Here is a 57,671-nt window from a genome sequence, read left to right as displayed (position 1 = left end):
ATCGGCAAGAGATCGGTAAACCTGCACGGTCATTCGCACGGTCGTCTGAAGCCGATGACGCGCCAGCATGATGTCGGCGTCGACGCATGGGGGTTTCGTCCGGTAACCTTTGCTGCCATTCAGGCCAGTCGCCAGCGGGGTTAGCCCGGCAGAACGCCGGGCGAGCGAAGGTCTCAGCTTTGCGGGATTCGAGCCGACGAGAGGCCGTCTGTAATGCTGCCGGGCCTGCCACAACGCGACAATCCTGGTTGGGCGACTTCAAATAGGAGAACTGCTTCATATATGCGGTTTTCGCGGTACGCGGACCGCGCCACACCATCAGCTTGAGTTTGGCGAAGTCTTACGGAAGCCCCACCGGCCGTCGCAGCGCGAGATCGAACGCATCGCCTGAGCTCAGCACGTGAACCCTCAGATCATGAATCGAAAGGGCGGCGTCAGGCTCACCTTCCGCGATGTTGGAATGGGTCACGCCGGCTGCATCGACCAGATAGACAGCGCCGCTGCCAATGACCTTGAACATCTCGCCCTTCACCACGATCGCGGTGTCTTCATCAATGCCGATGCCGAGGACGCGCGGGTTCTGCGACACCGCCCCGATGAGCCGCCCAATGCGGCCACGTTCCGCAAAGTGCTGGTCGATAATGACGTTCGGCAGCAGGCCCAGTCCCGGCGCCATGCGAATGTGGCCGATCCGAAAGGACGCTGCGTTCGGCCCCTTCACCATCATTGTGTCGCTCATGACCGACGCGCCCGCGGAGGTGCCGGCAATGACGCCTCCGGCTTCATAGATTTCGTGCACCCGCTCGTCGATGGGCGTGTCGCCGATCTGGCTGGTGATGCGGAGCTGGTCGCCGCCGGAGAAGAACACCGCGCTCACGTCTGCAAGCGCACTTATTTTCTTTTCATGAGCTGCCTCGAGGCGGTCGTTGACGTAGAGCTCGATGACATCCTTGATGCCCAGCTCACCGAAGGACCTCTGATACTTCTCGAGATAGCCATCCGGCTCATGAGACGCGATGGTGGCAAGCACCAGGCGGCCATTCGGAACCAGGCTCGCTACCTCCTTCAAGATGACACGATCGCCATCATGGTCCTCGTGGCCGCCGATGATGACGAGCGTTCCGGCTTTACCGTTCGAGGATCGCTTTTTCTTCTTGTCGGTCATTTGCCCACGTCTTTCTTGCGCAGGAAAACGTGCGGGTGGTTGTCCTCGCTGGTCATGAAAGCGACTGCGAACTCCCTGCTGTTATGCGCCCATCCAGACACGCCGGTCGCGGTAAGCACGATGGCTCCGGCTTCGCCGCCGATCGCCTCGACTTCCTTGAGCGCGGGATTCAGCACCTGCTCCAGGCCGCCTTCAGCCTGTCCCGAGGACAATGCCTGCCGCGCCGAGAGTGCCTGCATGACACGGGCCGCGAGAGCCTTTCGCGCGATATGCTCACCGTCTCCCGAGAAGGCGACGGCTCCCAACCGGTTGTCGGCATAGTAGCCGCAGCCGGGTTGCGGAGAATCCCCCACACGACCCGGAGCACTGCCGTCCAGTCCGCCGGTCGAAGTGCCGACGGCGATGTCCCCGTATTGATCCAGGGCAACCACACCGATCGTATCCTTCGCCTCCGACTTGCTGGAGGCGTCGCGCTGCTGCGGCGTGATCAAATCCGCCGGATCGCAAAGCTCCAGCTGCTTGTCGGCGGCGAAACGCCGGGCCCCCTCCGACGCCAGCAGGATCGGCTCCTCATGCAGCATGGCCTTCGCGACACTGATTGGATGGCGCACGCCCTTGATCACTGCGACGGCACCCACATTGAAGTCCCTGCCCTCCATCAGGCCAGCGCACATCTCGACCTCGCCGTCCGAATTGAGGGCACTTCCATATCCCGCATTGAATGTCGGGTCGGCCTCGAGGACGCGACTGGCAGCTTCCACGGCATCGACCGCCGTTCCGCCGCCGGCCAGGACGGCCCGACCTGCCTCGAGCGCCTCGATGCATCCGTTGCGATGCGCCTCCTCCTCTTGCGGATCGATCTCCTTGGCGCCGCCGTGCAGGATCAGCGACCACATCAGCCAGCCCTCAGATGGCGAATATGGGTCTGATCGGGCCCTCCCCTCGAAGGCGTCGCGCCTCCGAAGCCGGTTACCTGCCGCCACACGGCTTCAACGTCGTCGACGGTCAGCACGACAAGGTCGTTTTCCCGTGCAAGCCTGAGACACACGTCGACGGCCTCCTTCTCGGGACAGACGGCGTGAATGCGGCCTGGGGCGCAGCCGGCGTTCAAGGCACCTTCCCGCAGCAAGCCGGCGATCGCTCCGGGGGCTCGGCCGCGCAGCTCCTGCTCATCCTCCTTGAAGACGATGACGTCGAATATCCGCGAAGCGATCGCGCCCATCTCGCGTATATCACAATCGCGGCGGTCACCGGGTATGGCGACCAAGCCGATCGTGCGCTGATAGCCGCGCCTCATGTGGGAAACGAGCTTTCCGAGCGCCTTCAGCCCTTCCGGATTGTGCGCATAGTCGACGATCGTGCGGAAACCATGCCCGTCGAAGACGTTGAGGCGACCGGGAGATTGCTCGAACGAGGTGCCAAACTCGGCCAGCGCCGCCCGGATCGTTGCCGCCGGAACATCGTGGCAATGCGCCATGGCGACGGCTGCCAGGCTGTTGGCAACGTTGAATTCGGCCGAACCCTCGAAGGTCGCGGGAATTTCGTCGACGCTCATCAGGAACATCGACTCCCCATCCTCGTGGATGAAAATGTCCCAGCCGTCGCTGCTGGGCTCCCGCGTCACGGCGCGGCCGCCTTCCGCCAGGTGGTTGCGCAAGAAACCGGGCCACTCGCTCCTGCTCGCCAGCGAGAAGTAGCAGATCCTGCCGCCGGCATCTCGCGACATTGCGGACGTGTGGACGTCGTCGGCATTAAGAATGCTCCATCCGCCGCGGCGGACGGACTCGACCACGACCGATTTCACCTCCGCCAGGTCCTCGATCGTGTCGATGCCCCTCAGCCCGAGATGGTCGCCGTGGACGTTCAGAACCGCGCCAACATCGCATGCATCGAAGGCAAGCCCTTCGCGCAGGATGCCGCCGCGCGCACATTCCAGCACCGCGACATCGACACCCGGCTCGCGCAGCACGATCCTGGCGCTCTGCGGGCCTGAGCAATCGCCTGTCATGATCCGCTCGCCGTTCAAGTAGACGCCGGTGGTCGAGGTGAGCCCGACGGTTGCCCCATTCGCCTGCAGGATGTGCGCCAGCATCCGGGCAGTGGTCGACTTGCCGTTGGTGCCCGTGATCGCGAAGATCGGAATCCGGCCGTCCTTGCCGCCTTTGAAGAGAAGATCGAGCACGGGCCGTGCGACGTTGCGGGCGCGCCCCGACGAGGGTTCGAGATGCATGCGGAAACCAGGACCGGCATTCACCTCTATGATGCCGCCGCCGGTTTCGCTCACCGGCCGTGAGATGTCGGGACAGACGAAGTCGATCCCGGCAATGTCGAGGCCGACGATCTGTGCCGCCCGCCTGGCGATCAGCGCGTTTTCGGGATGGATTTCTTCCGTTCGGTCAATCGCGGTCCCACCGGTGGAGAGATTGGCGGTGGGCCGCAAGAGCACCATTTGACCCGGCGCTGGAACGCTCGCCAGGGTGAGCTGCGATTTTGACAGGAAATGCTCGACACATTCGTCGATCTCGATGCGGGTCAATACCGAGGAATGGCCCTCTCCCCTTCGCGGGTCGCGGTTCGTCTCCTCGACGAGCTCGGCGACAGAACTCCGGCCATCGCCGACCACATGGGCCGGAACCCTCTCGGCAAGCGCCACGACCTTTCCACCGATCACCAGGATCCTGTGGTCCGAGCCGACGAAATGCTGCTCGACGATAACGCTGCGGCTGTGTTCTCGCGCCTGTTCGAAGCCCCAGCGGACCTCGTCTTCTGTTGCCAGACCGATGTTGACGCCGCTTCCATGATTGCCATCGAGTGGTTTGGTGACCACGGGGTAGCCCAGCCGTGCGGCTGCCGCGACCGCGTCCTGCGCCGATCGCACCAGTTCCCCGCGTGGCACCGGTAGCCCGGCCTGTTGCAGCAGGAATTTGGTCAGGTCCTTGTCCGAGGCGATCTCGGTCGCAATCTCGGAAGTGAGGTCGCTGCAACTGGCGCGGATGCGCTTCTGATGCTTTCCGTGACCAAACAGCACGAGGCTGCTGTCGTCAATCCGCGCCGCGGGTATGCCTCGCCTCTCGGCCTCGCGCACCAAGGAAGCAGTCGTAGGCCCCAAGGCACGCTCGGCGGCCAGACGCTTGAGCTGCTGCAGCCTGGCTGCGAACTCGAATGGCCCCTGCGTTTCCGCAATGTCGCCGAGCCCCTCGACACCATGCAGATTGGCCGGCAGCAGGCTGTCCACCAGTTCGAGCGCGACGCGTCCGGCGAGCAGCCCGACAAGCTCATCCTTGTAGGCGAACATGACGTTATAAGTGCCGGGACTGCCTTTGACCGACCGTGTCTTTCCTCGTGTCACCCGGTGACCGAGCATGCTCTGCAGTTCCAGGGCGACATGCTCGACGACGTGGCCGAGCCAGGTTCCTTCCTGCATGCGGCGGACGAAGCCGCCGGCGGCGCCATAGCTACAGCCATGGCCCGCAAGGCCGGGCAACAGTCGGACGATTTGTTCGGAAAACCCAGGCAGTTTGTCTGTCGGGAACGCCTCAAGTGCTCCGAGGTCGATCCGAATCTGGACCATTGGCGTCATGCTATAGAGGTGCGGCCCGCGAAACACGCGGGCGTCCACGACGCGGATAGGGCGAAAACGCGAGGCGCCCCGATGAATTTCTTTGTCCGACATAGTCCGTTTCTCCTGACTAACTCCGCAACATCCGGAGGATCGGTTAGTTCCCGGCCTTTCAGCCCAAATATTTTTGCAGGAGAGAGAAACAAAAGTGGCCGTTAACATATGTTGGCCCAAGAACACCCTCTGGTCATCTCGGCCACGTACGGTCGCTGTTCTGAGGGCTACTTATCTCTCGGGACGAGGCGGGCCAGGCATTCGCTCCTCTTCACAAGCATTCGCCGGACACGCCGCGGCCGTTGAGCTAGTGCCCGGCTTTAACTCATGGCGACCCATTGTGCGGGTCCAGCACCGAAGGCATTAATCTTCAGCACGCCTTCGGCACCCGGGAACATTTCCAGACGCGTCAGGTTTGGAACCATCCTCGCACCGGAACTACAGCCATGCAGAGTCGAAAATCGGTGAAGGCCGCGCTTGTCAAGGAGATCGACGCGGTTCGCCTTCGTATCTCGCTGCTTGAAAGCGAGTTATGCAGAGATGGCAGACCCAGGCAAATTGGATGGCGTTCAGGATACGAACTGAACGCCCACAAAGCCCGCCTTGCTCGACTGGAGACCGTGCTTGCCCACTATCCGTCGGCACCGACGGCCCGGGCATCGAAACAGCAACAGCTTGAGTTGCGCGCAAGGCAACCAAGTAATTTTGGGGAAACGCCATGGCTGACAGACCCTCAATCAGAACTCCGCTAGCTCGAGTGCGGGGCCTTGGATCGGCGAAACACGGAACCGAAACGTTCATGCTGGAGCGGCTGACATCTGCTGCCCTGTTGATCCTTGTCATTTACATCGTCGCGGTCGTTATAATGCTGGTCGGTGAGCCTCGAGACGCCGTCATCAGCGTCGTAGGATCGATCTATGTCGCGCCAGCCCTTATTGGCTTCATTCTCGTAAGCTGCGTTCACATGCGGCTTGGAATGCAATCGATCATCGAAGATTACTGCCATGCCACCGTGCTCAAATCGCTTCTTCTGATCGCCAATTGGTTATTCTGCTGGGCAGTCGCGCTCGCAAGCTTGTTCGCTGTGCTGTTAATCAGCTTCAGATAGCGATCCGGTTCTCAGCTGCAGCCAGCGTCTGCCACCGGCAGGCTGAAGTTCGCCTCAGCGGCGAACCGGGCTGGCTTGCGCAAAGGAGTTCGACAACCCGGCCTCATCTGATTTGCGGCAGCCTGTCCCATTGATGGAAAGGGGGTGGAGAGGTCAGCTCCCACTCCAATGTGGTAGCTCCTGGCCCCCATGGGTTCATGCCGGCGGCTCTTTGCCGGTAGAAAGCTTCCAAGATGCCGAAGAGGAAAATCACGACACTCGCGGCCGACAGGTACGATCCATACGAGGACACCATGTTCCAGCCGGCGAATGCGTCGGGATAGTCGACATAGCGACGCGGCATGCCAGCCAATCCAAGGAAGTGATGGGGGAAGAAGACGAGGTTCACGCCGACGAAGGTCGTCCAGAAATGGACCCCAGCCAGAAGCGGGTTGTAGAGATATCCCGTCATTTTCGGAAACCAGTAATACCAGCCCGCGAAGATGCCGAAGATCGCTCCCAGTGAAAGTATGTAGTGGAAATGCGCGACGACGAAGTATGTGTCGTGCAGTTCACGGTCGAGGCCGGCATTTGCGAGTTGAACGCCCGTCACCCCGCCCACGGTGAACAGGAATATGAAGCCGAGGGCCCAGAGCATCGGCGTCCGCAGGCTGACCGAACCGCCCCACATGGTTGCAATCCAGGAGAACACTTTTATCCCGGTCGGCACTGCGATCACCATCGTGGCGAAGGTGAAGTAGCGCTGCGTGTCGAGGCCTATCCCGCTGGTGTACATATGGTGGGCCCAGACGACGAAGCCGATCACCCCGATCGCCACGATTGCGTAGACCATCCCGAGATACCCGAAGATCGGCTTTCGCGAGAAGGTCGAGATCACCTGGCTGACGATGCCGAACGCCGGCAGGATCATGATGTAGACTTCCGGGTGGCCGAAGAACCAGAAGAGATGCTGGTACAGCAGCGGGTCGCCTCCGCCGTCCGGCGCGAAGAACGTGGTTCCGAAATTGCGATCGGTCAGGAGCATGGTGATGGCGCCGGCCAGCACCGGCAGAGCCAGCAGCAGCAGGAAGGCGGTGATGAGGATCGACCACACAAACAGGGGCATCTTGTGCAGGGTCATCCCCGGCGCGCGCATGTTGAAGATGGTGGTGATGAAGTTGATGGCTCCCAGGATCGAGGAGGCGCCCGCAATGTGCAGAGACAGTATGACCAGATCCACGGCGGGACCGGGATGGCCGGAGGTCGACAGCGGCGGGTACAGGAACCAGCCGGTCCCAGGGCCATAGCCGCCGGGGACGCTGGGCATGAAGATCGACAATAAAAGCAACATCAATGCCGGCGGCAGCAGCCAGAACGAGATGTTGTTCATGCGCGGGAAGGCCATGTCGGGGGCGCCGATCATGATCGGAACCATCCAGTTGGCGAAGCCGCCGATCAGGGCGGGCATCACAGTGTAGAAGATCATGATCAGCGCGTGGGCCGTGGTGAAGACGTTGTAAAGCTGCTTGCCGGCGTCGATCGCCGCGTCGCCCTGGTAACCGTAGATCATCGACGCCAGTCCGGGGAAAAACTGGATCCCGGGTTGCTGCAGCTCGATTCGCATGCTCACCGACAAGAGCATGCCGATCACCCCCGCGATGAAAGCGAAGACCAGATAGAGTGTGCCGATGTCCTTGTGGTTGGTCGAAAACAGCCATCGGGTGATGCCGCTCGGCTGGTGGCTGTCGAGACCGTCCGGATCTGCCGCCGTATATTCGTTCATGACCTTCTCCGCTTGAGCCGTCCGTCGCCAGCATCGAACCGTGCTGGAACTTGATTGTTCCCTCCACCGAACCGACAGCCAGGAACATTCCACGGAAGCCGCTGTTAGGTTCCGCGCGGCCGACCCTGCGCGGCTGAGGATCGACGTCCATGCTGGCGATAATTGCTGCGACCCTGGTTCTGACGACGGTGGTTGGTGGGCTGATAGCCGCCTTCTGGCTCGAGGCGCGTCATGGTCTCCATGACCCCACGCCGCCGGACATGTCGGTGCCCAGGCAACTGAACGCCCCGGCCTGGAGCCGGTGGTCCTGACATGGACGCGATCACCGCGACACTCGACCCGAGAACGCGAGCCGGCTGGCTGCTGCTCGGCTTCGCGCTCGGCGGTTTCTTCGACGGCATCGTCCTGCATCAGATCCTGCAATGGCATCATCTTCTCTCGGGCGTCGCCGATCCGGTGGGTTCCGACCTGCGCTTCCAGATCATGGCCGACGGCCTCTTCCATCTTTTCATGTATGTGCTCGCCGTCGCCGGCACGGTGCTGCTGGTGGCCGCGAGGGCGGCCGGCGCGCGGCCCGGGACCACCACGGAGATCCTGCGGCTCGCCTTCGCCGGGTTCGGCGTCTGGCATGTCGTCGATGCCGTCGTGTTTCACTGGCTGCTGGGTCTGCACCGGATCAAGATGAACAGCGACTTGCCGCTCGCCTGGGATATTGCGTGGCTGGTCATCTTCGGCATCGTGCCGCTTGTGTTGGTGCTGGTGCTGCCCAACCGCGGCGGACCGGCACGCGGTGCTTCGGCAGCGCTGACCAGCATCGTCCTGCTTGCGGGACTGGCAGCCGGCGCCGGCCCGTTCTTCAACGGCGCCGCCAATTCCATCATCGTCTTTCGGGCCGGGATGGAACCGGCGGCGATGATGCGGGCCGTTGAAGTCGCCGACGCCCATCTCAAATGGGTCGACGCCAGCGGCACCATCTGGGCGGTCGACCGCGTCTCATGGCGCGGGTTGGTAGCCCTTCACGCGCGCGGCGCCCTTGTGGTCAGCACGACGCCTGTCATTGCCGGATGCCTTGCCTGGACCGATGCCGCCGGAGTGAGCAGTAGCTCCAGCCAGCAGCGAGGCACTCCTGCCAGGCTATGACTTCCGGACAGGGATAGGGGAGTATCAAGCATGCAATTCGCCACCGAGAGCAGCCACGGCCGGAGCCTGACACCGCGCATCGTCGTGGTCGGCGGAGGCTTTGCCGGTCTGGAGGTTGCCAAGGCGCTCGGCAAGGCGGAAATCGGGGTGACGATCATCGACCGCCACAATCACCACCTGTTCCAGCCCTTGCTCTATCAGGTTGCAACCGCCGCCTTGTCGGCGCCTGATATCGCCGAGCCCATCCGCAAGATCCTGGGCCGCTATCCCTCGGTTCAGGTCCTCTTCGGCGATGTCACCGAGATCGGCACCGAGGCCAGGATACTGGTGCTGGCCGATGGGACCACGGTCCCCTACGACATCCTGGTCTTGGCCACCGGTTCGCAGCCATTCTATTTTGGCCAGGAGAGCTGGGCTCGGGTTTGTCCCGGCTTGAAGACCATCGAGGACGCGCGCACGATCCGGTCACGGCTGCTGCTATCGTTCGAGCACGCGGAACGGACTACCGATCCAGTCGAGCAATCCCGGCTGATGACGATCGCCATTATCGGCGGCGGCCCGACCGGTGTCGAACTGGCGGGCTCGATCGCCGAACTCAGCCGGCACACACTGGCGCGCGACTTCCGCAACATCCGGCCCGAGAAGACAAGGATCATACTTGTAGAAGCCGGCGAGCGTCTGCTCGCCGGATTCGCCCCGGAGCTTTCCAGATATGCGCGTCTGCGCCTTGAAAGCCTGGGCGTCGAGGTCGCGCTCGGCAACCGGGTCGAGGCGATCGAAGCGCATCAGATCACCGTCGGCGGCCAGGTCATCCCGGTCGCCTTGACGCTCTGGGCCGCCGGGGTGGCGGCTTCTCCGCTGGCCGCCCAGCTTGGTGTCGGGCTCGACCGCGGCGGTCGGGTGAAGGTCGAATCCGACCTGCAGGTCGTCGGCCATCCCGATGTCTTCGCGCTTGGCGACGTCGCACTGGTCGTCGATGGGAACGGCCAGCCATTGCCGGGTCTTGCCCAGGTCGCCAAGCAGCAGGGCGAGCACCTCGGCAAGGCACTGGCACGCCGGATAGATGCTGGCGACACGCTGCCCGCTTTTGTCTTCAGCAATCGAGGCAACACGGCCATCGTCGGCCGCCACGCTGCCGTGTTCGAATCGGGCAGGCTGAAACTGAAAGGCTGGTTCGCCTGGTCTGCCTGGGCGCTCATCCATGTCTACCTGCTCGTCGGTTTTCAGCACCGCGTTCAGGTCTCGATCCAGTGGCTCTGGCGCTACCTGACCTACGAGCGTGGCGCCCGGCTCATCGCCGAGGAACGAGTCGAACCGGGTTCAACATCGTCGCCGGGAGCGGTCCCGAGAGAGCCGCTGCCACCCAAGGCAGACCCTGCCCCGGCATTGCCCGCCCGCACTGACTAGATTGCCGGGTGCTCAGTTCGGAGACAGTGGCGATGCGGGGGTCAGCTCTGGATTCCGCCACGGCCCGGCGTCCCACGGCAGCCCGAACCTCGATAATCGAGGCGGGTGGTTCCCAGCTTGTATCCCGTGCCGGCCTGATGGATCCGGATGGCACCAACGACGTTGCGTCCCTATATGAACAAATGAACACAGGCTCCTCGAAACGGGATCTGTTGAACCCCTCCTCTTCAGAGACAGCTCGTCATGACGTCACCTGCGACTGCTGAACAAACCCCGGTCATTCAGATGGGGCTTCCTGCCCTGAGCAACAGCTATGCGCAACTGCCGGAGCGCTTCTTCGCGCAAACACATCCGAAGCCGGTATCCGAACCGCGGCTGATCCGGTTCAACCGGCCCCTCGCCGAGGAACTCGGGCTCGATGCCGACCTGCTTACCAGCCCGGATGGAGTGGCGATGCTGGCCGGCAACAAATTTCCGGAAGGCTTGCAGGCAATCGCCCTGGCTTATGCGGGCCACCAGTTCGGAAGCTTCGTGCCTCAGCTCGGCGACGGGCGCGCTCTGCTGCTTGGCGAAGTGGTGGACGTCAACGGCATTCGCCGTGACATCCAGCTGAAGGGATCCGGACCAACGCGGTTCTCGCGCAACGGCGACGGCCGCGCCGCACTCGGCCCTGTCCTGCGCGAATATGTCGTCAGCGAAGCGATGGCGGCGCTCGGCATTCCGACGACGCGAAGCCTTGCGGCGGTGCTCACCGGCGACCCGGTCTATCGCGAGGTCCGGCTGCCCGGCGCCGTCCTGACACGGGTGGCGGCAAGCCATATCAGGATCGGCACGTTCCAATATTTCGCCGCGCGCCACGACACCGAGGCGCTCAAGATACTGGCCGACTATGCCATTCAGCGTCACTTCCCACAGCTGGCGGGGGAAGCACGGCCGTACCGGGCTTTGCTGGAGGCCGTTGTCGCCGCACAGGCGGACCTGGTGGCGCGCTGGATGCTGGTCGGCTTCATCCATGGCGTCATGAACACCGACAACATGTCGATCTCGGGCGAGACGATCGACTATGGCCCATGCGCCTTCATGGACGCTTACGACCCCAGCGCGGTGTTCAGTTCGATAGACCGCGCCGGTCGCTATGCCTATGCCAACCAGCCTCGTGTCGCCACATGGAACCTTGCGCGCTTTGCCGAGACCCTGCTGCCGCTCATGAGCACGGACGAGAATGAAGCAGTGTCTGAAGCGGAAGAGGTGCTGAGGTCGTTCCAGGCCTCCTATGAGGCTGTGTTGCAGCGCGGCTTCCGCACAAAACTCGGACTGCTGACCGAAGCGGAAGGCGACTTGCAGCTCGCTGCCGACTTTCTGGACGTGCTGGCTCACGGCGAAGCGGACTTTACGCTCGGCTTTCGGCGCCTGGGCGATGACCTCGACGCTGCGGACGGCCAAGGCACGGCGCGGCAGTTGTTTAAGGATCCAGGCTCATTCGATGCCTGGTCGGCGCGGTGGCGCCAGCGCATTGCAAGCGAAGCAGCCGACACGGCCACGCGCCGTTCTGCCATGCAATCGGTCAATCCCAAATTCATCCCCCGCAATCATCGCATCGAGGCGATGATCCAGGCGGCGTTGGGCGGCGACTTCAGACCGTTCGAGGAGATCCTGGCGGTCGTCAGCCGTCCCTTCGATGAGCAGCCGGGAATGGAACGCTTTGCTGAGCCGCCACGCCCGGATGAGCGCGTCCTGCAGACATTCTGCGGTACATGAGACATTCGTGATGGTCGCTTAACATGTGCAAATGCGGAAGACCCATTTGCAAGCTATCATCACGGGCACTCTCGTAAGGGCTGAGCTATGACGATCATAGAATTGGCATTCGAATTGCTGGCACGGAAGCTCGTAGACCGTACCGGAATATCAGACGAAGATGCTCGAGACCTTGTCGCAGCCATGGGAGCTGACTGGTCATCGCTCGTGCGAGCAGCGAGGGCGATCAAAGAGACTTAGGTCTTTTGACGTCGTTTTAGCTGCCACCAGCTGCGGGCAGATCGGACCAGAGGCTGCTGCCGCGATCCAGGCGCGACACCGCGCTCGTCACCGATCATGTCAGCAACGTGGTCAAGCACTGTATTTCGGTCGCTCCAAATCGACCGGATACAACACGCTGCTCTCCTGAAAGCCACTGTGGCCCGCTACGCAAGTCGCCGGAAGCTCGCAATAAACTAGCTTAGGATTTATATTGCAGGCCCGCACCACTGGCGGGCGACGCGGCCCGCCCAGAGATTGCCTGTCCTCGACCAGCAACGCGGGCCGCTGTTGGGAGTCACCGTCGGCACCGAAAAGCACAGGTGCTGATGAAGCAGACGGAACTTCCCCCCACGATCACGGTTTGGAGTCACGAGACCAACCCAAGGAGATGCAGATGTCGAGCAAAATGCCGCCCGTGCCGCCTGAGAACCAGAGCCAGAAGGGTCGAGGAGAAGGGCGACAGATTAGCCACGATGATGCCCAGCACGGCACTCACGGAGCGCCGGATCCGGAGCGCCAAGGGCAGCAAGCCAACACCAAGGTCAACACCACTCATCAGGGCCGTCAGCAGGATCGGTGATCATGTCCACATCGAAGAAACACCCGAACACGATCCGGCAGGGCGGGCCAGGCGCATCGCACGAGAACGCCAGAAAACCCCTGCAGGTCAACAAACCCCCGGCGGATGAAGACCGTCGATCCAAAAGCCGAGTTTCAGGGGGTGGTGGTGAAAAGGACAGTCATCATTCGCACAATCCAGCCAAGAAGGGTAGCAACAGTTGAACCCACGGCTTTGTGAATGATTGTGCTAAAGCGCGCCGCGTGTGCATGTCGTTGTCTCACAACCGAGCCATTTTTTGAGTGACATGCATTAGCCGGACCAGGGTAAGGATCGGCGAGTCCAGACGCCCGGAAAAACCGGAGGCCGTGGGCCCGCACCACTGGCGGAGCGATGCGGGCCCGGCCAAGGGTTACGGCCCTCGACCAGCAGCGAGGGGCTCGCTGCCGCATCCAGAACAAGCCCCGTAATTTCAGGTTCCGCTAATATACAAAAAAGCCGGCCACCTTTCGGCAGCCGGCCAGTTCCAACAGAACAAGGGAACGTGCACTGATGGGGCAGTGCAACGCCCGAAGTGTTTCAAGGCGACGATGTTCCACCGGAAATCCACAGATTCGCCGTTTCGATCTACATTGGCCGGATTGAAAGATCTTTGACGATCTCTCCCAAGTTCTCGCGGAGCCCGGTCCGACGTGTGGCGCCCTGTCTGCGCCTTGGCTCTCTATGCGGCCAGCAAGCTCATCTTTGAAGAATGCCCGCCGCGGCTGCCGCGCGCGTCAAACACCGGCGTGCAATTGGTCGAGCGCGCGGCAGACCGGGGACGCGTCAAGTCGAGCGTCGGTCGACGTAGGTGTAGACGCCGGCCCCAATGGCGACCGCGCCGACCGTGATCACGATCGATGGCGCGCCCATCAAACTGGCAAAGACCGCCCAGATGAGGGCGATGACGATAGCGCCGAGTGTTCCCAGGATCAGTTTCGGCATTGTCTACCCCTCCACGTTCGGACCGCCCGTCGATGGTCGTCACCCACCGGTCATGCGAAACGCCGCATGAAAGCACAGTGTGGCCCATGAGGTGAAGGGCCGCGCCGGAATACTCCGGTGCGAAAAAGATGATGCCCGCGCCGCCAAAGCCCGGGTGTTCAATAGCCAAATGGCTGGACCGGCGCCTAGCGCCTCAGCGCGTGGACTTCCGCCATGCTTTCGCCGCCCATCGGCAGGGCCATGTCATCATCGAGCAGCCGGGTGATGCGGGCAAAGCCCGTAAACGCCTTCCTGGCTGCTTCGGCCGACATTCTGCCCGACAGGGCCGCGGAGCAGCAATTCACGGCGCACTGATACACAGGCCCACGCCGTCCCAATGGCCATTTCTGCAAAAAGACCATCGCTTCGGCAACGCTATCGACTTCCTCGACGGGGTGTCCCTGCCCGCGCGCAATGCGCACGGGCGTAAAGAAATGCAAGCGGTCCATTTTGTTCTCTCCCTGGTCGGCCGCAGCGCGAACCAACCCTACTAAATTCGCGGATGGCGCGTTTGTTCCGCTTATTGCAAAAAAATCTGCGCTGGTGGGCTTGGGTTGCCGACGCCCGCTTTTGTCCGGAACGTTAGGCCGGCTGATGCATTTCGCTCTCGTGATTGCCTTGAGGGACACGTTCAAACCATGCGCATAGCCCATGTCGCCCCTTTGCACGAATCGGTGCCACCCCTTCTCTATGGCGGCACCGAGCGCATCGTTTCCTATCTGACCGAAGGGCTGGTCGAACTCGGCCATGAGGTGACGCTGTTCGCCAGCGGCGACAGCCGGACGTCGGCCAGACTGATACCAGGTCGCGAACGCGCGCTACGCCTCGATCCGCGCCCGCTGAAATCGGACACGGCGGCGCATCTTGCGATGCTTGCCGATGTGAGGAACCGAGCCCACGACTTTGATATCATTCATTTTCATCTCAGCCATTTCCTGCATTTCTCGTTCTTCGAGACCATGCCGGACAAGACGGTGACGACGCCTCATGGCCGGCTCGATTATGTCGATCTGGCGCCAGCCTATGAGCGTTTTCCGCGCTTTCCGCTGATCTCGATCTCGCATAGCCAGAAGACCGGGCTTGCGAATGCCAATTGGCTGGCCACCATCCATCACGGGCTGCCGACGGGTCTCTATCAGCCGACCTTCGAGACGGCGGCGGGCGAACCATACCTTGCCTTTCTCGGCCGGCTTTCGCGCGACAAGCGGCCGGACCGGGCCATCGACATCGCCTTGCGCTCGGGCATGAAGCTCAAGCTGGCGGCCAAGATCGGCGACGATGATCGCGCCTATTTCCATGAGACGATCGAGCCGTTGATCGATGGCGACCGCATCGACTATGTCGGCGAGATCGCCGAGAGTGAGAAGACTGAATTCCTCGGCAATGCCGCTGGTCTGCTGTTTCCGATAGACTGGCCCGAGCCGTTCGGCCTTGCCGCGATCGAGGCGATGGCGTGCGGTACGCCAACCATCGGCTGGAACTGCGGTGCGTTGCCGGAAGTCATCGACCATGGCGTTACCGGATTTGTCGTCGATTCTCTCGACGCCGCGGTCGCCGCGGTGCCGGCCTTGCTGCAACTCGACCGGCGAAAGGTGCGCGCCGTCTTCGAAAGTCGGTTCTCCGCCAACAGGATGGCGCGCGACTATCTCACTGCCTATGCGCGTCTCATCGGCGCCCCGGCTGAATCGAAAGCGTCGTGAACGACGGCGGACGTTCCGAGCCCGAAACAGAGATTTGTGACTGATGACCGAACTTGACGAGCGCAAGCTCGACCCTGCCGTGGCCCTTGCCTCCCTGGACGAAACCGCGCCGCGCGAGCCGCACCGGCTGTTTGCCCTGAAGCAAGGCGACTGTTTTGCCGTGGCCGATGCCTACGGCGATATCAGGGGTGCGGGCGACGGTTTCTTCCGTGACGACACCCGGGTGCTGTCGGAGTTCAGGCTCACCGTCGGCGGCCGACAGACATCTCTGCTCGGCGCCTCGCTCAGCCAGGACAATGTGCTGTTCACCAGCAATATGACCAATTTGCCGATGCAAAGCGTCGGTGGCCGCGACATCCCCCAGGGCGCCATCCATATCGAGCGCGTCAGGCTGTTGTGGCAGGACCGGCTGTTCGAGCGCATCACCCTTTCCAACTACAGCCAGGAGCATTCGGCAATCCGCGTCTCGCTGCATTTTGCCGTCGATTTCCGCGACATGTTCGAGGTGCGCGGTTCGACCCGGCCGAAGCGCGGAATGGCGCATGCAGCGGAGATCGAGCCTGCCTCGGTGCTGCTGCGCTATGACGGACTGGACGGGCTGGCGCGGGTGTCTGCGATCACGTTCTCGCAGCCGCCGGACCAGCTGAGCGCCGAGCGCGCGGATTTCCTCATCGCAGTGACCAAGCGCAGCAGCAAGATGCTTTACGTCGAGGTCGGCGCGGAACTGACCGAAACGCCCGACCGCGACCGCTTCCGGGCGGCCGCGGCGCGCGCCCGTTTCGGCATGCGGGCCAAGCGCCGCCATGGAGCGACGGTGCACAGTTCGGGCCGCGTCTTCAACGATTGGGTCGAACGCGCTCGCGCCGATGTCGCCTTGCTGACCACCGAGCTGTCGACCGGCCCTTACCCCTATGCCGGCATCCCCTGGTTTTCGACGGCCTTCGGCCGTGACGGCGTCATCTCGGCGCTGCAGATGCTATGGCTCAACCCCGGCCTGGCGCGCGGCGTGCTTGCCTTCCTCGCCCAGCACCAGGCGACCGAGACATCGCCTTTCAGCGACTCGCAGCCCGGCAAGATCATGCACGAGACGCGCAAGGGCGAGATGGTGGCGCTGCAGGAGCTACCCTTCGGCCGCTACTATGGCGGCGTCGATACCACGCCGCTCTACATCCACCTCGCTTGCGCCTATGCCGAGCGCACCGGCGACATGGACTTCATCGCCAGCCTGTGGCCATCTCTCTGCGCCGCCGCCAAGTGGACGGAAGAGGCGAGCCGCGCAACCGGCTTCGTCACCTATCAGCGCGCCGCCGAATCCGGCCTTGCGAACCAAGGCTGGAAGGACAGCTTCGACTCCGTCTTCCACGCCGACGGGCGCATTCCCAAGGGGCCGATCGCGCTGGTCGAAGTGCAGGGTTATGTCTTCGCAGCCTTCAGGGGCCTTGCCGCTCTCGCCCGCCGCCGGGGCGAGTTCGCGCAGGCCGAGCACTGGGAAAATCGCGCCGAAGAGATGCGGATCGCCGTCGAGCGTGATTTCTGGCTGGACGATCTCGGCTTCTATGCGCTGGCGATCGACGGCGCCGGAGAGCCGTGCAAGGTGCGCACGTCGAATGCCGGACACCTGCTCTATGTCGGCCTGCCCGAACCGGCGCGGGCTAAGATGGTCGCCGACCAGTTGCTTTCGGCTTCCTTCCACTCCGGCTGGGGGGTGCGAACGCTTTCCGACGATGCTGTGCTGTTCAACCCGATGTCGTACCACAATGGTTCCATCTGGCCGCATGACACGGCGATGTGCGGCGCCGGCCTGGCGCGGTTCGGCGAGCGTGACAGCGTGGTGCGGCTGATGAGCGGCACGTTCGAATCCGCCGTGCATTTCAACATGCGGCTGCCGGAACTGTTCTGCGGCTTTACCCGCTCGCCGGGTGAAGCACCGATCGCCTACCCCGTCGCCTGCCTGCCGCAAGCCTGGTCGGCAGGCTCGGCCTTCATGCTGATGCAGGCGTGCCTCGGTCTGGAAATCGACGGCTGGAACGGCGAAATCCACGTCACTCGACCCCGTTTGCCGATCGGCATCGATACGCTGACGCTCAGGCATCTGGGTGTCGGCGAAAAGAGGGTCGATCTTACCTTCCAGCGTGTCGGCGACCGCGTCGTCGCCTTTCTCGCCGACCGCCATGAAGGGCTGGTTCCGCTGATCGTGCGGACATGATCGGAACGGCTTTCAACGGGAACCGATCCCAGGGTTTGTGCGTTGCAAAAAACACAGGTTCTCACGGGCGATCGTCGGCTGCGAACACTCAAATGGAACCATGAAGAAAAAGGCCCTGACGGCCAAAATTGAGTTGGAATTGGAATGACCGATTATGGCATGGCCCTGCTCTGGGTCTTGATCCTTGCAAGCCTTGGCCTTTCGATTCTAGCCGTTCTGTTATCGATCTCCAGGCAACGTCGTAGCCATAGCTTGACGGTTGCACCGACTGCCGGCGAGGACGTCGCATCGGAAGCGACGCGCAAGGTTTTGCGGGAGTTCGAGAAGAATGGACAATCTCCCGACGCGGCGCTGGTGAACTGGTCGCCCGACACCTTGCGCAAGATACTTGCCGACGACCTGCCGGACGCGCAGGTCATCGTCGTCTCGAACCGAGAACCCTATATCCACAACATCAAGGACGACGGCGTCGAGCTTCTGGTGCCGGCCAGCGGCCTGGTGTCGGCGCTTGAGCCTATCACCCGCGCCTGCAGCGGCACCTGGATCGCCTATGGCGGCGGAACGGCGGATCGTCTGACGGTCGATAGCAACGATCGGGTTCAGGTGCCGCCGGACAATCCGTCCTATACGCTGCGCCGCGTGTGGCTGAGCGACGACGAATATCAGGGCTACTATCTCGGCTTTGCCAATGAAGGGCTTTGGCCGCTCTGCCATATCGCCTTCACCCGGCCGGTCTTCCGTGCCTCGGACTGGGAGGCCTATGAGGCCGTCAACCGCAAATTCGCCGATATGGTGGTTGCCGAGGCTCGCAATGAGCGGCCGATCGTGCTGGTTCAGGATTACCATTTCGCGCTCCTGCCGCGCATGATCCGCGAGCGCCTGCCGGAGGCGATCATCATCACCTTCTGGCACATCCCGTGGCCGAACTCCGAAGTGTTCAGCATCTGCCCATGGCGCGAACGCGTTCTTGATGGACTGCTCGGGAGCTCGATCATCGGCTTTCACACCCAGTTTCATGCCAATAATTTCACTGAAAGCGTAGACCGGTTCCTGGAAAGCCGCATCGAGCGCGCCGACGCCGCGATCTCGTATGGCGGGCGGACGACCCTGGTGCACGCCTATCCCATCTCCATCGAATGGCCGGCCGAACTCCTGGCCAAACTGCCACCGGTCGAGGAAAGCCGCGCCCGCCTGCGTGAGCGGTTCGGCCTGTCGGCGGACGTCAAGCTGTGCGTCGGCGTCGAGCGCCTGGACTACACCAAAGGCATCCTCGACCGCTTCCATGCGCTGGACGAATTGTTTACGCGCCACCCCGAGTGGATCGGCAAGGTAGTGTTCCTGCAGATTGCTGCCCCAAGCCGCGGCACGCTGCCGGCCTACCAGCAATTGCACGATGAATGCCTGCGTTATGCCAACGAACTCAACCAGCGCTACGGTCATGACGGCTACAAGCCCGTGGTCATGGTGGCTGAGCACCATTCGCAGCAACAGGTCTATGAGATCTATCGCGCCGCCGACATCTGCATGGTCACCAGCCTGCATGACGGCATGAACCTCGTAGCCAAGGAATTCGTCGCCGCGCGTGACGACGAACAGGGCGTGCTGTTGCTCAGCACATTTGCCGGCGCGTCGCGCGAACTGCTGGAAGCACTGATCGTCAATCCTTACGACGCGGCGATGATGAGCCAGGTGCTGCTGCAGGCGCTGACCATGTCACCGGACGAACAGCGCGAGCGCATGCGCCCGATGCGGGAAATAGTGCGCGACAACAATGTCTTTCGCTGGGCCGGCAGCATGCTGCTCGATGCGGCGCGCCTACGCAAACGCGGCGACCTCGAAAGAGCGACAAGTGTCGCCGAGCGGCCCGCAAACACCGACACCAACATCGTCTCGCTGTTCGACCGCATGCGGAAGGTGGCGTCATGAATAGCCTGTCGAAAGCACCGGGCCTGCCAGCCGCACCCGACCTGCCGGAAGGACAATGGGCGCTTTTCCTCGACATCGACGGCACGTTGCTGGAGCACGCCGCGCACCCCGACGCCGTGTCCGTGAGCGACGAACTGCGCAACCTCCTAGGCGCCGTCGACAAACGGCTGGACGGCGCCGTCGCCTTTATCACCGGCCGCTCGGTCGAGGGCGCCGACCGCCTGTTTCATCCGTTGAAGCTGCGTGTTGCCGGTCTCTATGGGCTGGAACACCGGCTGACGCCGGACGGCCCGGTCGTTACCGCGGATGCTCCCGCCGATATCGCTGCCCTTGCCGACGCCATCGAGGCCGAACTCGATGACGGCCTTGTTCATATCGAGCGCAAGGGTCCGATCCTCGCCATCCATACGCGTGCGGCGCCGCATCTGCTGGCCAGGGCAACGCATCTTGTCGAACAGGCTTTGACCGAGCTTCCCAAGGGCTATCGGGTTATCCCGGGCAATGCCGGCGTCGAACTCATGCCGCTCGAAGCGGCCAAGGGCGCTGCCGTGCGGCGTTTCATGGCAATCCCGCCCTTTGCCGGACGGCGGCCGGTCTTTCTCGGCGACGACACCGCCGACGAAAACGGTTTCGAGGCGATCAACGAGGCCGACGGCATCTCGATCCGGGTCAAGCCGCGTGGGCCGACCGTGGCCCAATACAGGCTCGATGATGTCACCTGCGCGATAGCCTGGCTTGCCGCCAATTTCGACGCATCACCGGCCCTCAACCGCAAAGCGTCCTGATCCCTGCCGCCTGCAGATCGAATCAAGATCGCCGCGATTGCGCCGACCTTCGCCAAAAGCCGATCGATAAGGGCTGTTCTCATTGAATATCTTTAAGGCCAAAGCCGGCAAATGGATTGCTTGCCGGTTCCCCTGCGTCAGGCATAACCTGCGCAGTCGACGCGTGAGGGCGCGTGCGGCATCAAGGGGAGGACATCGCAGTGACCATACAAGGCGCATCACCTGATCTATACAATGAGGATCTGGCTCCGGCCAAAGTCCGAAACTGGGGGCCGTTCTCGATCTTCAACGTCTGGACGTCGGACGTCCACAGCCTCTGGGGCTATTATCTCGCCGCAAGCCTGTTCCTGTTTTGCGGCGGCTTCGTCAATTTCATCATCGCCATCGGCATCGGTTCGCTGATCATCTACGCGCTGATGAACATGGTCGGCTATGCCGGCGTGAAGACCGGCGTGCCCTATCCCGTGCTGGCGCGCGCGTCCTTCGGCATCTGGGGCGCCAACATTCCGGCCCTGGTGCGCGCCATCGTCGCCTGCTTCTGGTACGGCGCGCAGACGGCGGCGGCATCGGGCGCGATCGTGGCGTTGCTGATCCGCTCGCAATGGTTCGCCGATTTCAACGCCAACACGCATTTCCTCGGCCATACGGGTCTGGAAGTGATCTGTTTTGTGGTCATCTGGGCACTGCAATTGCTGATCATCCAGAACGGCATGGAAACGGTGCGCCGCTTCCAGGATTGGGCCGGACCGGCGGTGTGGGTGATGATGTTGATCCTGGCGATCTATCTCTGTGTAAAATCCGGGAGATTTGCCTTCACCAGCGACATCCCGATGGATGTGCTGCTCGACAAGACAAAGGATGCCGGCGTACCCGGAACCCCTGGCTCCTGGACGTCGCTGTTTGCGGTGGCGGCGATCTGGGTCACCTATTTCTCGGCGCTCTATCTCAATTTCTGCGATTTCGCCCGCTATGCCCCAGACAAGGCATCGCTGCGCAAGGGCAACATCTGGGGCCTGCCGATCAATCTCATCCTGTTCTCGCTGGTCGCCGGCGTGACCACCATCGCTGCCTTCGACGTGTATGGCGAAGTGCTTCTGCATCCCGACCAGATCTCGGCGAAATTCGACAGCTGGTTCCTGGCAGCGCTTGCAGCCCTGACTTTTGCCGTGGCGACGCTCGGCATCAATGTGGTGGCAAACTTCGTCTCGCCGGCCTTCGACTTCTCCAATGTTTTTCCCCGGCAGATCGACTTCAAGAAGGGCGGCTATATCGCAGCCGTGATCGCGCTGGTGCTCTATCCCTTCGCGCCGTGGGAAGGCAGTGCCGCATCTTTCGTCAACGTCATCGGCGCGACGATGGGGCCGATCTTCGGGGTGATGATGGTCGACTACTATCTGATCCGGAAGGGCGAGGTCGACGTCGAGGCACTGTACCGCGAAGATGGCGAGTTCCGCTTCCAGGGCGGCTGGCACATCAACGCCTTCATAGCCGCCGGCATCGGCGCCATCTTCTCCTCGGTCCTGCCGAACTTCACGAACCTGCTACCGGCATGGTGGGGCGTTTATGGCTGGTTCTTCGGCGTCGGCATTGCAGGGGTCATCTACTACGTCCTTCGCACCGCCGCCCTTGGCGCAGGGGCCAGGACGGCGAAGGCGTGAAATTGAGGGATAGGGAGTAGTCAGTAGTCAGTAGTCAGTAGTCAGTAGGGAATAATACCCCTACTCCCTACTCCCTACTCCCTACTCCCTACTCCCTACTCCACCATCTCAGCCAACCTCCGCACCGTGTTCCAGTTGCGTGCGGTGCCGATGCCCATGCGCTTGTGGTTCATGGCAGCGAGCAGCCGCGAGCTTGGCCGCTGGCGCGAAAAGACGACCCAGATGTCACCGTCGACCGAAGCCACCTTCTCGTCCTCAGCGGCATAGGCCTGGAGCGCGGCCACACCATCCGCTGGCGCTGGCTCGCGCATCACCCGCACGGCCACCTGATCGCCTGCCTCGGCAGAGTCGGCCGGGAATGGGTTGCCGGCGGCAAGTTTCAGCCAATCCTCGGCAGTGCGCACGATGATGACGACATTGCGGCCGAAGGTTTTTTCGAAGGCCGTTTCCAGCCGCTGTTCCAGCTTGGCGATGCCAGTCGCCCGTGTCTCGAAGACCAGATTACCGGTCGCCACCAGGGTGCGCGGGTTCTTCAGCCCAAGGTGTTCAGCCATCGCCTTGAGGTCGGTCATGACGACCCGGCGGCCTTCGCCGAGGATGATGCTGTAGAGCAGCGCAACATAGGTCTGCATCAGCTGCGAAACCTCACCGTGGCCCTAGACCAGCCGCGACTGGTCCACCGCGGCCGAGATGAAGCTGGCGAACAGCGGATGCGGCTCAAGCGGCCGGCTCTTCAGCTCCGGGTGATACTGGACGCCGATAAACCAGGGATGGTCGGGATATTCGACGGTTTCCGGCAGCACGCCGTCGGGCGACATGCCGGCAAACACCAAGCCGCAATCCTCAAGCCGCTCCTTGTAGTCGATGTTGACCTCGTAGCGATGGCGATGGCGCTCGGAAATCTGGGTGTCGCCATAGATGTCGGCGATCTTCGAACCCTTGGCGAGTTCGGCCTGATAGGCGCCAAGCCGCATGGTGCCGCCGAGATCGCCCGTTTCGCGGCGCTTCTCCAGCATGTTGCCTTTCAGCCATTCGGTCATCAGGCCGACGACCGGCTCGTCCGTCGGACCGAATTCGGTCGACGAGGCGTGTTCGACGCCGGCCAGCGAGCGCGCCGCCTCGATGCAGGCCATCTGCATGCCGAAGCAGATGCCGAAATACGGCACCTTGCGCTCGCGGGCGAATTTCGCCGCCAGGATCTTGCCTTCCGAGCCACGCTCGCCGAAGCCGCCGGGCACCAGGATGCCATGCACCTTTTCCAGCCACGGCGTCGGGTCTTCCTTCTCGAAAATCTCGCTCTCGATCCAGTCGAGCTTGACCTTGACGCGGTTGGCCATGCCGCCATGCGACAAAGCCTCGATCAGCGATTTGTAGGCATCCTTGAGGCCGGTGTATTTGCCGACAATGGCGATCGTCACCTCGCCTTCCGGATTGTGGATGCGGTTGGACACGGCCTGCCAACGCTCCATGCGCGGCTTCGGCGCCGGATCGATACCGAAGGCGGCCAGCACTTCCGAATCGAGCCCTTCCTTGTGGTAAGCCATCGGCACGTCATAGATGTGGGGCACGTCGAGCGCCTGGATGACGGCACTCTCGCGCACATTGCAGAACAGCGACAGTTTTCTGCGCTCTTCCTTGGGGATGGCGCGGTCGGCGCGGACCAGCAGGATATCGGGCGCAATGCCGATGCCGCGCAGTTCCTTGACCGAATGCTGGGTCGGCTTGGTCTTCAACTCGCCGGCCGTCGGGATGTAAGGCATCAAGGTCAGGTGGACATAGACGGCGTTGTTGCGCGGCAGATCGTTGCCGAGCTGGCGGATCGCCTCGAGGAACGGCATCGCCTCGATATCGCCGACCGTGCCGCCGATCTCGCACAGCACGAAATCATAGTCGTCATTGCCGTCGAGCACGAAATTCTTGATCTCGTCGGTGACGTGCGGAATGACCTGCACGGTGGCGCCGAGATAGTCGCCGCGCCGTTCGCGTTCGATGATGTTCTTGTAGATGCGGCCGGTGGTGATGTTGTCCTGCTGATTGGCCGAGCGGCCGGTGAAGCGCTCGTAATGGCCAAGATCGAGATCGGTCTCGGCGCCGTCATCGGTGACGAAAACCTCGCCATGCTGGTAAGGCGACATCGTTCCGGGATCGACATTGAGATAGGGATCGAGCTTTTTGATGCGTGCGCGATAGCCTCGCGCCTGCAAGAGAGCCCCAAGGGCCGCTGCAGCGATGCCTTTTCCAAGTGAGGAAACCACGCCGCCTGTGATGAATACATATCGCGCCATGGGAGTCATCGCTTAACGCGGCCGAATTGATTCCGCCAGAGAAAAAACCGCCGCTGAGGCTTTTTCCAGAGAAGGCGCGATAGTCCCGCGGTTCGAGACTGGTGTTTTGGTCAAAACAAAAGGGCCGGCAAAAGCCGGCCCTTCGGCAGGTTTGTGAAAACGTCAGATGATGACGACCTTGGTGCCGACCCTGACGCGGCTATAGAGGTCCATGACGTGCTCGTTGATCATGCGGAAGCAGCCATTGGAAGCACTGGTTCCGATCGACTGCGGCGCGATGGTGCCGTGGATGCGCAGATGCGTGTCCTTCTTGCCGTCGTAGAGATAGATGGCGCGGGCGCCGAGCGGGTTCTGGCCGCCGCCGGGCATGCCGTCCTTGTACTGGCCATAATGCTTGGGTTCGCGCTTCTGCATGTCGAGCGTCGGGATCCAGCGCGGCCATTCCTGCTTGTCGCCAACGGCAACCTTGCCCTTGAACTGCAGGCCTTCGCGGCCGACCGCGATCGCATAGCGGCGGGCGGTGAAAGCCGATTCGACGAGGTAGAGGCGGCGCGCGCTGGTATCGATGACGATCGTACCCGGCTCGTAGCCGCTGAATTCGACGTCCTGCGGCACGAATTCCGGCTTCACCTTGAACTGTTTCTTGGCTTGCCGCTTGGCGAGAGCCTGGTCGAGCGCGCGCGTCTCGGGGAGATAGGCAATCGACGAGGCAGAGGACGTGCCGCCGAACAGGCCGGCGAACAGTCCGCCACTCGTCGGCTTCTGGCCCGGGGCCTCGCTGCGCAATTCGCCATTGTTGCCGGTCAGCGCGATATTCATCGCTTCGGCCGGAAGCGGTTCGGCCGATTCGATCGGCTCGACCGGCGCGATCGGGTCAACCGGAGCGATGATCTTGGTGGTCTTCTTGCCTGGCTTGGCGTCGGCAACCACCACCGGCTTGCCCTTGCTTGCCAGGAACGCCTGGCGCTGGGCATCGGCCCTGGCTTTCGCCGCATCGCGCATCGCCAGCTTGCGGGCCTCGAGCGCCTTGACGCGGGCGAGATCCCTCTCGGCGGCGATCTTGTCTTCGAGCTTGCTGATCTGAGCCAGATCATCCGGGCTCGGGTTTTTCTTCTTCTTGAGAAGCTTCAGCTGCGTCGCATCGCTCTTGGCGGCGACGTTGATGACAGCGGTTTTGCCAACCGCCTGCGGTGAGGTCATTGCCGGAGTGCCGGCGAAGACCGCGGAGCTCATGCCGAATACGGCACAAAACCCCATGAAAATGAAGCTGCGAAGCTGCATGGCGAAGATCCGATCGTTCAATGCTTGTTGCCCACGGCGTCGCCCGGCGCCCCCCAAGGGCGCAGAAAGTGCCGCCGGCAATCTATAATCGAAGTGGCGTACGGGCCTCAAGCACGGGGTGCGGTCGAATCTTCGTGATCGTGTGCCATTTGCCGCGACTGTGTTGAAACAACAACAGATCGCGGCATCTGACCGTACCGACTACTGGTTCGGAACCTGCGGCGTGACCGGCAAGGTAACGCCATTGGTAGCCGGCGGCGCAGCCGAATCGGTTGCAGGTGGCGTCGCCGGAGATGGAGCCGTCGCCGGGGCTGTGGTGGCGGGCGGCGTCGTGGCGGCGCCGTTGGCCGCGGGCGCGGCCGGTGCGGTGTTGCCCGAAGGCGGCGTCGGCGCCGTCGTGCCGGGCAACTGATTGAGCACGCCGTTGCCGCTGTCGGCCGGCACGCGGTCGAGAATGTCGATCGGTTTTTCGCCATAGCGGGCAACGATCGAGAGTGTCAGCGACGTGACGAAGAAGGCCGCGGCCAGGATCGCCGTCGCCCGCGTCAGCGCATTGGCGGCGCCACGCGCGGTCATGAAACCGGAACCGCCGCCAATGCCGAGACCACCGCCTTCGGAGCGTTGCAGCAGCACCACGCCGACAAGGGCGAGCACGACCATGAGGTGGATGACGATCAGTACGGTTTCCATATTTTATCCTGGCAAGCCCTGCCGCTCCCTGGCGATCAGGGCCGGTGATTTGGAGGCGGCTCCATACAATGCTTTAACGGCATTTCCAAGCCCGTGGCCGGAATATGGGAAGCAATGCGCCCTTTGCAACGATTTCCGCCGAACTGCCGCGTTCATAAGTCGATGACGGAACTGGTCGGCAACGAGATTCCGGGGCCTACGCGATATTCTGGTATGCCTCGGCGATGGCGAGAAAGTCGGACGCCTTCAAGCTGGCGCCGCCAACCAGCGCGCCGTCGACGTTTTTGACGCCCAGCAGTTCGACCGCGTTGGACGCCTTGACCGAGCCGCCATAGAGGATGCGCATCTTGCCGGCCACGGCAGCGCCGAGCGCTTCCGCCAGTTTTTGGCGGATATGCGCGTGCGCCTCCGCCACGTCTTCGGCGGTCGGCGTCAGGCCGGTGCCGATAGCCCATACCGGCTCGTAGGCGATAACGGTGTTGGCGGGCGTTGCGCTCGGTGGCACCGAGCCGGCGACCTGCCGCGACAACACGTCGAGTGCTGTGCCCGCTTCGCGCTCGGCCTTGGTCTCGCCGATGCAGATGATGGCGACGAGCCCTGCCCGCCACGCCGCCGAGGCCTTGGCGAGCACGATGGCATCGTCCTCGCTGCGCTGTTCGCGGCACTCGGAATGGCCGACAATGACGTGGCTGGCGCCCGCATCCTTCAGCATCTCGGCTGAGACACAGCCGGTGAAGGCGCCGCTTTCCTTGATGTGGCAGTCCTCGCCACCGGCCCGCACCGGCGTGCGCGACAGGATTTCGACGGCGCGCGACAGCAAGGTCGCCGGCACGCAGACCAATGCTTCGGTCTCTGCGTCGAGCCCGCTCATGAAGCCGTTGCCGATCATCCTGAGCTCGTTCAGCGAAGCGCTGGTGCCGTTCATTTTCCAGTTGCCGGCAACGAGCGGTCGAATTCCTGGCGTCATGGGGATCTGGTTCTCCGGGCGACATTGGGGTCTCGCCCTCCCTATCAAAATCAGGCCACAAAGCAATCGACAGTGAGCCGGAAGGGCGCTATTGCGCTTGTTTCAGACTCGGGCGCACGCAAAACTGCGCAAAAATCGGAAGTAACAATGCTTGGTATATTAAGAAGCGCGGCAGGGACCTGGGTCGCGAAAGCCCTGCTGTCGCTGCTGGTGTTGAGTTTCCTTGCCTGGGGCGTCACCACGCGGATGACGGGCGGCTTCCTGGCCGGCCATCATGCGGTGATCACCGCCGGCAGCACCACCGTGTCGATCACCGAGTACCGCCTAGCCTACGATCGCCAGATCGCCATGCTGCAACAGCAGATCGGCCAGCGCATCAGCCGCGACCAGGCCAAGGCCTATGGCATCGACAACCAGGTGCTGGCTCAGTTGGTGTCCGGCGCCGTCCTCGACGAACAGGCGCGCAAGCTCGGGCTTGGCTTCTCCAAGGACAGGCTGGCCGAACTGACGCGGCAGGAACCCGCCTTCCAGGGCCCGAATGGCCAGTTCGACCGCCGGCTGTTCGAATCCCGCCTGCGCGAACTGGGAATGCGGCCGGAGGACTATCTGAAGAACCGGGCTCAGGTGGCGGTGCGCCAGCAGATCGTCGAAGCGGTTTCGGACGGGCTCAAGGCTCCGGATACCTTCTTCAAGGCAGTTGCGCTCTATCGCGGCGAAGACCGCACCATCGACTATCTGATCTTGCCAAAGGCGTTGGTGGAGCCCATCGAGGTGCCATCCGACAGCGTGCTTCAGGCTTATTTCGAGGCCAACAAGAAAACCTACGCGGCGCCAGAATACCGCAAATTCTCCTATGTCCGGCTCGAGCCCGAAGACATCATGGATGTCAGCGCCGTAACGGACCAGCAGGTCAGCGACGACTACAACAAGAACAAGGGCCGCTACACCACGCCGGAAATGCGCACCATCGAACAGCTGGTGTTTCCTTCCGCGGACGCCGCCAAGGCGGCATCCGATTCGCTGAAGACGGGCGCCACTTTCGACAAGATCGTCACCGCGCAGGGCAAGACCCCGGCCGACACGCTGCTCGGCACGCTCTCCAAGGATAAGATCACCGACAAGGCGGTCGCCGATGCCGCATTCGCGCTTGCCGTCAACGAAGTCAGCCCGGTCGTCCAGGGCGCGTTCGGTCCGGTGCTTTTGCGCGTTACCGAGATCAAACCGGAAACGGTGAAGCCGCTGGCGGAAGTGTCAGACCAGATCCGCAAGGATCTGGCGCTTGGCGAAGCAAGCCGCATCCTGCTCGACGTGCACGACAATTACGAAGACACCCGCGCCGCCGGCAGCACGCTGGCCGAAGCCGCCGCCAAACTCAAGCTCAAGGACGTTACCGTCGAGGCCATAGACCGCACCGGCCTCAAGCCGGACGGCACCATCATCAAGGACCTGCCGGCATCGCCGGACCTCATCAAGGCGGTGTTCGAGGCCGAGCCCAACACCGAGAATCAAGCCCTGACCACGCCTAACAACGGCTTCGTGTTCTATGAACTGACATCGATCACGCCGGCTCGCGACCGCACGCTGGACGAAGTCCGCCAGCGCGTGGTGGCGGACTGGAAGACAGAGGAAACGACCAAGCGGCTGACCGCGAAAGCAGACGAACTCGACAAGCGCCTCAAGGCTGGCACCACACTCGACGTCATCGCCGGCGAACTGAAGCTTGAAAAGCAGACCAAGCGCGGCGTGAAGCGCGAGGCCGACGATGTCGATTTCGGCAAGGAGGGTGCTGCTGCGATGTTCGGCGTCGGCGAAGGCGGCACCGGGCTGATCCCCTCGCCCACCGGCGACGGCCAGATCCTGTTCAAGGTCGCCGAAGTGTTCGAGCCGGCCGGAGCCGACGCCAGCTCGGTACCCGACGATGCGCAAAAATCCTTCACGCAAGGTATGTCCGACGATCTGCTCGACCAGTTGGTGGCGCAGTTGCAGACGCAGTACGCCGTCAGCGTCGACCAGGCCGCCGTTGCCCAAGCCCTCGCCCAATGAATGGCCCTAGCCCAATGAACGTCTTGGCCCAATGAGCGCCCTAAAGACCCATATCGCCAAGGTCGCCACGGGAACCGGGCTTACCTTCGAGGAAGCGCGCGAAGCTTTCGACATCATCATGTCTGGCGACGCGACGCCGGGCCAGATCGGCGGCTTCCTGATGGCCTTGCGTGTGCGCGGCGAGACGGTGAGCGAGATTTCCGGCGCCGTCGCCACCATGCGTGCCAAGATGCTGCGCGTCGAAGCTCCTGAGGGCGCAATCGACATCGTCGGCACCGGCGGCGACAATTCGCATTCAGTCAACATCTCGACCGCTTCGGCCTTCGTCATTGCTGGCTGCGGCGTGCCGGTCGCCAAGCACGGCAATCGCGGCCTGTCGTCGCTGACGGGCGCTGCCGATGTGCTGGTCGCGCTCGGCGTCAAGATCGATATCCCGCCAGAGGTAATCGGCCGCTGCATCCAGGAGGCCGGCGTCGGCTTCATGTTCGCACCTGCGCACCACCCGGCGATGAAGCATGTCGGCCCGACCCGCGTCGAGCTCGGCACGCGTACCATCTTCAACCTGCTCGGACCGCTGTCCAATCCGGCTGGCGTCAGCAGGCAGATGGTCGGCGTGTTCCTGCCGGAATGGATCGTGCCGGTGGCCGAGACATTGAAGGCGTTGGGCACCGAGCATGCCTGGGTGGTCCATGGCGATGGCTATGACGAAATCACCACCACCGGCGAAACGCAGGTGGCGGAACTGGCCGGCGGCGAGATCCGCCATTTCACGCTCACCCCGGAAGCCGTCGGCCTGCAGCGCCACACCAAGGACGAGTTGCGCGGCGGCGACGCCGCCTACAATGCCACGGCGTTGCGCGACATGCTGAGAGGTGCTGCCGGGGCCTATCGCGATACGGTGCTGATGAACGCCGGCGCCGGCATGGTGGTGGCCGGCAAGGCGACGACGCTTGCCGACGGCATGGCCGCGGCCACACAGGCCATCGACAGCGGCCGGGCGCTGGGCGTGCTCGACAGGCTGGTCGAGATTTCGAACGGATGAGCCGTGGCTGACATTCTGCGCAAGATCGAGGCCTACAAGCGCGACGAGATCGCGGCGGCGAAGGCGCGGATACCGTTGGCCGAGATCAAGGCGCGAGCCAAGGATGCCGACGCACCGCGTGGCTTTCGGAGGGCGCTTGAGGCGAAGCGCAGATCGGGCAGCTTCGGCCTGATCGCCGAGATCAAAAAGGCAAGCCCATCCAAAGGCTTGATCCGTGCCGATTTCGACCCGCCCGCACTGGCGCAGGCCTATGAGAAAGGCGGTGCCGCCTGTCTTTCGGTGCTGACCGATGCGCCATCCTTCCAGGGCGCGCCGGAATTTCTCACCAATGCACGGAAGGCAGTGTCCCTGCCCGCGCTGCGCAAGGATTTCCTGTTCGACCCTTACCAGGTCTACGAGGCTCGCGCATGGGGCGCCGATGCCATCCTGATCATCATGGCCAGCGTCGATGATGCCTTGGCGAGCGAATTGGAAGCGACCGCGTTCGAACTCGGCATGGACGCGCTGATCGAGGTGCATGACGAGGCCGAGACGCAGCGCGCGGTAAAACTCTCGTCGCAGCTGATCGGCATCAACAACCGCAATCTCAGAACATTCGAGACCAGCCTCGAGACCTCGGAACGGCTGGCATCGATGGTGCCGGGCGGCCGATTGCTGGTTAGCGAGAGCGGAATTTTCACCCACGACGATTGCTTCAGGATGCAAAAGACCGGCATCAGCACCTTCCTCGTCGGCGAGAGCCTGATGCGGCAAGAGGATGTCGCTGCGGCAACGCGGCTGCTTTTGACAGGCAAGGCGAAAGCAGAGGCCATCTGAGGATGGCAGCCGCCCTCACCCATCTCGGCGCCAAGGGCGAGGCCAACATGGTCGATGTCGGCGAGAAGGCGGAGACGACGCGCACGGCGGTCGCCGAGGGCTTTGTCTCGATGCGGGCCGAAACCCTGAAGATGATCCTCGACGGCGACGCCAAGAAGGGCGATGTGCTGGGTACCGCGCGCATTGCCGGCATCATGGCTGCCAAGAAAACGCATGAGCTGATCCCACTCTGCCATCCGCTGCTTTTGACCAAGGTGTCGGTCGACATCGAACCGGACACCACGCTGCCCGGCCTCAGGGTCACCGCGCTCGCCCGCGTCACCGGCAAGACCGGGGTCGAGATGGAGGCGCTGACCGCGGCATCTGTCGCGTGCCTGACCATTTACGACATGGCCAAGGCGGTCGACCGCGCCATGGTGATTTCCGGTATAAAGCTGGTGGAAAAGACCGGCGGCAAGTCCGGCGACTACAAGGCGGGTTCGTAAATGGCGCTGGTTCCAGTCGCCGAGGCGCTTCAACGCCTACTCGACGGCGCTGTGGCGTTGCCCGGTGAAAGCGTCGCGCTGGCGGATGCGGCCGGCCGGGTGCTGGCGGAGCCGGTCGTGGCGCTGCGTACCCAGCCGCCTTTCAATGCATCTGCCATGGACGGCTATGCCGCACGGGCGCAGGATGTGGCGACCCTCCCGGCGAGGCTTTCGGTGATCGGCACGGCGCCTGCAGGGCGCGGCTTTGACGGCGCTGTCGGCAAGGCGGAAGCCGTGCGCATCTTCACCGGCGCGCCGCTGCCTGAAGGCGCAGACACCATCGTCATCCAGGAAAATGTTCGCGATCTCGGCGGTGGCCGGATCGAGGTCACCGAACCGACGGCGAAGAACCGCAACATCCGCCGCCTTGGACTGGATTTTGCCCAAGGCGACGTGCTGCTGGAGAAAGGCCGCGTGCTCGATCCGGCTGCATTGTCGCTGGCGGCGTCGGCCAATCATCCCCGGTTGAACGTGGTGCAACGGCCGCTGGTCGCCATCATCGCCACCGGCGACGAATTGCTGCCACCGGGCAGCGAACCTGGCCCCGACCAGATCATCTCGTCCAACGCCTATGGCGTCGCTGCTGTGGCGCAGTCGGTCGGCGCCCGCGCCCTCGATCTCGGTATAGCGGCCGATCGCAAGGAAGCGATCGCGGCGCTGGTGAAAAAGGCGGTCGATGCGAAAGCCGACGTCATCGTCACGCTCGGCGGCGCCTCGGTCGGCGACCATGATCTCGTTCATGACGTGCTGACCGGCGAAGGCATGAACCTCGACTTCTGGAAGCTCGCCATGCGCCCGGGCAAGCCGCTGATGTTCGGGCGGCTGGGCGATATCAGGTGCATCGGCCTGCCCGGCAATCCGGTGGCGAGCCTGGTCTGCTCGCAATTGTTCCTGAAGCCGCTGTTGGCGCAGCTCGGCGGCCGTCCCCACCGGCAGGACATCCGCCAGGCTCAGCTTGGCGCCGCGATGCCGGCCAATGATCTAAGGCAAGACTATGTGCGCGCCGTGGTCCGGGAAGAAGCCGGCGCATTGGTGGCGACACCATTCGGCATCCAGGATTCCTCGATGCTGAGAATGCTGGCCGACGCCAACGGCCTGATCGTGCGCGAGCCCTTCGCTCCGGCGGCAGAAGCAGGCGCCGCTTGCAGCGTTCTGATGTTGCGCTGAAGGTCGCGGATCCAAACCGTTAATTCCAAGAGACAAGACTGGTTGTTACTCCGCCAGCAATGTCCGCGTCAGCGGATGTGTCGGATCGGCAAGCCCGTCGACGATGCTGAAATGATGCCGGTCCGGCTCGACCACTGTGCTGGTCGTGGCGCCGAGGCCGATCCAGATGTTGGCAAGCAGCGCATTCTGGCGCAGGAACTCCGCCCGCTCGCCGCCGCCGGCCCAGCAGGTGATGCGCGCGCCCTGCATGGGGCGCAGCAGAACCGGGCTTTCGGCCAGTGCTTCCGCTTCATCGATGGCCAGTGTCGCGTTCATCCCCGTCCGCATGATTGGCCGCAGGTCATGGACGCCGGAGATCGAGACGACATTGCGCACGCGGCCCGCCACATCGGCGGCCAGGGGTGTCGTTGTCGTCACCATCCTGGAGGCGAGATGGCCGCCGGCGGAATGCCCGGTCAGGATCACCGGCCCGCCGACCATCGTCGCCGCCTTGCCGATCGCCGCCGCGATTTCCCTAACGATGCCGGAAATGCGTATGTCGGGACAAAGCGTGTAAGTCGGCATTGCCACGGCAAAGCCATTGGCAACCGCGCCGTTGGCCAGATGCGACCATGGCTTGTTGTCGAACGCCTTCCAGTAACCGCCATGGATGAAGACGACGAGCCCTTTGGGCATGACATCGGGAAGGAACAGATCGAGCCTGTTGCGCGGGCTGTCGCCATAGGCGATGTCGAGCTTGGCCCGACCGGACGCCGACATTGTGTCGCGAAAAGCCTGTGCCGGTGTGTCCCACGCGGCCGGCCAGCGATTGCTGCCGGCAATGTTGTCGCCGTTGGCGTAGGCATTGTCCCAATCGGCAACACGATGTTGGAGCATCTGCATCCCTCCCGGATGGCTTCAGTTCAGTCGACAGGAATGGCCGCCGAACAGGGCGGCGTCAATGCTGCGGCCTAAAAACATTTTAGGCTTGAAACAAATTTCGACTGGTGCGATCCTGCGCCTTGTTCAGCCATGGGCGCGAGGCAGACAGGGGCAGCCGAAAATGCTTGGGCCATCAGCGCATATCGACACATTCACGCGCGACAACCTGCCGCCGCCGGAGCAATGGCCGGAGTTTTTGCTCGACGGCTTCGACTATCCCGACCACATAAATGCCGGCGTCGAATTGACCGACAGGCTGGTCGAAAAAGGGTTCGGCGACCACACCGCGCTGATCGGCAATGGCCGCCGCCGCACCTACAAGGAACTGTCCGACTGGACCAACAGGCTCGCCCATGCCCTGGTCGAGAATTATGGCGTCAAGCCGGGCAACCGGGTGCTGATCCGCTCGGCCAACAACCCGGCCATGGTCGCCTGTTGGCTGGCCGCCACCAAGGTTGGCGCGGTGGTCGTCAACACCATGCCGATGCTGCGCGCCGGCGAACTCGCCAAGATCGTCGACAAGGCGGAAATCACGGTTGCGCTTTGCGATACAAGGCTGATGGACGAGATGACCGCCTGCGCCAAGGGCAGTGCGTATCTCAAGCAGGTCATTGGCTTCGACGGCACGGCCAACCATGACGCGGAACTCGACCGCGCCGCCCTCGACAAGCCGGTCACCTTCACTGCCGTCAACACCGGCCGCGACGATGTCGCCCTGCTCGGCTTCACCTCCGGCACCACCGGCGTGCCGAAGGCGACGATGCATTTCCACCGCGACCTGCTGATCGTCGCCGACGCCTATGCCCGCGAAATCCTGGAGGTGACGCCCGACGACATCTTCGTCGGCTCCCCGCCCCTTGCCTTTACCTTCGGTCTTGGCGGGCTCGCCATCTTCCCGCTGCGTTTCGGCGCCGCGGCGACGCTGCTGGAACAGGCGACGCCACCCAACATGATCCACATCATCGAGACCTACAAAGCGACCATTTCCTTCACCGCTCCAACCGCCTATCGGGCCATGCTCAAGGCCATGGATCAAGGCGCTGACCTGTCCTCGCTGCGCGTCGCGGTTTCGGCGGGCGAGACGCTGCCGGCGCCTGTCTTCGAGGAATGGACTGAGAAGACCGGCAAGCCGATCCTCGATGGGATCGGCGCCACCGAGATGCTGCATATCTTCATCTCCAACCGCTTCGACGACATGAAGCCGGCCTCCACCGGCAAACCCGTCGGCGGCTATCAGGCACGCATCGTCGATGACGAGATGCGGGAGCTGCCGCGCGGCTCTACTGGCCGGCTGGCGGTGCGCGGCCCGACCGGCTGCCGCTACATGGCCGATGCCAGGCAAAAGGACTATGTCCGCGATGGCTGGAATCTCACCGGCGATACGTTCACGCAGGACGAGGATGGCTTCTTCCACTTCGCCGCGCGTTCTGACGACATGATCGTCAGCGCCGGCTACAACATCGCCGGCCCCGAGGTCGAAGCGGCGCTGCTCTCGCATCCCGACGTCGCCGAATGCGCGGTGACCGGCGCCGAGGACGGTGAACGCGGCCAGATCGTCGAGGCGCATATCGTGCTTGTGCAAGGTGTTTCGCCGGACGCATTGACCGTCAAACGCCTGCAGGACCACGTCAAGGCAACGATCGCGCCCTACAAATATCCGCGTTCGGTGAAGTTCATCGACGCCTTGCCCAAAACCCAGACCGGCAAGATCCAGCGCTTCCGGTTGCGCGCGGAGAAGAGCAATTGATTAAGCCGCACGATCCGGCGTCCGATGGCGCGCAGATGTCGTTCAAGGAGCGGATGTCCTACAGCGACTATCTGCAGCTGGACAAGGTGCTCGATGCGCAGGCGCCGCTGTCTTCGGCCCATGACGAGATGCTGTTCATCATCCAGCATCAGACATCGGAATTGTGGATGAAGCTCGCTTTGCACGAGATCGGCGCCGCGATCCGCTCTATCCGCGCCGACCGCCTCGAACCGAGCTTCAAGATGCTGTCTCGCGTCGCGCGCATCTTCGAGCAGCTCAACAATGCCTGGGACGTGCTGCGCACGATGACGCCAAGCGAATACACCGAGTTTCGCGACGCGCTCGGCCAATCCTCGGGCTTCCAGTCGTGGCAGTACCGCGCTATCGAGTTCATGGCCGGCAACCGCAACCTAGCCATGCTCGGGCCGCACAAGCACCGGCCCGATCTTACGGACAGGCTGGAAGCGATCCTGGCCACGCCGTCGCTGTACGACGAGGCGCTTCTGCTTTTGGCGCGCAATGGCTTCGACATCGGCGCCGATGCCGGGCGCACGGACTGGCGCGAGACGCGCGTCGAGAACGAAGACGTGCTGGCTGCCTGGCAAACCGTCTACCGCGACCCGCAGCGCTACTGGATGCTCTACGAACTGGCCGAGAAGCTGGTCGACTTCGAGGATTACTTCCGCCGCTGGCGCTTCAACCACGTCACCACGGTCGAGCGCGTCATCGGCTTGAAGCGCGGCACGGGCGGCACCTCAGGCGCCTCCTATCTGAAGAAGATGCTGGAGGTTGTGCTGTTTCCGGAGCTCTGGACGGTCCGCACCCGGCTCTAGAGCATTTCACCGTTTAACGTAAACGGCGAAATGCTCTAGCTCTTTGATTTGACGCAATTGCGGACGGAAAACCGCTTCACACTTTTCCTGAAATTGCTCTAGTTCCTCAGGTGACCGCGGTCTTCACCGCGAAGCGGGCGTCCTGCCAGGCGCCGGTGCGCAGAATATCCTCCAGGACTTCGACCGCCTGCCAGACATCGCCATATCCGACATAGAGCGGCGTGAAGCCGAAACGGATGGTCGACGGCGCCCGGAAATCGCCGATCACGCCGCGCTCGATCAGCGCGCGCATCACCTGATAGCCATGCGGATGGAGGAACGACACCTGGCTGCCGCGCTGGCTGCCGTCGCGAGGACTTTCCAGTTCAAGCCCGTAGGCGCCGCATCTGGCTTCGACGAGCTGGATAAACAGGTCGGTCAGCGCGATGCTTTTTCTGCGCACCGCCGCCATATCGACGTCGTTCCAGATATCGAGCGCGCCCTTGAGCGCCCGCATCGACAGCACCGGCTGCGTTCCGCACAGGAAGCGGCGAATGCCGCTGCCGACGGCAAAGCCCTGCTCGAAGGCAAAGGGCCGCGCATGGCCCCACCAGCCGCTGAGCGGCTGGTGGGCATCGTCATGGTGGCGCTCGGCCGCGTAGATGAAGGCTGGCGAGCCCGGGCCGCCATTGAGGTATTTGTAGGTGCAGCCGACGGCGAAATCGGCATTGGCACGGTCAAGTTCGACCGGCAAGGCGCCGGCCGTGTGGCAGAGATCCCAGATGATCAGCGCGCCGGCGTCATGTGCCTTGCGCGTCAGCGCCGCCATGTCGCGCAACTGGCCGGATTTGTAGTTGACGTGGTTGACCAGGATGACGGCAACGCTGTCGTCGATCAGCTCCTCGATTGCGGCCGCGTCGACGCCCTCCAGCCGCAGCCGCGTTCCCGGCCGGGTCGAGGCGACGCCTTCGGCCATGTAGAGGTCGGTCGGGAAACTGTCGCCCTCGGCAACGATGACCGACCGATCCGGCCGCATGCCGAGCGCTGCGTGCAGCAGCTTGTAGATGTTGATCGAGGTTGTGTCGCAGACCACCGTCTGCCCATCAGCCGCGCCGATCAGTCGCCCGAGCTGATCTCCGAGTTCCACCGGCATGTTGAACCAGCCGGCGGTGTTCCAGGCGCGAATGAGGTCGTGCGCCCATTCCTGCGTGGCGGCCTGCTGCAGTTCGCTGAAGACGACCGCTGACGCGGCGCCCAGGGAATTGCCGTCGAGATAAATCACACCTTGCGGCAAGACAAAGCGTTCGCGCATGGAGCGCAGCGGATCGGCGGCATCCATTGCTTCGATTGTAGCGAGATCGGGTGTCGTGCTCATGATCCGGCGCCCCTCCATGGACAAACGCGCGCGGCGGAGCCTGCCGCCCAAACATGCCGGCGATCTTGAGTGGTCGCCCTTGAACTGTCAAACATTATATATAATTCACCCATTGAAAGGCTTTGATATATAATGATCCGCCGAGCGTTTATGTCTGATGGATCACGATGCTGGATGACGAGCAGACCTCGAAGACGGAAGCGGCCTATCGCCTGCTCAGGCGCGATATTCTTGCGACCCGGCTGGCGCCTGCCGCGCCGTTGAAGCTGAGCACGCTGCGCAACACCTACGGCATCGGCTGGACGCCGTTGCGCGAGGCGCTGTCGCGGCTGGAGGCGGAACGGCTTGTGACCGCCATCAGCAACCGCGGGTTTGCGGTCGCTCCCGTCTCTCGGGCGGAGCTCGAGGATTTGGCGCGTGCGCGGCTGGTGGTCGAACTGCCCCTGCTGGTGGAATCGATCGAGGAGGGCGACCGTGAGTGGGAAGACGCGGTCGTTGCCGCCCACTATCGTCTCTCACGGTGCGGGTCTGTTCTCGACGATCCATCGGATGATGCGGTCGACGCGTGGTACGAAAAACACGATGCCTTCCATGCGGCGCTGCTCAGTGCCGCGACATCCAGCTGGCTGCTGCGCTTCAATACGACGATTTCCGACCAATTGCATCGCCATCACCGCTTTCTGGGTCTGGCCCCGACGCTGCGCGCCGCCGCCGGCCGCACGGATGGCCACCGGAAGGCCGTGGCGGCCCTGCGCGACGCCGTGGCGATCGAACACCATACCGCCCTGATGGAAGCGGCCCTCGATCGCGACGTCGAACGTGCGAAAACTCTGATGACCGCTCACATCGGCTACACGCTGCAGGTCTATGCCCAGAGTGAACCCGGCGCGGATGCTGCGCAGCCCCGTCCGAAAAGGAAGCGGCGATCGTAGCCGACGACGCAGGGCACTTTGTCTTCGTTTCACCCCGTTGCCGGCCAACGACTACGAGCGGCGCTCGCAGCGCCGAACGTTACGCTGAACAAAACGTCAACACATTCGTTAAACTTTAAAAGGTTGCGGAACACAACTGGAACAGATAGTGTTTGTTCTGGGTTTGTTTTTTCTGATTCTGGTTTCAGAACCCTTGGGGGCCGCGATGCTGACGCGCAAACAACATGAGCTTCTGATGTTCATCCATGAACGCCTGAAGGAGAGCGGAATCCCGCCGTCCTTCGACGAGATGAAGGAAGCGCTCGACCTCGCCTCCAAGTCCGGCATCCACCGCCTGATCACGGCGCTTGAGGAGCGCGGTTTCATTCGCCGGCTGCCGAACCGGGCGCGCGCGCTGGAAGTGCTGCGGCTGCCCGACTCGATCGCACCAGGCCTCAATGCGGCGAGGAAGTTTTCGCCGAGCGTCATTCAGGGCAGTCTTGGTCAAACCGGCCAAGGGCAAGGCGGCCAAGGACAAGGCGCGTTGGGCCAAGGCGGTCTCGGCCGCCAGATCAAGCCGGGCTCGCCGTCGCGTTCGATGTCGGCCGGCAATGACGATGCCGTTTCCGCGATTTCAATCCCGGTTATGGGACGCATCGCCGCCGGCGTGCCGATCGACGCCATCCAGCATCAGACCCATTCGATCTCGGTGCCGCCGGATATGATCATGGGCGGCGAACACTACGCGCTCGAGGTCAAGGGCGATTCGATGATCGAGGCCGGCATTTTCGATGGCGACACGGTCATCATCCGCAATGCCGACACAGCCAGCCCCGGCGAGATCGTGGTGGCGTTGGTCGACGATGAGGAAGCGACCCTGAAACGCTTCCGCCGCAAGGGCGCCTCGATCGCCCTGGAAGCCGCCAACCCGGCCTACGAGACCCGCATTTTTGGACCGGACAGGGTGAAGGTGCAGGGCAAGCTTGTCGGATTGATCCGGCGCTACTGAGCCGGCTTGGGTTTGTACTTTTCACGCTGGTTGTAAGGCGGCAGGCCGCGCGCTTCGCGGGAGAAGCGGCGTTGCTCGTGCCAGGGGCGATACGGCTTGTCGACGGCGAAGCGGATGGTTGGCGCTGCAGCTGCCGATTGCGGATCGAAGAAGACGGCGGCGCTGCCGTCGCGGGCCAGCTGTTTCTTCGTCACGACCAGCACCAGCGGGTCGCGGCACGGATTGTAGGCGGTGGCGTCATCGATGACGATCAGGCTCGCGAAGGCACAGGCCGGCCGCGCCGTCTTGCGGTCTTTCGCAAGCGCTACAATGGCTCCGGAAGGGTGCCGGGCGATACAGAGATCGCCCATGCAATAGAAGGGCGAGCCGGGCGGCAGATCGAGCGGATCGAGATCGAACCGCGTATCTGTTGACTCGAAAATCTCAGGTGGGATAATGGTTTCGGCCCGCAGCGCCCGTTTCCAATTGTCCGTGGTGAATTCGTTGGAGCGTTCGCGGTTGAGGGCGAGTTCGCCGCCACCGATCGGCATGGCCACCAGATGCGCATCCTCGGATATGAGCACGTCGGGCGTAAGCACCTGCGGCACCGTCAATAGGCCGGCCAGCGCGAAAGGCACGGCCGCCAACCTGAGCCAGGTGGTGGCCATGGTGGCGATGACGAGGGCGACCGCCACCAACAGCACCGAGCGGATGGAGATCAGCCCGACGGCGTCGACCGGCGAGCGCTCGGAAATCCAGGCCGATATAGCGATCATCGCCATCAGACCTTTGCCCATCACATAGAGGAACGGCCCGTCGGCGCCGAACGGCATCGCCAGTGCGCTGAGCACGGCAAAGGGCATGACGATCAACGAAACAATCGGCATCACGGCCAGATTGGCGATCAGGCTGAGCGGCGACACACGCTGAAAATGCCAGATGGCGAACAGCAAGGTTGCACTGCCGGCGATGATCGAGGTCATGGCGAGGCCGCCCATGGCCAGCGCGAACTTTCGCGACAGGAAGCCGACGAAGGAGCGCTTTGCCGGCGGCGTTCTCACCTTGTCGGCGCGGTAATCGGCCCAGCCGGCATAGGCGCCGACAAGGGCGGCGGTGGCGGCAAACGACATCTGGAAGCTGGGACCGACCACCTCGTGCGGTGACACCAGGATGACGGCGATGGCGGAGATCGCCAGATTGCGCATGGTGAGTGCGGCGCGATCAAACAGCACGGCGACAAGCATGACCGCCAGCATGATGAAGCTGCGCTCGGCGGCAACCACGACGCCTGAAATAACGAGATAGGCGGCGATCGAGACAAGCGCTGCCGCGGCCGCATATTTCTTCACCGGCCGGCGCGAAGAGAAATCGGGAAACAGCGCAAAGGCGCCACGCAGCAACGCCATGATGGTGCCGGCAACCAGCGCCATGTGCAGGCCGGAGATGGAGATGATGTGGTAGATGCCGGTGCGCCGCATCGCCTCGTTGACCTCGTCCGGGATGCCAGCGCGCACCCCGACAATCAACGCCGCGGCAATCTCGCCTTCGGCGCCGCCGATCTTGCCCCTGATATGGTCGGCAATGTTTTCGCGCGCGTTCTCGATTGCCGAGGAGAGCCGCGCGGTCAGCGGCGGCGGTCCCTGCGTAGCAATGGTTTTCGGATTGCCGAGAAAGAAGCCGCTGCCGCCGATACCGGTGAAATAGCTGTCGAAGGAGAAATCGTAGCTCTCCGGCCGCACCGGACCGGTCGGCGGCAACAGCCTGGCATAGCCGGTGATCAGGGAGCCGGCGGTCATATCGGCGGGAACGGTCCGCGCCGAGAGCCTGACCCGCTCCGGGGCGTAGCGCAGCTCGGGGTAAGCGGTCGAAACCACATCGAGCGTCAGCCTGATGCGGCCGCTTTCCATCTGTTCGAGACTGACGACGCGGCCGGTCAGCCGTGTCTGGATGTCGGAGCCGAGCATCTGCGTTCCGGCGCGCCAAGTCTCGACTTTGGCGGCGACGACGCCGAGCGCGCACAGCATCGCGGCCATGCAGAACAGATGCGTCCTCGGCCGCGATCGCGTGGCGAGGGCGCAACATGTCGCCAGCACCACAATGGCGATTGGCTGCGCAAAGCCGGGCTCGCCGGCCAGCGAGAAATAAATGATGACGCCGGCCGCCAGGAAAACCGGCACCAGCAGGAAGGCGACGCCCCGGTCGAGCTCCGTGTTGGCGGCCACGGCAAGGCTGCGGCGGAGCGCGGGCCATGACGGACGGCGAAGCCGTCTGCGCAGACGGGCGATAGATCCGGGCGCTGTGACTTGCGCCGGCAACGCGTGACCGGGCAGCGCAGGCGCTATGCCGGGATGCGGCTCAGGCAGCGCGAGGGGCAGCGGCTCGGCATAGGGACTATCGGCAAACAGCGAGCGTTCGCTGACGCTTGCCTCGGCGCCTTCGCCTTCCTTCGTGCCCCGGCCACGTCCAGCCATCGGGTCTGCCCCTTGCGCCCCAGACCCCTATGCTACATGAACGCGCAAAGCGCGAAAGTCCGCGTGATCACGTCCACCGCGCCGGAATCGACCATCACCTGGCAAGGACGCTCAATCCTCAATCATATCCTGGCCCTCCGCCCTCAGGCGAGCAAGCCCATCGTGCATTGCCTTCAATTGTTCCGGTGTATGACCCTGCCATTCACCGAGTTCACCCAGGATGAGCAACGGATCACGGGAGCGGTAGGATTTCGTCGGATTACCGGGAAATTTTTTGTCGGTCAGGTTAGGGTCATCCATAAAAAACCCCGTCGGCTTTACGATGTAAATCCTTTGACGACCGTCACCCGTTGCAAGCTCTGCTCCCCAGATGGCGGCTTCCAGTGTCTGGGTGAAATAGATCCATGACAGTGGTTTACCTCTGAAATTGGAAGGGTGGCCGACGCTCAGCAGATCCCCGGGTTTCAAATCCGCCCGGGTACCATGGTAGAACGGATCACCCTCCGTATGGTCGGCGTTTTCGGTCATCGGTAGTCCTTCTTTCAATCATGCCTCCTTCGTGGCGAGACCGGCCTGCACACAGTTGCGGTGTTCACGATAATGGTTGCAGAAAGGTCAATATGCGTGACCAAGCCAACGCTGTCACGGCGGCGTTGTAGTCGGGCAGTGCCGCATCCGTGAAGAAATGTCCGCTCGTCAGAGGGGGCTACCACCGTCGCAGCGATGTTCCAGGCACTGTGACGGACGCTGCAGCCGAATGAAACCCAGACATTGACGCTGCTGCCAAACGAGGTTGCGCGGAGGGTGCGAACAGATTTTGTGCTACAAGGCTCCAGCGCCAGTTGACGCAACCGATAATTGCCGACGTGCCCCGGCCACGTCCAGCCATCGGGTCTGCCCCTTGCGCCCCAGACCCCCTATGCTACATGAACGCGCAAAGCGCGAAAGTCCGCGCGATCACGCTCCGCTTTCCAAGGTTCCGAGAGTTCCATGTCCGACACGGTCGTCACCCGTTTTGCCCCCTCGCCCACCGGCTATCTGCATATCGGCGGCGCGCGCACGGCGCTGTTCAACTGGCTGTACGCCAAGCACACCGGCGGCACGATGGTGCTGCGCATCGAGGACACCGACCGCGAACGCTTCAACGAGGCGGCGACACAGGCCATTCTGGATGGGCTGACCTGGCTCGGCCTTTCCTGGGACGGTGAGGCCATATCGCAGTTCGAGCGCGCGCCGCGCCACCGTGAGGTGGCCGAGGAGCTGGTGCGCCTGGGCAAGGCCTATTACAGCTACGAGACGCCTGCCGAGCTCGAGGCGATGCGCGAGGCCGCACGCGCCAAGGATCTGCCGCCGCGCTACAACGGCCAGTGGCGCGATCGTGCCCCCTCGGAGGCGCCTCCCGGCGTCAAGGGCGCCATCCGCATCAAGGCGCCGACCGAGGGCGAAACCGTGGTGCACGACCGTGTGCAGGGCGAGGTGCGCTTCCCCAACAAGGACCTCGACGATTTCATCATTCTGCGCTCGGACGGCAATCCGACCTACATGCATGCCGTCGTCGTCGACGACCATGACATGGGCGTCACCCACATCATCCGTGGCGACGACCATCTGACCAACGCCGCGCGCCAGACGGTGATCTACAACGCGATGGGCTGGGACGTCCCGTCGATGTCGCATATCCCGCTGATCCACGGCGCCGACGGCGCCAAGCTGTCGAAGCGGCACGGCGCACTCGGTGTCGAGGCTTATCGCGCCATGGGCTATCTGCCCGAGGCACTGCTCAACTATCTGGCGCGGCTCGGCTGGAGCCATGGCGACGACGAGATCATGTCGATCAAGGACATGATTTCGTGGTTCGACATCGGCGATGTCAACAAGGGTGCGGCGCGCTTCGACTTCGCCAAGCTCGAGTCGATCAACGGCGCGCATATGCGCAAGATGGCCGATACCGAGCTGTTCGACATTTTCGTCGCCACTCTGCCATACCTCGAAGGCGGATCTGCTATCGCCGCCCGTCTCGACGACGCCAGGAAGGCGCAGCTGCTGGCCGCCTTGCCGGGCCTGAAAGAGCGCGCCAAGACGCTGGTGGAACTGGCCGATGGCGCGGCCTTCCTGTTCGTCGAGCGGCCGCTGCCGATCGACGAGAAGGCGGCAGCATTGCTCAGTGCCGACGCGCGCGCGATCCTGCGCGGCGCACATGCCGCTTTGCAGACTGTTCCGGGCGATTGGTCGGCTGCCGCGGCTGAAGCCGCGGTGCGCGAGTTCGCAGCGGCCGGCGGCCACAAGCTCGGCGCCGTGGCCCAACCGCTCCGGGCGGCCCTTACCGGCCGTAGCACCTCGCCCGGCGTGTTCGACGTTCTTGCCGTGCTTGGCCGCGAGGAAAGCCTGGCGCGGATTGCGGATCAAATCGATTAGGAGCGAGCTGGCCCAAAAAGATTGGCATTGAAAGGCGGGTTTCGCAGTGCAACATTAGGCCTTGGCCCAATCTGGCACGCACTTCCTAAATGCGGTGGCGAGTTCGCGCATTCCGGTGATTTCGACGTGTCGTTTGCAGGAATTGCCTTGCCGGCATGAGGAAGATGAAGGAGTTTGAGAATGAGCGAAGCTGCGACGAGACTGGAAACCGGCAGCAAGACGACGCACCCGTCGACTGCCACGCTCGAACTGGCCGGCAAGACGCATGAATTCAAGGTGCGGAGCGGCTCGGTCGGGCCCGACGTCATCGACATCGGTGCGCTCTACAACACCACCGGCGCCTTCACCTACGATCCCGGCTTCACCTCGACGGCGAGCTGCGAGTCGGCGATAACCTTCATCGACGGCGATGCCGGCATCCTGCTTCACCGCGGCTACCCCATCGACCAGCTGGCCGAGCATGGCGACTTCCTCGAAGTCTGCTACCTCCTGCTCTACGGCGAACTGCCGACCAAGGCGCAGAAGGACGATTTCGACTACCGGGTGACGCGCCACACCATGGTGCACGAGCAGATGTCGCGCTTCTTCACCGGCTTCCGCCGCGACGCGCATCCGATGGCTGTGATGTGCGGCGTGGTCGGCGCGCTGTCGGCCTTCTATCACGACTCCACCGATATTTCGGATCCGTATCAGCGCATGGTCGCCTCGATGCGGCTGATTGCCAAGATGCCGACGATTGCGGCCATGGCCTACAAATACCATATCGGCCAGCCCTTCATTTACCCGAAGAACGAGCTGAACTTCGCCGCCAACTTCCTGCATATGTGCTTTGCGGTGCCGTGCGAGGAATACAAGATCAATCCGGTGCTGGCGCGCGCCATGGAGCGCATCTTCATCCTGCATGCCGACCACGAACAAAACGCCTCGACCTCGACGGTGCGCCTTGCCGGCTCGTCGGGCGCCAATCCGTTCGCCTGCATTGCCGCCGGCATCGCCTGCCTGTGGGGCCCGGCGCATGGCGGCGCCAACGAAGCGGCGCTCAACATGCTGGGCGAGATCGGCCATGTCGACCACATCCCGGAATTCATCGCCCGCGCCAAGGACAAGAACGATCCGTTCCGGCTGATGGGCTTCGGCCATCGCGTCTACAAGAACTACGATCCTCGCGCGAAAATCATGCAGAAGACGGCGCATGAGGTGCTGGGCGAACTCGGCATCAAGGACGATCCGCTGCTCGATATCGCCATGGAGCTGGAAAAGATCGCGCTGACCGATTCCTACTTCATCGAGAAGAAGCTCTATCCGAACGTCGATTTCTATTCCGGCATCACGCTGAAGGCGCTGGGCTTCCCCACCACCATGTTCACCGTACTGTTCGCGGTCGCGCGCACCGTCGGCTGGATCGCGCAGTGGAAGGAAATGATCGAGGATCCCCACCAGAAGATCGGCCGTCCGCGCCAGCTCTATACCGGTGCCCCGGAACGCGACTACGTGCCGATTGCGAAAAGGTGAAAGAGAGTGAATGGTGAATGGTAAGTAGTGAATAGCAGGTAGTAAGTAGCAGGTAGTAAGTAGCAGCTTGATTATAGCGAGAGCGCGTTAATCACTATTCACTATTCACTATTCGCTATTCACTATTCATCGTTCACTCCTTACTAAGCCTTATTCGCTCTCCCGATGTGGCGAAGAACGACATCCGCGGCGATATCGCCGGACGGCTTGTCGGTTGCCATACGCCTGGCAACTTCGGCAAAGCCGTCCTTTTGCCAGGCGCGGTAGGCGGTGTCTGAAAACAGTGCCTCGAGCTGCCGCGCCAGATAGTGCGGCCGCACATACTGGTTGTAGCTTTCCGGCACGACCGTCCGGTCGGCGATAAGGTTGGGCAAAGCGGCGCTCCACACCGTGATCAGGCTCTGCGCCATCAGCATGATCGGATCGAACTTGTAGCAAGAGATCATCGGTACACCCGACAATGCCAGTTCCAGCGAAACCGTTCCAGACGCGATCAGCGCCGCATCGGCCTTGCCGAAGGCCTGCCATTTGCGCTCGGGATCAAGGATGACCTCCGGCTCCTGATCCCAGCGCGCCACCGACGTTTTGACCAGTTCGGCGACATGCGGCACCGTCGGCAGCAACAGCCGCAGCCGGTGGCCACGCGCGCGCAGCGCCGACACCGTCTCGCCGAACGGACCGATAAGCCGGCTGACCTCGCCGCGCCGCGACCCTGGCAGGACGAGCAGCGTCTTGACGTGATCGGCCGAGAGATCGCGTGGCTGGGCTTGCGCCCTGGCCGCGCCCAGCACGCCTGGATCATGCGTGAGGCGATGTCCGACGTAAGTGCCGGGCGGGCCGCCGAGACGGCTGAGCTCCTTTACCTCGAAAGGCAGGATGCACAGTATGTGGTCGACATAGGGCTTCATCGCGGCCGCCCTACCCGGCCGCCACGCCCAGACGCTCGGGCAGACATAATGGACGGTCGGGATTGACGGATCGGCGGCGCGGACCTTTTTGGCGACGCGCAGCGAGAAATCAGGGCTGTCGATGGTGATCAGACAGTCGGGTTTTTCGGCGGCGACAGCACTTGCCGTCTGGCTGATCCGCCGCATCAGGCGCGGCAAGTCACGCAGGATGGCGCTGAGCCCCATCAGCGCGATCTCGGCGCCATCGAACAGCGGCGCCAGTCCGAGCGCCTGCAGATGCCGCCCGCCAATGCCGACGAGTTGCACCTCGCGCCCGGTCATGCGCTTCAGCGCCTGCACGATGTCGGCGCCCAGCAGGTCGCCGGATTCTTCGCCGGCGACGATGGCAATCTTCAGCGGCTTCTCAGCTGCCATGGACAGCCCCCGCAGCCGGCAGGCCGAACACGAACAGGCCGAGCGCATTGGCGTGCGCGACAACGGCGGGGCCTTCGAGGATGAGCGAACGGCCGGCTTCGACGGCAATGCCGGCGAGCCCCGCGGCATGCGCCGCCTCGACGGTCTGGGGGCCAATAGATGGCAGATCGGCACGCAATTCCTGGCCAGGCTTGGCGCATTTGACCAGGACACCGCGCGTCTTGCCGGCCAGCCTGCCATGGCCGCGCAACTGCTGCGTCCGCTCGAGCAGTCCGTGGGTGCCCTCGACGCCTTCCAGGGCAACAGTGCGGCCACCGATGGCAATTGCCGCCTGACCAATGTCGAGCGCGCCGATGGCCTTTGCCGCCGCGTGTGCCGCCTCGATATCGCGCCAGTCGGACTTTCGCGGCACTGCTTTGGTCAGCGGCCCTTCGGCCGCGACGAGCCGGGGCACGACTTCATGCGCACCGACAACCTTGACGCCCCGTGCCTCCAGGCCGCGGGTCAATATCTTCAACAGCCCGTCATCGCCGCGGGCAAGCGCCATGGCGAGCGAGGGTATAAGCACCAATAGCCCAAGGCTCGGGCGCATGTCGACCAACCGCGGCCTGCGCCTGATCTCGCCGGCAAGCACAAGATGGGTGATCCGCCGGCGCCTCAGCAACGCAACCAGCGAGCCGATGTCTTCCAGCGCAAGGCTTTCATGCTCATAGATTGTGAGGTCGGACCGACGGTCGGCCTGACCTTCGACCAGGATGATGACGGGCGGATGTCCGGCCTCCGCCAGGCCGGCGGCAACTTCGACCGGCAAGCTACCGCCGCCGGCAATGATGCCGACCCTGGCGTCCGGCGCAAGATCGAGGCCCGTTGAAGTGGCCTCAGCCTTCGTCATCGGCATCGTCGCCGTCGCCACCCTTGAGCGACGGGACGGCAAAATGCCGCTTGCCGCGACTGGTGATGAAATCGATGATTTTCATGGCCGTCGGCGACGACGCAAACTCGGCCTTGGCGAATTCGATGTTCTCGCCGACAGTGCGGGAGCGGTCGAAGATGGTCTTGTAAGCCTTGCGCAGCAGGTAGATTTCGGCGCGCGGCAACCCGGCGCGCTTCAGGCCGATGATGTTGAGTCCACGCAGGCTGGCGCGATTGCCCACCGCAATGGCGTAGGGAATGACATCGCCGACAAAAGCCGAGCAGCCGCCGAGAAAGGCGTTGTCACCAACACGCACGAACTGATGAACGGCGCTGAGGCCGCCGATATAAACGCTGTCACCGACCTCGCAATGGCCGCCCAGGGTCGCGCCATTGGCGAAGGTGGCGTTTTTACCGACGACGCAATCATGGGCAATGTGGGCATAGGCAAGGAAATTGCCGTTGTCGCCGACGGTCGTCTCACCGCGGCTGGAATCGGTGCCGAGATGCATGGTCACGCCTTCGCGGATCGTGCAGTTCTGGCCGATGACCAAAGTGGTGCGGCCGCCCTTGTGCTTGGTGTTCTGCGGCGGTCCGCCCAGTGTCGCCATTGGATAGACCTTCGTCGCGGCGCCAATGGTTGTCGCGCCCAGCACCGAGACATGGCTGACCAGTTCGACGCGGTCACCGATCACGGCGTCAGCGCCGACATAGCAGAAGGGCCCTATGGAGGCGCCTTCGCCGATCTGGGCACCGGCCTCGATAACCGCCGAGGGATGGATTGAAGTCTGTATTTTCATGAGCATTTCGAACCGTCAGCCGGTAACCATCATTGCCGAGATCTCGGCTTCGGCGGCCTTTGTGCCCTCCACCATGGCCTCGCAGGCGAATTTGAGCAGGTTGCCGCGCATCTTGATTTTCTTGACGTGGATTTTCAACTGGTCGCCCGGGACGACCGGTTTGCGGAATTTCGCATTATCGATGGTCAGGAAATAGACCAGCGACGGCTTTTCCGTGTTGAGGTTACGGATGCAGATCGCCCCGGCGGTCTGCGCCATGGCCTCGACGATGAGCACGCCCGGCATCACCGGCTGATCCGGGAAATGGCCCTGGAAATGCGGCTCATTGATGGTCACGTTCTTGATGCCGATGGCAGAATCATTGCCGTCGATTTCGATGATGCGATCGATCATCAGGAAGGGATAGCGATGCGGTAAAAGCTTCATCAACCCCAATATATCGACCGCTTCGAGCGTCGCCGGCACCATCTCAGCTACTTCCCCCTTCGCCCTGCTTGCGCGTCCTGGCGAGCTTCCTCAGCATGGCGATCTCGCGCATGGCTTCCGCCATCGGCTGCGCCGGATAGCCTCCCCAGATCTCGCCCGCCGGCACGTTGCTCATGAACCCGCTTCTTGCAGCAAGCTTGGCCCCTGATCCGATGGTCAAATGATCGGCAAGGCCAACGCCGCCGCCCATGGTGACACCGTCGCCGACGGTGACGGAGCCGGAAATACCAGAGAGCCCGGCAATAATGCAATTGCGGCCGATGCGAACGTTATGGGCGATCTGCACCAGATTGTCGATCTTGGTCCCCTGACCGATGACCGTATCCGACATGGCGCCGCGATCGACGGTCGTGTTCGAGCCGATTTCGACATCGTCCTGAATGATGACGCGGCCGACCTGCGGCACACGCTCAGGGCCTTTGGCGCCGCCGACAAAGCCGAAGCCGTCCTGGCCGATCCTGGCGCCGCCATGAATGATGACGCGGTTGCCGATCAGCGCATATTGAACACTGACACCCGGCCCGATGTAGCCGTCACGGCCGATTTGGCAGGAGGGGCCGATAACGGCGTGGGGGGCAATGACCGTTCCGCTGCCGATGGAAGCGCGGGGGCCGATGACCGCACCGGCCTCGATGATCGCCCCGGCCTCGATATGCGCCGAGGCATCGACATGAGCTTGCGGCGAGACCCCGGTTTCGCTGGTCATCGGCCCCGGCGTAGCCGCCGTCGGGAACAGCAGCCGGCCGATCATGGCGAAGGCCTGCTGCGGGCGCGGATGAACCAGAACCGCGATGCCGGCCGGCGCCTTGCCGGCGAACTCGGCGGGACAAAACACGGCCGCCGCCTTGAGCGACTGCATCAGCGCGAAATTGCGCTTGCCGTCGACGAAGACGAGCGCACCCTCGCCGCCTTCGTTCGCTGGCGCCAACGCATCGATCGATATGTGGGCAAGGTCGGAATCGACGAGCGACGCGCCGGTCAGATTCGCGACTTCGCCGGCCGTATACCGGCGTGATGGCGCGAAGAACACCGGATCGGTCATTCCAGAAGCAATATCCAGCTAGGTCGGATCAATTCTCATCCGGGCCCCAACGGCCCGGAAGCATCGTTACCGCAAGATCAGAAGCGGCTCGACATGCCGAAGTTGAATTCCTGCACGTCGTCGGTCTTTTCCTTCTTGATGGGCATCGCGTAGTCAATGCGGATCGGGCCGAAAGGCGATGACCACAGCAAGCCGACACCAACCGAAGCGCGCAACTCTAGATCAGTTGAAGCTTGAGTAACCCCGGCGACGTTTATCTTGCTGCCGTACAGTGTGGCGGCATCAGCAAACACAGCGCCGCGCACACCAAAGCTTTCCGGAATGACCGGTATCGGGAATTGAGCTTCGGCCGACGCATTGAAATAGGTGGTGCCGCCGAGGTGGTCACCCGTTGCAATATCCGCGGGGCCGATACCGCCATACTCGAAGCCGCGGATCATGCGGTCGCTGCTCTGGAACTGATCGAAGATACGCAGGCCGTTATCGCCATAGCCCGCGATATGGCCAGCACCACCTGAGATCAGGCCGACCAGATCCAGCTGTTCGGACAACGTCTGGTAGACAGTGCCACGACCGGTAACCTTTACGAATTTGGCATCGCCACCAAGGCCGGCCACTTCCATGGTCGTGGTGGCGTAGATGCCTTCATGCGGGCTCTTCATGTCGTCGATGGTGTTGTAGACCAGCCCAAGGCTGACCGACGACTTGATCCAAGGGCTTTCATCAATTCCCTGGACGATCGCCGCAGATACGTTGCAGTCCGCGTCGGGAATCCCGTCGCCAGGGGCGTTGCCCGGGATGGCAGGATTGTTATCGCAACCGTCGTCGAGCTTGTACTTCTCCTGGGCGATATTGTACGCCAACTGTGTCGAGATGTTGTCGGTGATCGGCAGGCCGAAGCGCACCGTCGCACCCAGCGTCTCGCTGTCATAGTGGTCGTAGTTGCGCGTCTGCTGGAAGATGTCGAAGCCGGCAGCGATACGGCGCCCGAGGAAATAGGGCTCGGTGAAGGACAGGCTGTAGTCGCGCGAATTCTTGCCACCACCCGCCGAAACCTTGATGTACTGGCCGCGACCGAGGAAGTTGCGCTCCGCGACCGAACCTTCGACGGACGGACCCGCAGTGTCGCCACCGGTCGAATATCCTGCGCCAACCGAGAACTCGCCGGTCGATTTCTCGACTACGTCAACCACGAGCACGACCTGGTCTGGCTCAGAACCCGGGACAGTCGAAACGTCGACTTTCTCAAAGTAATCTAGCTTTTCCAGCCGCTTCTTCGCGCGCTGGATGAGTACCTGGTTGAAGGCGTCGCCTTCGCTGACATCGAACTCACGACGAATGACATAGTCGCGCGTGCGGTCGTTGCCGCGGATTTCGATGCGCTCGATATAGGCCTTGGTGCCCTGGTCGATCGTATAGACGACCGAAATGGTGTGGTTCTCGAAGTTGCGATCACCGCGCGGCGTCACCTGGGCGAAGGCATAGCCCGAACCCGCGACCTTTTCGGTCAGCGCGATGATGGTGTCCTCGACATCCTTGGCGTTGTAGACGTCGCCCTTGTGGGTCTGAACCACCGATTCCAACGCCTTCGAGTCGACTTCGGGAATGGTGCTCTCGACGCTGACGTCGCCGAACGTATAGCGGTCGCCTTCCTGGACGGTGATGGTAACGGTGTACTGGTTGGTCGTGTCGTCGAGCTCGCCGACGGCTGAGACCACCTGGAAGTCGGCATAGCCGTGATTGTAATAGAAGCGGCGCAGCGATTCCTGGTCGGCGCGGAGCTTGTCCTCGTCATAGACGTCGTCACGCAGCACGAAGGACAGGAAGCTCGAGCGCTTAGTGGCGATGACGTCAGACAGGCGGCGGCTCGAATAGGCGCTGTTGCCGACGAAATTGACAGCGGCGATCTTGGTGCGGCCGCCTTCGTTGATGTTGAAGACCACGTTCACGCGGTTGTCGCCGAGATCCATGATCTGCGTCGTGACAGCGGCGTCATCGCGGCCAATTCGCCTGTAGGCAGCCTTCACCGCCTCGACATCGGAGTCCAGCGTTGCCTGCGAAAACGTCCCGCGCGGCTTCAACTGCACGGCGACTGCCAGCGCATTGTCCTTGAGCTTCTTGTTGCCCTGGAACAGAACCTGGTTGACGACCTGATATTCGGCAACCTTGACCACCAGCGTCGAACCGACCTGATTGATCTGCACGTCCGAGAACAGCCCGGTACCGAACAGCGCCTTGACCGCATCGTCGATATCGGCGCTGGAAAACGCCTTGCCCGGCTTGATCGTGATGTAGTTGCGGATGGTGTCGGCGTCGACACGCTGGTTGCCGCTGACCTCGACTCTCGAGACAACGGCTGCCTGCGCCGCAGATGTGGCAACGAACTGCACGGCGAGCACACCTGGTACAACCAGAGCGGCGGACATGGCCACTGCGGACGCGGCGCTCAAAAATTTGGATGCTGCCTTCATCGGGCTTTTGTACCTTTTCTCGAAGTCCCCACGGCGAGAAAACCGGACGTGCGGTAATTTCTCCTACCGTATTAACCGGATTTTCCCTACACGCAAGGCTTCTGGTTAATTTGTAATTACTTAACCCTGATGCGTGGCTTTCGCGTCACGCATACCCCCGTGCATGGTAAACGGCGTCTCAACATTGCCGGTGCTGAAGCCAAATTTCTTCATGATTTCAGCACCCAAACAGATCGTTCCAGAAGACGAAGCCCATAAATCCCAGCACCAGAAAGAGGCCGGCCCGGTATCCCATTTCCATCATCCGCTCCGATACCGGACGCCGGAAAACGGCTTCGAGTGCGTAGAACAGGAGGTGGCCGCCGTCGAGGGGGGGAATCGGCAAAAGGTTCAGAATTCCGATCCCGACCGACAGTCCGGCGACGAGCTGCACCAGCCACAGGAAGCCCAGCTTTGCCGCCTGCCCCGACATCTTGGCGATCTTGATGGGGCCGCCCAGCTGGCATTTGTCTTCGCGGCCGACAACGAATCGCTGCAGGAACTGGCCGGTGCGCTGAATGACGTGCCCCGTCTCCTCGACCGCGGCGCCGACTGCTCCGACAGGGCTGTAGGTGATCAACCTGGGCTGGCCGACATCCTTGTTGTTTACGACGCCGATGACGGCCACCTTGACCTTGTTGCCCAGTGCGTCCAGCTGCTCAATCGGCTCCGGCGTCGCGATGACGGTGACCTCCTTGCCCTCGCGCAACATGGTGAAGGTGATGGCGTCGCCGCCGCGGCCTGAGACCAGGCGTTGGACGTCGGCGAAGGTCTCAACCTTGCTGCCGTCGACGGCGACGAATCGGTCGCCTGGCAAAATGCCGGCCCTTTCGGCTGGACTGCCGGCGGTGACCGCCGCCACCATCGGCTCAAACACAGGGCGGCCGTAGAGGGAAAACAGCACGGCAAAGACGGCAATGGTCAAAAGGAAGTTGAACAGCGGTCCGGCCACCACCGTGGCGGCGCGTTTCCAGATGGGTTGCGTGTGGAAGGCGACCTTGCGTTCAGCGTCAGTCAGCGTTTCCAGATCTTCCGAACTCGGCTGGCTCGACGTGGCGCTCATGTCGCCGACGAATTTGACATAACCGCCGAGCGGTATGGCGCAGAGCTTCCAGCGCGTGCCGTGGCTGTCGTTGAAGCCGAGAAGTTCGGGGCCGAAGCCGATCGAAAAGGCCTTCACCCCAATGCCGCACCAGCGGCCGACCAGGTAATGGCCCATTTCGTGAATGAAGACGACCACGGTCAGCACGAACAGAAACGGCACCAGCGTGCCGAGGACAAAGCCTTCCGTGCTGAAAAACGCGTGAAGAATTTCGTTCAAGTCATGCCCTCAAATTCACCCGCGGCAAAAGGTGTCGCCGCGACTGTGACATCAATCCAGGCGAATCCGTGGCGTGCGCCATTTCTTCGCCGTGAAATATCACTCAAGCCGGAAACAGCCCCTGCGCCGGATGATCGGCGCCCGCCGAAATCCAGCCGATCACGTATAGGGCAAAAGCCGCCGCGACAAGCCCGTCCACCCTGTCCATGACACCGCCATGCCCGGGTATCAACGCGCTTGAATCCTTGCGGCCGTGGCGGCGCTTGACCCAGGATTCGAAGAGATCGCCAGCCTGGGCAACAATCGACAGCACCAGCGCAACCAAGGCGAGGACGCCAAGATTGCCGGCCCCGGCGGAGGCAGCCAGAAGCACGCCGGCGGCCACGCCGCCGACAGCGCCGCCAAGCGCGCCGCTCTGCGTCTTGCCGGGGGATATAGATGGCGCGAGCTTGGGCCCACCGACGGAGCGGCCGACGAAATAGGCGAAGATGTCGGTCGCCCAGACCACGGCGAACAGAAACAGGATTGCGACCAGGCCGGGATGGTCGCCGCCGCGCAGCAGCGCCAGCGATAAGCCGGACAAAGCCGCGTAGGCAAGACCGGCTGCATCCCATTGCGCCGCTCCACGCATACGGGCGCCGATAGCAGCGACCACAACCATGGCCAGGACAAGAGACAGAAGCCACGATGCCGGCACGCCTGCAACCAGGGCGACGACGAAAAACAGAAGCAGCGCTTCGGGAATGAAGCCGAGGGTCGCACCGGCCAAGGGGCGCGACATGCGCGCCCATTCATAGAAGATGACCGCCGATATCCCGGCGCAAAGCAGGCGGAACCACAGCCCTCCCAACCAGGTCAGGCCAAGCGCTATTGCGGCCAGCACCAGCGCCGAGACGATGCGAAGCTGAAGATTGTTCATCCCGCCGCCGATCACGAGGCAGCGACATCTTGAGCGGCAAGCCCGCCAAAACGGCGCTCGCGGCCAGCAAAATCGCGCAATGCGTCGGCCAGGTGTTCGCGGCTGAAGTCAGGCCAGTAGCAAGGCAGAAAAACCAGTTCGCTGTAGGCTGCCTGCCACAGAAGGAAGTTCGACAGCCGAAGCTCGCCACTGGTGCGGATGACCAGCTCCGGATCGGGAATGCCTGCGGTGTCGAGGGCGCCGGCAAAAGTGTCTGCCGTGATCGCCTCTGCGTCGATCTCGCCGCGCGCCACTGCGGCTGCGAGCTTGCGTGCCGTGCGCACGATCTCGTCGCGCCCGCCATAGTTGAAGGCGATGACCAAGGTCAGCGATTCATTGCGCGCAGTCAGCGATTCGGCCTCTTCCAGCAGGCCCCTGATGTCCGGCTGCAGCCCCGCCCTGTCACCGATGATCCTGACGCGCACGCCGTTCTGGTGCAGTTCGGCCAGATCGCGGCGGATGAACAGTTTCAAAAGCCCCATCAGGTCGCTGACTTCGGCCTTGGGCCGCGACCAGTTTTCCGACGAAAAGGCGTAGACGGTCAGGAAGGAAATGCCGAGACCGGGCGCGGCGCGCACCGTCTTGCGCAGCGCTTCGACGCCGGCGCGATGGCCGGCAAGCCGCGGCATGCCGCGCGCCTTGGCCCAGCGTCCGTTTCCATCCATGATGATCGCGACATGCGCGGGCGTTGCCATTGTCTCGCTTTCGGGCCGGTGTGGGCCGACCCTAAACCTGCATGATTTCAGCTTCCTTATCGGAAAGCAGGTGATCGATGGTGCTGATCGTCTCGTCGGTCAGCTTCTGGACCTGATCGGAGCGCTTGCGCTGATCGTCCTCGCTGATGTCGCCGTCCTTTTCGGCCTTCTTCAAGAAGTCCATGCCGTCGCGACGGACATGGCGCACCGCGACGCGGGCGTTCTCGGCGTAGCCATGCGAGATCTTGACCAGTTCCTTGCGGCGCTGCTCGTTGAGCTCGGGCAGCGGAATTCTGAGATTGGTGCCGTCGACGATCGGATTGAAGCCGAGATTGGATTCTCTGATGGCACGGTCGACCGCGCCGACCATCGACTTATCCCAGACCGAAACCGAAATCATGCGCGGCTCGGGCACCGACACGTTCGCCACCTGGTTGATGGGCATGGTGGTGCCGTAGGCCTGGACCTGGATGGCGTCGAGCAGATTGCTGGAGGCACGGCCGGTGCGCAGCGAAGCCAAATCGTGCTTGAAGGCGGCGATCGCGCCATCCATGCGCCGCTTGAGGTCGTCGAACTCACCACTCATCTTAGTCTCCTCGACCCGTTTGATCCGGGTTCACTGCTTAGGGCCCATATTCCGACCCTCTTTCGAAAACTGATCCCTTTTTGGAGAGTATACTCCGGATTATTCGTCGGCGACGATCGTGCAACGGCCGCCGCCCCGCAGAATATCGCCGAAACCACCTTTTTCGTGGATCGAATAGACGATTATCGGGATGTTGTTTTCGCGCGCAAGTGCAATTGCGGCGGTATCCATGATCGATAAGCCCTTGTTGATGACTTCGGCATGGCTGATGCGCTCGAAGCGGGTCGCATTCGGATCCTTCTTGGGATCGGCCGAATAGACGCCGTCGACCTGGGTGCCCTTGAACAACGCGTCGGCGCCGATCTCGGCGGCGCGCAAGGCCGCGGCCGAATCGGTGGTGAAGAACGGATTGCCGGTGCCGCCGGCGAAAATGACGACCTTGCCCTGGTTCATATAGGCGGTGGCCTGGCGCTGGGAAAAACTCTCGCACAGTTCGGGCATGGCGATGGCCGACAGCACGACGGCATCGACGCCGATCTTGTTCAGCGAGGTGCGCAGCGCCAGCGAGTTGATGACGGTGGCCAGCATGCCCATGTGGTCGCCGGTGACGCGGTCGCCGCCCTTGGATGCCACCGCCACGCCGCGAAAGATATTGCCGCCGCCAATGACGACGCCGACCTCGATGCCAAGCGCGCGGGCTTCGGCGATGTCGGCGGCGATTCGGTCGACCACCGAGACGTCGATGCCGAAATGCTGCTCGCCCATCAACGCTTCGCCCGAGGCTTTCAGCAGGACACGTCGATAGAGGGGCTTTGCCGTCATCTGGACCTCGTCATTGATTGCGTGTGGCAGCCTGGGCAGGCCGCCCTCGCGCGGGCGCCGCCGCTGGCGCGATGCCGAGTTCCGATACACGAAGGGGCGCCCGCAGTGACGCGCCGCCCCCGGGCGCAATACCCCGTACCCTCGGGGGCCGGGAGGTTCGTGGGGGGGTGTCGGCGGCG

The 57,671-nt window shown here is 62.9% G+C and carries 49 protein-coding genes (1 of these 49 running past the window's edge); 23 read left to right on the top strand and 26 right to left on the bottom strand.

Features of this window, described 5'->3' with window-relative positions:
- Window positions 1–144 carry the final stretch of a hydrolase gene (locus NKJ77_RS28000; protein ID WP_023832107.1) on the top strand. It extends 354 nt beyond the left edge of the window, so 144 of the gene's 498 nt are visible here — the last part of the coding sequence; the start codon falls outside the window, past its left edge; it ends in the stop codon at window positions 142–144.
- Window positions 145–340: 196 nt separating this feature from the next.
- Here the strand turns inward: NKJ77_RS28000 and NKJ77_RS27995 are convergent, their stop codons facing one another.
- The 3 genes from NKJ77_RS27995 to cphA are packed head-to-tail and all read right to left on the bottom strand — an operon-like array spanning window position 341 to window position 4,838.
- Window positions 341–1,165 (bottom strand): cyanophycinase, encoded by an 825-nt coding sequence (locus tag NKJ77_RS27995; RefSeq protein WP_023710470.1) that lies wholly within the window; start codon window positions 1,163–1,165, stop codon window positions 341–343.
- Window positions 1,162–2,061, bottom strand: coding sequence for an isoaspartyl peptidase/L-asparaginase family protein (locus tag NKJ77_RS27990; protein WP_023832106.1), 900 nt, complete (start codon window positions 2,059–2,061; stop codon window positions 1,162–1,164). The genes NKJ77_RS27995 and NKJ77_RS27990 overlap by 4 nt, the downstream gene beginning before the upstream one ends.
- Window positions 2,061–4,838, bottom strand: coding sequence for a cyanophycin synthetase (gene cphA, locus NKJ77_RS27985; protein ID WP_050589928.1), 2,778 nt, complete (start codon window positions 4,836–4,838; stop codon window positions 2,061–2,063). The genes NKJ77_RS27990 and cphA overlap by 1 nt, the downstream gene beginning before the upstream one ends.
- Window positions 4,839–5,496: 658 nt before the next feature.
- Between cphA and sdhD the strand changes: the two genes are divergently transcribed.
- Entirely contained in the window at window positions 5,497–5,886 is a 390-nt protein-coding gene (gene sdhD / locus NKJ77_RS27980) for a succinate dehydrogenase, hydrophobic membrane anchor protein (protein WP_031195657.1), read from the top strand.
- 103 nt (window positions 5,887–5,989) lie between these two features.
- Here the strand turns inward: sdhD and ctaD are convergent, their stop codons facing one another.
- Window positions 5,990–7,648 carry a cytochrome c oxidase subunit I gene (gene ctaD, locus NKJ77_RS27975; protein WP_352536079.1) on the bottom strand — a complete coding sequence of 553 codons (1,659 nt, stop codon included), beginning with the start codon at window positions 7,646–7,648 and terminating at the stop codon, window positions 5,990–5,992.
- 312 nt (window positions 7,649–7,960) lie between these two features.
- On the opposite strand from ctaD, the gene NKJ77_RS27970 reads away from it, so the two are divergent.
- The 5 genes from NKJ77_RS27970 (at window position 7,961) to NKJ77_RS27950 (ending at window position 12,997) form a co-directional block, all read left to right on the top strand.
- Window positions 7,961–8,788: a DUF2243 domain-containing protein gene (locus NKJ77_RS27970; RefSeq protein ID WP_286487402.1), complete on the top strand. Its 828-nt coding sequence runs from the start codon at window positions 7,961–7,963 to the stop codon at window positions 8,786–8,788.
- 30 nt (window positions 8,789–8,818) lie between these two features.
- On the top strand, window positions 8,819–10,195 hold the full coding sequence (locus tag NKJ77_RS27965; protein ID WP_023832099.1) for an NAD(P)/FAD-dependent oxidoreductase: 1,377 nt from the start codon (window positions 8,819–8,821) through the stop codon (window positions 10,193–10,195).
- Window positions 10,196–10,480: 285 nt separating this feature from the next.
- Window positions 10,481–11,953 carry a protein adenylyltransferase SelO gene (locus NKJ77_RS27960; RefSeq protein WP_023832098.1) on the top strand — a complete coding sequence of 491 codons (1,473 nt, stop codon included), beginning with the start codon at window positions 10,481–10,483 and terminating at the stop codon, window positions 11,951–11,953.
- Between the two features lie 655 nt (window positions 11,954–12,608).
- The gene (locus NKJ77_RS27955; protein ID WP_023682450.1) at window positions 12,609–12,794 is read left to right on the top strand and encodes a hypothetical protein; all 186 of its coding nucleotides are present in this window, start codon (window positions 12,609–12,611) and stop codon (window positions 12,792–12,794) included.
- A 2-nt stretch (window positions 12,795–12,796) separates the two neighbouring features.
- Entirely contained in the window at window positions 12,797–12,997 is a 201-nt protein-coding gene (locus tag NKJ77_RS27950; RefSeq protein WP_081725396.1) for a hypothetical protein, read from the top strand.
- 601 nt (window positions 12,998–13,598) lie between these two features.
- Here NKJ77_RS27950 and NKJ77_RS27945 read toward each other — a convergent pair.
- Both NKJ77_RS27945 and NKJ77_RS32450 read right to left on the bottom strand, forming a co-directional pair.
- Window positions 13,599–13,757 (bottom strand): hypothetical protein, encoded by a 159-nt coding sequence (locus NKJ77_RS27945; RefSeq protein ID WP_023696179.1) that lies wholly within the window; start codon window positions 13,755–13,757, stop codon window positions 13,599–13,601.
- Between the two features lie 185 nt (window positions 13,758–13,942).
- The gene (locus NKJ77_RS32450; RefSeq protein ID WP_373432840.1) at window positions 13,943–14,449 is read right to left on the bottom strand and encodes a DUF982 domain-containing protein; all 507 of its coding nucleotides are present in this window, start codon (window positions 14,447–14,449) and stop codon (window positions 13,943–13,945) included.
- Between NKJ77_RS32450 and NKJ77_RS27935 the strand changes: the two genes are divergently transcribed.
- The 5 genes from NKJ77_RS27935 (at window position 14,435) to NKJ77_RS27915 (ending at window position 22,071) form a co-directional block, all read left to right on the top strand.
- Window positions 14,435–15,496 carry a glycosyltransferase family 4 protein gene (locus NKJ77_RS27935; protein ID WP_023672687.1) on the top strand — a complete coding sequence of 354 codons (1,062 nt, stop codon included), beginning with the start codon at window positions 14,435–14,437 and terminating at the stop codon, window positions 15,494–15,496. The genes NKJ77_RS32450 and NKJ77_RS27935 overlap by 15 nt on opposite strands.
- A 43-nt stretch (window positions 15,497–15,539) precedes the next feature.
- Window positions 15,540–17,702, top strand: coding sequence for an amylo-alpha-1,6-glucosidase (locus NKJ77_RS27930; protein WP_023832096.1), 2,163 nt, complete (start codon window positions 15,540–15,542; stop codon window positions 17,700–17,702).
- A 144-nt stretch (window positions 17,703–17,846) separates the two neighbouring features.
- Window positions 17,847–19,628: an alpha,alpha-trehalose-phosphate synthase (UDP-forming) gene (locus tag NKJ77_RS27925; protein WP_023682445.1), complete on the top strand. Its 1,782-nt coding sequence runs from the start codon at window positions 17,847–17,849 to the stop codon at window positions 19,626–19,628.
- Entirely contained in the window at window positions 19,625–20,413 is a 789-nt protein-coding gene (gene otsB, locus NKJ77_RS27920; RefSeq protein ID WP_352536078.1) for a trehalose-phosphatase, read from the top strand. Before NKJ77_RS27925 ends, otsB begins: the two co-directional genes overlap by 4 nt.
- A 200-nt stretch (window positions 20,414–20,613) precedes the next feature.
- The gene (locus NKJ77_RS27915; RefSeq protein ID WP_023693457.1) at window positions 20,614–22,071 is read left to right on the top strand and encodes an NCS1 family nucleobase:cation symporter-1; all 1,458 of its coding nucleotides are present in this window, start codon (window positions 20,614–20,616) and stop codon (window positions 22,069–22,071) included.
- 95 nt (window positions 22,072–22,166) lie between these two features.
- Here the strand turns inward: NKJ77_RS27915 and NKJ77_RS27910 are convergent, their stop codons facing one another.
- The 5 genes from NKJ77_RS27910 to tpiA form a co-directional block, all read right to left on the bottom strand.
- Window positions 22,167–22,703 (bottom strand): DUF1697 domain-containing protein, encoded by a 537-nt coding sequence (locus tag NKJ77_RS27910; RefSeq protein ID WP_352536077.1) that lies wholly within the window; start codon window positions 22,701–22,703, stop codon window positions 22,167–22,169.
- A 24-nt stretch (window positions 22,704–22,727) separates the two neighbouring features.
- Window positions 22,728–24,356, bottom strand: a complete 1,629-nt coding sequence (pyrG, locus tag NKJ77_RS27905) for a CTP synthase (protein ID WP_023832094.1) — start codon at window positions 24,354–24,356, stop codon at window positions 22,728–22,730.
- Window positions 24,357–24,518: 162 nt separating this feature from the next.
- Window positions 24,519–25,637 carry a L,D-transpeptidase gene (locus NKJ77_RS27900; RefSeq protein ID WP_352444201.1) on the bottom strand — a complete coding sequence of 373 codons (1,119 nt, stop codon included), beginning with the start codon at window positions 25,635–25,637 and terminating at the stop codon, window positions 24,519–24,521.
- 201 nt (window positions 25,638–25,838) lie between these two features.
- Window positions 25,839–26,327 (bottom strand): preprotein translocase subunit SecG, encoded by a 489-nt coding sequence (secG, locus tag NKJ77_RS27895; protein ID WP_023724397.1) that lies wholly within the window; start codon window positions 26,325–26,327, stop codon window positions 25,839–25,841.
- A 196-nt stretch (window positions 26,328–26,523) separates the two neighbouring features.
- Window positions 26,524–27,294, bottom strand: a complete 771-nt coding sequence (gene tpiA / locus NKJ77_RS27890) for a triose-phosphate isomerase (RefSeq protein WP_023671052.1) — start codon at window positions 27,292–27,294, stop codon at window positions 26,524–26,526.
- A 147-nt stretch (window positions 27,295–27,441) separates the two neighbouring features.
- Here tpiA and NKJ77_RS27885 point away from each other — a divergent pair, with 147 nt between their 5' ends.
- The 5 genes from NKJ77_RS27885 to NKJ77_RS27865 are packed head-to-tail and all read left to right on the top strand — an operon-like array spanning window position 27,442 to window position 32,886.
- Window positions 27,442–29,337, top strand: a complete 1,896-nt coding sequence (locus NKJ77_RS27885; protein WP_023832092.1) for a peptidyl-prolyl cis-trans isomerase — start codon at window positions 27,442–27,444, stop codon at window positions 29,335–29,337.
- Window positions 29,338–29,368: 31 nt separating this feature from the next.
- On the top strand, window positions 29,369–30,379 hold the full coding sequence (trpD, locus tag NKJ77_RS27880; RefSeq protein WP_023712346.1) for an anthranilate phosphoribosyltransferase: 1,011 nt from the start codon (window positions 29,369–29,371) through the stop codon (window positions 30,377–30,379).
- 3 nt (window positions 30,380–30,382) lie between these two features.
- The gene (gene trpC / locus NKJ77_RS27875; RefSeq protein ID WP_023684711.1) at window positions 30,383–31,195 is read left to right on the top strand and encodes an indole-3-glycerol phosphate synthase TrpC; all 813 of its coding nucleotides are present in this window, start codon (window positions 30,383–30,385) and stop codon (window positions 31,193–31,195) included.
- Window positions 31,196–31,197: 2 nt separating this feature from the next.
- Window positions 31,198–31,680, top strand: coding sequence for a cyclic pyranopterin monophosphate synthase MoaC (moaC, locus tag NKJ77_RS27870; RefSeq protein WP_023684710.1), 483 nt, complete (start codon window positions 31,198–31,200; stop codon window positions 31,678–31,680).
- Window positions 31,681–32,886 carry a molybdopterin molybdotransferase MoeA gene (locus tag NKJ77_RS27865; RefSeq protein WP_023806111.1) on the top strand — a complete coding sequence of 402 codons (1,206 nt, stop codon included), beginning with the start codon at window positions 31,681–31,683 and terminating at the stop codon, window positions 32,884–32,886.
- 45 nt (window positions 32,887–32,931) lie between these two features.
- Here the strand turns inward: NKJ77_RS27865 and NKJ77_RS27860 are convergent, their stop codons facing one another.
- Window positions 32,932–33,762, bottom strand: coding sequence for a hormone-sensitive lipase (locus tag NKJ77_RS27860; protein ID WP_023671046.1), 831 nt, complete (start codon window positions 33,760–33,762; stop codon window positions 32,932–32,934).
- Window positions 33,763–33,928: 166 nt separating this feature from the next.
- Here NKJ77_RS27860 and NKJ77_RS27855 point away from each other — a divergent pair, with 166 nt between their 5' ends.
- A complete protein-coding gene (locus tag NKJ77_RS27855; RefSeq protein WP_023671045.1) occupies window positions 33,929–35,554 on the top strand; it encodes an AMP-binding protein in 1,626 nt (541 codons plus the stop codon).
- A complete protein-coding gene (kynA, locus tag NKJ77_RS27850; RefSeq protein WP_352536076.1) occupies window positions 35,551–36,387 on the top strand; it encodes a tryptophan 2,3-dioxygenase in 837 nt (278 codons plus the stop codon). Before NKJ77_RS27855 ends, kynA begins: the two co-directional genes overlap by 4 nt.
- Window positions 36,388–36,493: 106 nt before the next feature.
- Here kynA and kynU read toward each other — a convergent pair whose 3' ends face one another.
- The gene (gene kynU / locus NKJ77_RS27845; RefSeq protein WP_023696564.1) at window positions 36,494–37,741 is read right to left on the bottom strand and encodes a kynureninase; all 1,248 of its coding nucleotides are present in this window, start codon (window positions 37,739–37,741) and stop codon (window positions 36,494–36,496) included.
- A 167-nt stretch (window positions 37,742–37,908) separates the two neighbouring features.
- Between kynU and NKJ77_RS27840 the strand changes: the two genes are divergently transcribed.
- Together NKJ77_RS27840 and lexA are read left to right on the top strand one after the other, a co-directional pair.
- A complete protein-coding gene (locus tag NKJ77_RS27840) occupies window positions 37,909–38,673 on the top strand; it encodes a GntR family transcriptional regulator (protein ID WP_352536075.1) in 765 nt (254 codons plus the stop codon).
- 205 nt (window positions 38,674–38,878) lie between these two features.
- Window positions 38,879–39,661 carry a transcriptional repressor LexA gene (lexA, locus tag NKJ77_RS27835; protein WP_023684703.1) on the top strand — a complete coding sequence of 261 codons (783 nt, stop codon included), beginning with the start codon at window positions 38,879–38,881 and terminating at the stop codon, window positions 39,659–39,661.
- Here lexA and NKJ77_RS27830 read toward each other — a convergent pair.
- Together NKJ77_RS27830 and arr are read right to left on the bottom strand one after the other, a co-directional pair.
- A complete protein-coding gene (locus NKJ77_RS27830) occupies window positions 39,655–42,111 on the bottom strand; it encodes a ComEC/Rec2 family competence protein (RefSeq protein WP_352536074.1) in 2,457 nt (818 codons plus the stop codon). The two genes, lexA and NKJ77_RS27830, sit on opposite strands and share 7 nt — an antisense overlap.
- A gap of 111 nt (window positions 42,112–42,222) precedes the next feature.
- Window positions 42,223–42,639 carry an NAD(+)--rifampin ADP-ribosyltransferase gene (arr, locus tag NKJ77_RS27825; RefSeq protein WP_023688571.1) on the bottom strand — a complete coding sequence of 139 codons (417 nt, stop codon included), beginning with the start codon at window positions 42,637–42,639 and terminating at the stop codon, window positions 42,223–42,225.
- 462 nt (window positions 42,640–43,101) lie between these two features.
- Here arr and gltX point away from each other — a divergent pair, with 462 nt between their 5' ends.
- Both gltX and gltA read left to right on the top strand, forming a co-directional pair.
- Complete coding sequence (gene gltX / locus NKJ77_RS27820) at window positions 43,102–44,526, top strand: glutamate--tRNA ligase (RefSeq protein WP_352536073.1); 1,425 nt, start codon at window positions 43,102–43,104, stop codon at window positions 44,524–44,526.
- Between the two features lie 180 nt (window positions 44,527–44,706).
- Window positions 44,707–46,038, top strand: a complete 1,332-nt coding sequence (gene gltA / locus NKJ77_RS27815) for a citrate synthase (RefSeq protein WP_023671037.1) — start codon at window positions 44,707–44,709, stop codon at window positions 46,036–46,038.
- Window positions 46,039–46,181: 143 nt separating this feature from the next.
- On the opposite strand, the gene lpxB is transcribed toward gltA, so the two are convergent.
- The 11 genes from lpxB to pyrH form a co-directional block, all read right to left on the bottom strand.
- Window positions 46,182–47,360 (bottom strand): lipid-A-disaccharide synthase, encoded by a 1,179-nt coding sequence (gene lpxB, locus NKJ77_RS27810; protein ID WP_352536072.1) that lies wholly within the window; start codon window positions 47,358–47,360, stop codon window positions 46,182–46,184.
- Complete coding sequence (locus tag NKJ77_RS27805) at window positions 47,350–48,252, bottom strand: LpxI family protein (RefSeq protein WP_352536071.1); 903 nt, start codon at window positions 48,250–48,252, stop codon at window positions 47,350–47,352. Before NKJ77_RS27805 ends, lpxB begins: the two co-directional genes overlap by 11 nt.
- Entirely contained in the window at window positions 48,239–49,072 is an 834-nt protein-coding gene (lpxA, locus tag NKJ77_RS27800; RefSeq protein ID WP_023734357.1) for an acyl-ACP--UDP-N-acetylglucosamine O-acyltransferase, read from the bottom strand. Before lpxA ends, NKJ77_RS27805 begins: the two co-directional genes overlap by 14 nt.
- A gap of 15 nt (window positions 49,073–49,087) precedes the next feature.
- The gene (gene fabZ / locus NKJ77_RS27795) at window positions 49,088–49,540 is read right to left on the bottom strand and encodes a 3-hydroxyacyl-ACP dehydratase FabZ (RefSeq protein ID WP_023684696.1); all 453 of its coding nucleotides are present in this window, start codon (window positions 49,538–49,540) and stop codon (window positions 49,088–49,090) included.
- A 1-nt stretch (window position 49,541) separates the two neighbouring features.
- Window positions 49,542–50,600: a UDP-3-O-(3-hydroxymyristoyl)glucosamine N-acyltransferase gene (gene lpxD, locus NKJ77_RS27790; protein WP_023688576.1), complete on the bottom strand. Its 1,059-nt coding sequence runs from the start codon at window positions 50,598–50,600 to the stop codon at window positions 49,542–49,544.
- A 77-nt stretch (window positions 50,601–50,677) separates the two neighbouring features.
- Entirely contained in the window at window positions 50,678–53,071 is a 2,394-nt protein-coding gene (bamA, locus tag NKJ77_RS27785; protein WP_352536070.1) for an outer membrane protein assembly factor BamA, read from the bottom strand.
- A gap of 217 nt (window positions 53,072–53,288) precedes the next feature.
- On the bottom strand, window positions 53,289–54,431 hold the full coding sequence (rseP, locus tag NKJ77_RS27780; protein WP_352536069.1) for an RIP metalloprotease RseP: 1,143 nt from the start codon (window positions 54,429–54,431) through the stop codon (window positions 53,289–53,291).
- Window positions 54,432–54,534: 103 nt separating this feature from the next.
- Complete coding sequence (locus NKJ77_RS27775; RefSeq protein ID WP_352536068.1) at window positions 54,535–55,350, bottom strand: phosphatidate cytidylyltransferase; 816 nt, start codon at window positions 55,348–55,350, stop codon at window positions 54,535–54,537.
- Window positions 55,351–55,361: 11 nt separating this feature from the next.
- A complete protein-coding gene (locus NKJ77_RS27770; protein ID WP_023748403.1) occupies window positions 55,362–56,084 on the bottom strand; it encodes an isoprenyl transferase in 723 nt (240 codons plus the stop codon).
- A 31-nt stretch (window positions 56,085–56,115) separates the two neighbouring features.
- On the bottom strand, window positions 56,116–56,670 hold the full coding sequence (gene frr, locus NKJ77_RS27765) for a ribosome recycling factor (protein ID WP_023671027.1): 555 nt from the start codon (window positions 56,668–56,670) through the stop codon (window positions 56,116–56,118).
- Window positions 56,671–56,769: 99 nt separating this feature from the next.
- On the bottom strand, window positions 56,770–57,492 hold the full coding sequence (gene pyrH / locus NKJ77_RS27760) for a UMP kinase (protein ID WP_023671026.1): 723 nt from the start codon (window positions 57,490–57,492) through the stop codon (window positions 56,770–56,772).
- Between the last annotated feature and the right edge of the window lie 179 nt (window positions 57,493–57,671).

The organism is Mesorhizobium sp. M0052, from assembly GCF_040323255.1.
Taxonomy (GTDB): domain Bacteria; phylum Pseudomonadota; class Alphaproteobacteria; order Rhizobiales; family Rhizobiaceae; genus Mesorhizobium.
Note: the sequence above shows the minus strand (reverse complement) of the source record. Positions and strands in the feature narration are given on the sequence as shown.

Excerpts from the sequence above, each read along its gene's own strand:
- NKJ77_RS27995 (WP_023710470.1), bottom strand. The coding sequence starts at position 1,165 with ATGACCGACAAGAAGAAAAAGCGATCCTCGAACGGTAAAGCCGGAACG.
- NKJ77_RS27990 (WP_023832106.1), bottom strand. The coding sequence starts at position 2,061 with ATGTGGTCGCTGATCCTGCACGGCGGCGCCAAGGAGATCGATCCGCAA.
- cphA (WP_050589928.1), bottom strand. The coding sequence starts at position 4,838 with ATGTCGGACAAAGAAATTCATCGGGGCGCCTCGCGTTTTCGCCCTATC.
- sdhD (WP_031195657.1), top strand. The coding sequence starts at position 5,497 with ATGGCTGACAGACCCTCAATCAGAACTCCGCTAGCTCGAGTGCGGGGC.
- ctaD (WP_352536079.1), bottom strand. The coding sequence starts at position 7,648 with ATGAACGAATATACGGCGGCAGATCCGGACGGTCTCGACAGCCACCAG.
- NKJ77_RS27970 (WP_286487402.1), top strand. The coding sequence starts at position 7,961 with ATGGACGCGATCACCGCGACACTCGACCCGAGAACGCGAGCCGGCTGG.
- NKJ77_RS27965 (WP_023832099.1), top strand. The coding sequence starts at position 8,819 with ATGCAATTCGCCACCGAGAGCAGCCACGGCCGGAGCCTGACACCGCGC.
- NKJ77_RS27960 (WP_023832098.1), top strand. The coding sequence starts at position 10,481 with ATGGGGCTTCCTGCCCTGAGCAACAGCTATGCGCAACTGCCGGAGCGC.
- NKJ77_RS27955 (WP_023682450.1), top strand. The coding sequence starts at position 12,609 with ATGTCGAGCAAAATGCCGCCCGTGCCGCCTGAGAACCAGAGCCAGAAG.
- NKJ77_RS27950 (WP_081725396.1), top strand. The coding sequence starts at position 12,797 with ATGTCCACATCGAAGAAACACCCGAACACGATCCGGCAGGGCGGGCCA.
- NKJ77_RS27945 (WP_023696179.1), bottom strand. The coding sequence starts at position 13,757 with ATGCCGAAACTGATCCTGGGAACACTCGGCGCTATCGTCATCGCCCTC.
- NKJ77_RS27935 (WP_023672687.1), top strand. The coding sequence starts at position 14,435 with ATGCGCATAGCCCATGTCGCCCCTTTGCACGAATCGGTGCCACCCCTT.
- NKJ77_RS32450 (WP_373432840.1), bottom strand. The coding sequence starts at position 14,449 with ATGGGCTATGCGCATGGTTTGAACGTGTCCCTCAAGGCAATCACGAGA.
- NKJ77_RS27930 (WP_023832096.1), top strand. The coding sequence starts at position 15,540 with ATGACCGAACTTGACGAGCGCAAGCTCGACCCTGCCGTGGCCCTTGCC.
- NKJ77_RS27925 (WP_023682445.1), top strand. The coding sequence starts at position 17,847 with ATGACCGATTATGGCATGGCCCTGCTCTGGGTCTTGATCCTTGCAAGC.
- otsB (WP_352536078.1), top strand. The coding sequence starts at position 19,625 with ATGAATAGCCTGTCGAAAGCACCGGGCCTGCCAGCCGCACCCGACCTG.
- NKJ77_RS27910 (WP_352536077.1), bottom strand. The coding sequence starts at position 22,703 with ATGCAGACCTATGTTGCGCTGCTCTACAGCATCATCCTCGGCGAAGGC.
- pyrG (WP_023832094.1), bottom strand. The coding sequence starts at position 24,356 with ATGGCGCGATATGTATTCATCACAGGCGGCGTGGTTTCCTCACTTGGA.
- NKJ77_RS27900 (WP_352444201.1), bottom strand. The coding sequence starts at position 25,637 with ATGCAGCTTCGCAGCTTCATTTTCATGGGGTTTTGTGCCGTATTCGGC.
- secG (WP_023724397.1), bottom strand. The coding sequence starts at position 26,327 with ATGGAAACCGTACTGATCGTCATCCACCTCATGGTCGTGCTCGCCCTT.
- tpiA (WP_023671052.1), bottom strand. The coding sequence starts at position 27,294 with ATGACGCCAGGAATTCGACCGCTCGTTGCCGGCAACTGGAAAATGAAC.
- NKJ77_RS27885 (WP_023832092.1), top strand. The coding sequence starts at position 27,442 with ATGCTTGGTATATTAAGAAGCGCGGCAGGGACCTGGGTCGCGAAAGCC.
- trpD (WP_023712346.1), top strand. The coding sequence starts at position 29,369 with ATGAGCGCCCTAAAGACCCATATCGCCAAGGTCGCCACGGGAACCGGG.
- moaC (WP_023684710.1), top strand. The coding sequence starts at position 31,198 with ATGGCAGCCGCCCTCACCCATCTCGGCGCCAAGGGCGAGGCCAACATG.
- NKJ77_RS27865 (WP_023806111.1), top strand. The coding sequence starts at position 31,681 with ATGGCGCTGGTTCCAGTCGCCGAGGCGCTTCAACGCCTACTCGACGGC.
- NKJ77_RS27860 (WP_023671046.1), bottom strand. The coding sequence starts at position 33,762 with ATGCTCCAACATCGTGTTGCCGATTGGGACAATGCCTACGCCAACGGC.
- NKJ77_RS27855 (WP_023671045.1), top strand. The coding sequence starts at position 33,929 with ATGCTTGGGCCATCAGCGCATATCGACACATTCACGCGCGACAACCTG.
- kynU (WP_023696564.1), bottom strand. The coding sequence starts at position 37,741 with ATGAGCACGACACCCGATCTCGCTACAATCGAAGCAATGGATGCCGCC.
- NKJ77_RS27840 (WP_352536075.1), top strand. The coding sequence starts at position 37,909 with ATGCTGGATGACGAGCAGACCTCGAAGACGGAAGCGGCCTATCGCCTG.
- lexA (WP_023684703.1), top strand. The coding sequence starts at position 38,879 with ATGCTGACGCGCAAACAACATGAGCTTCTGATGTTCATCCATGAACGC.
- NKJ77_RS27830 (WP_352536074.1), bottom strand. The coding sequence starts at position 42,111 with ATGGCTGGACGTGGCCGGGGCACGAAGGAAGGCGAAGGCGCCGAGGCA.
- arr (WP_023688571.1), bottom strand. The coding sequence starts at position 42,639 with ATGACCGAAAACGCCGACCATACGGAGGGTGATCCGTTCTACCATGGT.
- gltX (WP_352536073.1), top strand. The coding sequence starts at position 43,102 with ATGTCCGACACGGTCGTCACCCGTTTTGCCCCCTCGCCCACCGGCTAT.
- gltA (WP_023671037.1), top strand. The coding sequence starts at position 44,707 with ATGAGCGAAGCTGCGACGAGACTGGAAACCGGCAGCAAGACGACGCAC.
- lpxB (WP_352536072.1), bottom strand. The coding sequence starts at position 47,360 with ATGGCAGCTGAGAAGCCGCTGAAGATTGCCATCGTCGCCGGCGAAGAA.
- NKJ77_RS27805 (WP_352536071.1), bottom strand. The coding sequence starts at position 48,252 with ATGACGAAGGCTGAGGCCACTTCAACGGGCCTCGATCTTGCGCCGGAC.
- lpxA (WP_023734357.1), bottom strand. The coding sequence starts at position 49,072 with ATGAAAATACAGACTTCAATCCATCCCTCGGCGGTTATCGAGGCCGGT.
- fabZ (WP_023684696.1), bottom strand. The coding sequence starts at position 49,540 with ATGGTGCCGGCGACGCTCGAAGCGGTCGATATATTGGGGTTGATGAAG.
- lpxD (WP_023688576.1), bottom strand. The coding sequence starts at position 50,600 with ATGACCGATCCGGTGTTCTTCGCGCCATCACGCCGGTATACGGCCGGC.
- bamA (WP_352536070.1), bottom strand. The coding sequence starts at position 53,071 with ATGAAGGCAGCATCCAAATTTTTGAGCGCCGCGTCCGCAGTGGCCATG.
- NKJ77_RS27775 (WP_352536068.1), bottom strand. The coding sequence starts at position 55,350 with ATGAACAATCTTCAGCTTCGCATCGTCTCGGCGCTGGTGCTGGCCGCA.
- NKJ77_RS27770 (WP_023748403.1), bottom strand. The coding sequence starts at position 56,084 with ATGGCAACGCCCGCGCATGTCGCGATCATCATGGATGGAAACGGACGC.
- frr (WP_023671027.1), bottom strand. The coding sequence starts at position 56,670 with ATGAGTGGTGAGTTCGACGACCTCAAGCGGCGCATGGATGGCGCGATC.
- pyrH (WP_023671026.1), bottom strand. The coding sequence starts at position 57,492 with ATGACGGCAAAGCCCCTCTATCGACGTGTCCTGCTGAAAGCCTCGGGC.